The following is a 57,263-nucleotide window of genomic DNA, read 5'->3' as shown; positions in this document are numbered from 1 at the left end:
GCGGGTCACCGGGATCGGCATGTACACGATCACGGCGGAGTTCGACCGCGCCGGAGGGCTCTATGTGAACTCCCTGGTGACGTATCGCGGCGTCGACGTCGGCGTCGTGAAGTCGATCGACCTGGGCCCCGATCGGGCGTCGGCAGAATTGCAGCTGGATTCCGACTTCGCGATTCCCCGGAACAGCCAGGCATTCGTCCGCAGCGTCTCGGCCATCGGCGAGCAGTATCTGGACGTGGTTCCGGCATCCTCCGAAGGCCCCTTCTTCGCGGATGGTGACGTGATCACGAGGGAGAACACCGAGATCCCGGTGCCTGCCTCCGAGGTCGTCGACAAGGTGAACGTGCTCCTGTCGGAGCTGCCCAAGGACGACCTCCGCATCACTGTCGACGAGGCCTACACCGCCTTCGACGGGGCCGGACCGGCCTTGTCGCGACTCATCGACTCCTCGCGTCCTTTGATCGAACTCGCGCAGGCGAAGATCGGTAGCACGAGGACACTCCTCGACGACGCCGAACCCGTCCTCGAGGCCGGAATCGACTCCCGTGCCGACATCGCGAGCTTCGCCCACGATCTCTCCTCGTTCTCCGAGCAGTTGGTGATGAGCGACGCGCAGGTCCGCGGTGTGCTCGACAACGGATCACAGTTCTTCGACACGGTCAGCGGCACACTCGACGACGTCCGCCCCACCGTTCCGCTGCTGCTGGCAAACCTCCAAACGGTCGGCGAGGTCGCGCGAGTGAACATCCCGGGTATCGAGCAGATCCTGGTGATCTATCCGGCCGTGTCGGCATCGATCAACTACATGCACCGGGGAGTCCAGGGCGACGACCGGGTGTACGGTCAGGGCGCCCTCGACGTCAAGCTCGGCAACTCCGCGAACCCGCTCCCCTGCACCGAGGGTTACCAGGAAACCCAGCGTCGCGACCCCAGCGATCTCAGCGCGATCCCCGCACCGGAGAATTCCTACTGCAAGCTGCCGCAGGCAGATCCGCGGGTCGCACGAGGGGCACGGAACATCCCCTGCGCGACGAACCCCGCGGTACGCACCGCCGAGATCGCGAACTGCCCGGGCGGTCTGCCGTCCACGTGGCCGGACATGCTTGCCCGGCCGGGACAACCGTATTCGCCGCCGCCGGTGGATACCGGCGCTCCGAGCACGGGACCGATCTCGACCCCGCCGAGCCCGGACGCCAACGGACCCGGAACCGTCACACCGGCCTCGTGGTCGAACCGACAAGAATTCGGGAGCGGCGCCGGCACCCTCAGCGTTCCCTATGACCCGGTTACCGGAAACTTCCGGGCACCGAACGGCGACCTCTACTCGATCGCCGGCGTTTCCGCACCACACCCGAAGGAGGAATCGACATGGCAGGCACTTCTGCTCCGGTAGAGGTCGAACCCCACCTCGACCAGCCCAGCCCCGACCGACCCGGGGACGACGCCCCGGCGACACCCGACTCCGAGGAGCGGGCACCGACGCGCGGATTCCTCATCGGCCTGGCCACGACCGCGGTGATCGCGATCGCCGCCCTCGTCGTCGGCGGCCTGTCGTGGACCAACCTACGCGCCGAACAGACCGCACAGTCCCGAAACGAGCAGGTCCTCGAGACGGCACGGCAGGTGGTGGTCAACCTCGTGACACTGCGGCACCAGAGCGTCGACGAAGATATCCAACGCGTCGCGGACGGCACCACAGGACCGTTCCGCGACCAATTCACCAGCGCGTCGGGCAGTTTCGGCGACGTGCTGAACCAGGGCCAGGTCGAGTCGACCGGTGAAGTGAAGGAAGCCGGTCTCGTCGAGGCCGACGACGACCACGCTGTGGTCCTCGCCGCCGTGACGTCCACGGTCAAGAACACCGAGGCGCCCGACGGCGAGATCCGCGTCTACCGCATGAAGGTCTCCCTCGATTCGGCGGACGGCAACTGGCTCGTCTCGGATGTGGAGTTCGTAGCATGAGAAACACACTCACCCGGATACCCGAGGCCATCGCCACCTGGTCCTACGCGCGGCGGCGGGCCACCCGCTACCTCGCCGTGCTTCTCGCCGGCGGACTCGTCGCGGTCGCAGCGGCCGTCACCCTCCAGGTCCACGATCATCGCAAGGTCGACAGTGCGGAGGCACAGGCGCGTGAACGCGCCACTCAACTGGTCGCCGACGTGTTGTCGTACGACTTCAACACCATCGAGACGCATTTCACCGACGTACTTCCCAGTCTGGGTGGCGATCTGCGCGGCCAGTTCGACACTGTAGGCAAAGAGGTCATCATTCCGTCGGCGAAACAGCGCCAGGTCGTCACCTCGGCGACCGTCGTCGAATCCTCCGTCGTGTCCGCATCGGAAGACGCGGTGACGCTGCTGTTCTTCGTCAACCAGTCGACCACCAGCACCGACGGCGCCGCACCGAAGTTGGACGGAAGTCGCGTGCGGGTCGGCATGACCGAGCAGGAGGGTACGTGGGTCATGACGGAAATGACCCCGGTCTGACGGCTTCCCGAAACACGGGGATCAGTCGATGTTTTCGCAAACCTAGGAGGTAGTCGTGGGTGTCGAGGTATCCGTCGAGGGACTGACCAAGTCGTTCGGCTCGCAGAGGATCTGGCAGGACGTCACGTTGACCCTGCCCACCGGCGAGGTCAGCGCATTGCTCGGCCCGTCCGGAACGGGTAAATCGGTGTTCCTGAAATCGCTGATCGGTCTGCTCCGCCCCGAGCAGGGCTCGATCGTGATCGACGGCACCAACATTCTCGAATGCTCGTCCAAGGAACTCTACGAGATCCGCAAGCTGTTCGGGGTGCTGTTCCAGGACGGTGCGTTGTTCGGATCGATGAACCTGTACGACAACGTGGCCTTCCCACTGCGCGAGCACACCAAGAAGTCCGAGTCGGACGTCCGCAAGATCGTGATGGAGAAGATGGAACTCGTCGGCCTGCTCGGGGCCGAAGAGAAACTGCCCGGGGAGATCTCCGGTGGCATGCGCAAGCGGGCCGGGCTGGCCCGGGCGCTGGTACTGGATCCGCAGATCATCCTCGTCGACGAACCCGACTCCGGCCTGGACCCGGTCCGCACCACCTACATCAGCCAGACGCTGATCGACATCAACGCCGAGATCGACGCGACGATCCTGATCGTCTCGCACAACATCAACCTCGCGCGGACGGTCCCGGACAACATCGGCATGCTGTTCCGCCGGCATCTGGTGATGTTCGGTCCGCGGGAGGTGCTACTCACCAGCGACCAGCCGGTGGTCAAACAGTTCCTCAACGGAACCATGATCGGCCCGATCGGGATGTCCGAGGAGAAGGACGAGGCCACCATGGCCGCCGAGCAGGCCATGGTCGACGCCGGACACCACGCCGGTGGTGTCGACGACGTGGAGGGCATCGTCCCGCAGATGAAGGCCACCCCGGGGATGCCGTTCCGGCAGGCCGTCGCCCGTCGGCAGGAACGCGTCCGCGACATCATGCACACCCTGCCGGAGAACGCGCAGATCGCCATCCAGGACAGCTTCGGGGAGAGCTTCGGCCCCTACGACGACACCGAGGATTTCTCGATCTACGAGGAGCCCCTCGAATCCGTGTGATCCATCTTCCCAGTTCACGACTCGGCAACAAGAACAGCCAGATCAACGAGAGGAACCCGTCATGACGACGAACAACAACGCCTTCTTCATCGGAGGCGAATGGCATGCGCCCGCCTCGAGTGGCGTGATCACGGTGGTATCGCCCAACGACGAACAAGTAGTGGGCCACACCCCCGATGGCGCCGAACCCGACATGGACGCCGCCGTCGACGCGGCGCGCCGGGCATTCGACGATCCGACCGGTTGGTCGCAGTGGGAACCGGCTCGGCGAGCGCAGGCACTGGGACGACTGGCAGATGCGCTCGACAAACGCGCACCGGAGATGGTTCAGGCGGTGAGCTCACAGAACGGCATGCCCGTCGCGGTCGCAGAGAAGCTGGAAGCCGTTTTCCCGCAGGTTCTGCTCCGCTACTACGCCGGATTGGTCGAGAACGACTCCTTCGAGGAGACACGGCGGGGTCTGCTCGGCGGATCGACTCTCGTGACCAAGACCCCGATCGGGGTCGTCGGCGCGATCGTCCCGTGGAACTTCCCGCAGGCGCTCGCCGCGTTCAAGTACGCTCCCGCGCTCGCTGCCGGGTGCACGATCGTCATCAAGCCTTCCCCCGAGACGGTCCTCGACAGCTACGTTCTCGCGGAAGCGGTCGAAGAGGCAGCACTGCCGGCGGGCGTGATCAACATCGTGCCCGGTGGTCGCGAACTGGGCGCGTACCTGGTCTCGCATCCCGGCATCGACAAGGTGGCGTTCACCGGGTCGTCGACTGCCGGCCGCAACATCGCCGAGGCCTGCGGCCGACTGCTGCGACCGGTCACGTTGGAACTCGGTGGAAAGTCGGCGGCGATCATCCTCGACGACGCGAATCTGGATCTCGCCACCGTCGGCGAGCAGCTGTTCGGGGCGACCATGCTGAACAACGGCCAGGTCTGCTACCTCGGCACCCGCATCCTGGCACCACAGTCGCGCTACCAGGAAGTGGTCGACACGTTCAGCGCTCTGGCCGGGTCACTGACCGTAGGAAGTTCCCTCGACCCCACCACGATGATCGGACCGATGGCCAGCGCCCGCCAGCGCGACCGGGTCGAGTCCTACATCGCGAAGGGCAGAGGCGAAGGTGCCCGGATCACGGTCGGCGGTGGACGCCCCGCAGACCTCGCGAAGGGATGGTTCGTGGAACCGACCATCTTCGCGGACGTCGACAACAACTACACGATCGCCCAGGAGGAAATCTTCGGCCCCGTGCTGTCGATCATTTCTTATGGGGACGACGAGGACGCTGTCCGCATCGCCAACGACAGCGACTTCGGTCTCGGCGGCACCGTCTTCACCGCCGATCACGACCACGGAGTCGCCGTCGCCCGGCGCATCCAGACGGGAACCGTCGGCATCAACGGCTACCTTCCCGATCCGACGGCGCCGTTCGGTGGCGTCAAGGCCAGTGGTCTCGGACGCGAATTGGGTCCGGAGGCCCTGTCCGCCTATCTCGTGCCGAAGTCGATCTACCTGTAAGGGCGAGTGCGGGTGCGGCACTCGGGGCGCACCCGCTCTGCTCCGCGGACCACTCATCCCCATGGGGCATTTCCCTCCCCCCGAAGGATGAGAACGCGTCCGATTCGCACCTTTCATCCCCCCTCGGTCGGCATTATGGTTTGACCAAACACTGTGGCCTGTCCCCTGTCGGGAGAGGCACCCGAAAGCAAGGATCCGCACATGGATGTCATGGAACACGCGGGAGCGATTCTCCCCGAGGACCGCTACAGTGCGAGCACCCTCGAGGCGTTCCGATCGAACGGGTACTGGCGCGACGAGAGCCTGACCCAATACGTGGACCGGTGGGCGGAGACCGATCCGGACTTCGTCGCCGTCACCGACGGCTACGGAACTCTCACGCGCGGTGAACTTCGAGCGCAGGCGTACCGTCTCGCGGCCTCCCTGCAGACGCTCGGCGTCGAACGGGGTGACCGCGTTCAGGTCCAGTTGCCGAACTGGAACGAGTTCGTCGTCATCTACGTGGCGCTCGCCCGGATCGGCGCCGTCCTCGTGCCTACCATGCCGGTGTACCGGCACGACGAGGTGCGCTACGTACTGGAGCACTCCGGAGCCAAGATCTCCTTCGTCACCGAGGAATTCCGCAAGTTCCGGTACACGGACATGCTCGCCGAGGTGCGTAGGGACGTACCCGGACTCGAACAGGTCGTCGTCGTGCGTGGGACGGCGGGCGCCGGCACGATCGCCTTCGATGACCTGATTGCCGGCGACCGTGTACCCGGTGACGACGAACTCGGACCACCACCGTCCGCGGATGCCGCCCACGCCATCATCTACACCTCGGGAACCGAGTCGCGGCCGAAAGGCTGTCAACATACCTTCAACACACTGTCTTTCACCGCCCACGGACTCGGCGGGCAGGTGATGGGACTGAACCCCGACGACGTGATGTTCATGCCCTCTCCCGTCACCCACGCGACAGGACTGGCCGTGGGAGTGGCGACTCCGTTGATCCTCGGAAGCGGGATCCACCTTCTCGACGTGTGGGAGCCCAACGAGGGACTCCGGCGTATCGCGGAATTCAAGACGACAGTGAGCATGGCCGCGACACCATTCCTCCAGATGTCACTCGGGGCAATCGAACCCGGTGCCGACCACGACGTCAGCGCGATGCGACTCTGGGTCAGCGCCGGCGCACCGATACCCGAAACCCTTCTTCGGAAATGGAAGACGGCACTACCTGACTGCACACTCTTGCCGGTATACGGCAGTAGCGAAGGACTACTGGTGACGGCAGTGCGTGTCGACGACCCCCTCGAGAAGGTGCTCTCCTCAGACGGACGTGCTTTCGATGGTGTCGGTCTCGAGATCCGCGACGAGGAAGGCACCACCGTACCGGCCGGCGAGGAAGGCCAGATCTTCTACGGAGGACCGGGCATCTTCCTCGGGTACTGGCGCGACCCCGAACGCACGACCGCATCGGTCGACGCACGTGGGTTCCTCTCCTCGGGTGATCTCGGCCGCGTCGACGAAGACGGCTATCTGCGGGTCACCGGACGAATCAAGGACCTCATCATCCGCGGCGGCATGAACATCTCGGCGCGGGAAGTGGAGGAGCACCTCCTGGCGCACCCGCGCATCACCGCGGCTGCAGCGGTGTCGATGCCCGACGCGCGTCTCGGCGAGAAAGTATGCGCCTTCGTCGTTGCCAACGGCCCCGCACCAACTCTGGACGACATCGCCGACTTCCTGCGAATCGAGCGCAAGGCCATGGTGCAGAAGATTCCCGAGAAGCTGGTAGTCGTCGATCAACTCCCCACCACCGCGACCGGCAAGATCCAGAAGTTCCTTCTCCGCAAGCAAGCGGCCGAAGCGGTTGCCGGCGACTAGATCCCGACCAGGACACAGGACCGACCCCCTTCGCCGCGGCAAAGGGGGGCGGTATTCGTGTATGTGGTGAGTCCGTCACCCACTGAGATGGTCTGAGTGCGCGCGTGAGACTTTCGTGGCCCCTGTTCACCGTTGGCCGGTCATCGCCAGATAGCGGTAGATCGCCTCGGACCGGTTCATGGCGCCCAGCTTGCGCAGTATCTTCTTGACGTGCGTCTTCACCGTGAAGATGCTGATGACGAGCTCGTTCGCGATCTCGGCGTTCGATGCGCCCCTGACCAGCAACGTGAACACCTCGCGCTCACGCGTCGTCAGCGATTCCAGCGCGGCGGGATTCAGATCGTCGTGGGGCGTACCGGGCAACGCCGAAACCTGCTCGGCTGAGGTCTCGTCGAGGAAACTGACGTCCGCGTGTTCGAGAAGCTCGGCTTCGCGGGCTTCCTGTTGCAGGCACTGGACGATCACATTCTTCTGTTCACTGAGACGGTCGGCCAGCATCGCTCGTTCGAACAACGTCCCGAAACCGCAGGCATATGCCCCGAGCATGTCCCGGACCACAACGTTCACCGGGTCCCCGGAAGGTCGACTGCCGTGCACGAGACCGATGACACCGGTCGACACGGTAATCGGGGCAACCACATAGGAGTCGGCGGCGAGCATCTGCGCGACCTCGGCACTCGGCCGAACGTCGGCGTTCGGCCCGGCGAATACCGCGGATCTGGTCTTACACGCCCGGCTCTCGGCGGATTCGAAACCAAGGGGTAACGCCTGCAGGGAACTCAGAACCTCGTCCGACCTCGTCGAGCTGTAGAGCTCGAGCGCCGTCCACGAGCCGTTGTGCACCTCGGACAGGAGTATTCGGTCGAGTCGCGCTGCGTTCGCAGCCTCGAAGCAGATTCTTTTGCGAAGACCGGCAACGGATTCCGAACCCCGTAGACGCCGGATCGCGCTGGCGAACTCGGCGGGTTGCACGACGTGACCGGGACCTTCGTGCACCGTGCGAATCCGCGTGCGCGTGTTCTGAAGGTCGACGATGAGGCGACCGAGCGCTCGTTGCTGCTCGGGGCCGAGCTCCGGGAATGTCGCAAGTGCCGATTCGGTGGCCTCGTCGAGGAGCGCCATCTGAGTACCGAGCGAGACAACACGGATCTCGCGGGAGCGGGGGCCGACGCCGTACTCGTCGCGCAACCGATCGAGGAGAACGACGACCGCGTGTGACAACTCGCGGTCGGTCGTCGACCTGACGGACGCTCGCCCCTCCGTCTTCCCTGTCATCGCGGTCTTCGGGCCTGACTCGAGTAGAGTGCCGTCGCCGCGGCACGAGTCGGTGCGTGCAGTTTCTTGAGCACGGCCTTCACATGCGACTTCACGGTGCCCTCGGAGATGACCAGTGCCTGTGCAATCTGATTGTTGGTGGCCCCGGTTGCCAGGTGGGACAGGATCTCGCGCTCCCGGACGGTCAGCACGCTGTTGATCTCGAGCACCCGGCTCTCCCCGGGATCATCGGTGGAACTCTCGACCGGCGCGGCGGCCTGATACGAGAGAATCGCATCCGCCTTCGAGATCCGGTCCAGCATCGTCTGGGTTGCGTCGAACGACTCCTCCACCCGGACACGCTGCAGTTGAATTCGGTGCTTCAGCACCGCTTGCTCGTACACGATGGCCAGAATGGTTGCGAAGGTGTCCAGCCGATCCCGGTCGTCGGGATCGAGAACATGCTCCGACCCTGGCCGGTCGGCGTGGAGCAGTCCGATGACCTTGCCTGCGGACATGACCGGCGCCGCGACGTATGCCGACGACCGGGATCGGCTGACGATCTCCTTGTGTGTGCGGTCGTCGTCGGCCGGGGCGGCGACCAGCGCGGGAACCCGGCGTCGGACCAGCTCGGTTTCCAAGGGCGCTTCGGCCAGGGACAACACCGCGGAGTCGACGTAGTCGGAGAAGTCGAGAGGCGAGCCGTCGAGCTCGGGCCGCAGATAGAGGCGGCGGGGCTGCCACACAGAGCCGGACACAGCGGAGACCATCGAGCGCGCGAAGGGCAATTGTGTACACACCACCTCCGGTGCCGCCTCGATGATCTGTCGTGGGGAGAGTCCCCGAAGCGTCACTGCGGCGTCGTGCACCTCGCCCAGCTCCGCGATCCGGCGAATCGCCTCGGTTCTCGCGAGCTGCTCCTGAACACGTTCGATATCGACGAGAGCCCGGCAAGCGTCTCCGATATCGGTCTCGGCGAGCTGCCCATCGGTCAGCGCTTCGACGAGGCGAGCCCTTGCCGCTGCAAGAGACACCGACGACGTGGGAGAGCCGACGTCGGGGTTGTGCTGGTGGTCGACCAGCAGCTTCCTTACCCTGCCGATACAGTCGGCTGCTTGGTGCTCGAGATCCGCTTGATCAGGATCCATTGACGTCTTCGTCCGGCTCACCTTCTCGTCACACCTCCGGCCGCATCGGCGCACCACTCGACATGATTGTTGTGACTGGCATCACTCTGCAGTGTAGCCCGATCACCCAGCTATAGTCCAATGGTATGACCGATCAGCTGATCGCGGGTACGCTGATCTACCCCGAGTACACGGCAAATGCCTTGTTGGAGTTGAAGACGTCGGTCACCACGAGGTCCGACCAGTCTCGGCGCAGGCCGAGCTCCTCGACCGCACCGAGCATGCAGAACCAGTTGAGAATTTCGTGCTGGCCGGCGTCGACGACTTCTGCGCTGGTGTAGTTTCGCATCAGCGCGAAATCGTCCTCGAGCAGCGCCTTGTATATACGCAGGTCGGCTTCGGTATCGGGACGCATGTGCCACAGCTTGTCGGCGAGGAAGGCGTGCGACCAACTCGAGGAGGCGACGAACGCCACCCTGAGATCGCGGTCGCGGAAATGTTGCGCGACCGCCCGGCCGACTTGGAAACACCGTGCCGGCGTCGGACCCGAAGGGTCGAGAACCTCCGATTCGATATCGGCGAATCGCGCCAGTCCACCTTTGCGCGCGATGGCATGCTGCCCATAGCAATTGACCGTCATCGGGATGAAGGGATAAGACATTTCGACGCCGGCGTTGGCGTAGTCGAGGAACAATTGCGTGTTCAGGATCGCGTGCGGAAAATGTGCGGCGGTGCGCTTCTTGTACGAGTAGGCCATGTCGAATCCGCGCTCGATCAGGCCGTCGGCGAGTTTCCTGGCCCCCGACGCGTCACCATGCATCACGATCTCGAAATCGTCCGGCTTCCCCCAGAAGTTCGGACTACCTCGCTCGTTCATCACCTCGAAGGCGGGTACCTCGAGGTCTCCGTAGGCGAGCACGCAGAACGGTGGTACCACCTCCTCGCGAAAATTCTCGTACTGGTCGTCGCCCCACACCACGAGGATGTCGGGCGCGAACTCGTCGACCGCGTCACGCACCCGAGCCAGATTCGCCACCAACTCCGCACGATGCGCCGCTGCGGCGGCGGTTCCACCGTCGTCGGACCACTCGCGACGCATACGGTCCGGCCAGTGGGCCGGGTCCTTCTCCTCGACGGGGATGTCCGGGTCGGTAAGAGTCCATCGCAGCAGACCTGCCATGTGCTCGTCGGTTCCCGCCAACAGCGGGTAGTGGGTCATGCCGAGAGCGAGGAAGTCTCCCATTGGCCGTCCTTTCTGAGGTGGCGCCTCGGCGCCATCACACGCGCCGGGGGTATCGCTCCCCATCGTGTGACGTGCGCGCGCCACACGCACAGCAAGTTCCAGTGCCCGGAACGCGGCGTCAGTCGTCGAACGGAAACAGATCGGCCCTACCCTGGGCGAGCATCTGGGTGGTGTCACGGCAGATGCGGTGAGCAGTCAGCTTGACGGCGTTGATCACCGACTCCGAGACCTCCTTCGCCGAGTCGAACTGAACGGCGACAGCACCCATCGGCCGGCCCTTGATCAGCACGGGCGCGGCGATGTTACCCAGGCCCAGAACCACCCCGTCCTTCTGCACGGCAACTCCCGACACCCGAACGTGCTTCAACTCGTGGCGAATTCGGACCGGGTCCGTGATCGACTTCGGGGTCAGTCCGACCAGAGGTCCGGCCAGCAGTTCGGTGAGCTCCTCTTCACGCAGATGCGCCATCATCGCCCGGCCCATCGCGGACAGGTGCGCGGGGATCCGGGTACCTACTTCCCCTATGGGTCGCGCGTGGTTCACCGCGAACAGCGCCTGCAGCACGACGACTTCGTTGCCCCTGAGGACGCCGAAGTGGACGGATTCCTTCGACCAGGCCTGCAACTGCGCCAAGTGCGGCAGCGCAACCTCGCGCATTCCGTCCACCGGCATGGAAGAAACCAGCCGCAACAGCCGGATACCGAGCCGGTACCCGGCACCGTGTTCCTCGATCACCGCCAGCTCACCCAATCGCTGCAGCAATCTGTGCACCGTCGACTTGGGCAGGCCTGTCTTCCTGCTGATCTGTGTCAGGGTCAGAACCCGATCGCGCTCGTTGAACGCATCGATGATCGAGAACGCCTTGGCCAGGATCGAAGGCGGGGAGCTCCCCGCACCGCCGGTGTCGTGCTTGTCTTCTTCCATGTGCATCATCCGGGCCTCCGCAATCTTCGCTCCGCCGACCCCGCGGAAAACTACTGTAACGGCGGTCACAGCGCGCTGACATTCAGGGTACGTGGCCGCCGACCGGTTCCAGCCCCCGGAACAACAGCGGCCGCAGCCGCACCGAGCCCCTAACGTTCCCTCCGTCCGGCTGACCCGACGACGCGGGCAGGCCGGACGGAACAAGCCATGGATGCGCGCGAAAGGAGACCCTCGTGGTTCCACCCGGCACCATCGATGTGCATGCGCACTACTTCCCCCGGGACGCACCCCCTGCCGACGTCATCGCAGGTTTTCCGCGAGCACCCCGATTGGTGCTCGATTCTCCCTCGGAGGGACGGCTCGTCCGCGGATCCGAAGACTTCCGCGCCGTCCGGCGCGCTCTCTGGGATGTGCCGGCGCGCTTGGCGGACATGGATCGCGCGGGCGTCGGGGTTCAGGCGATTTCTCCTGTTCCGGTCACCCTGGAGTACGGCGCCGCGCCGGCACCCTTCGCCGCGTACTGCCGATGGATCAACGAGTCCATCGCCCGCGCAGTGGAAGACGGCGATGGCAGGCTCATCGGAATCGGAACAGTTCCCCTCTTGTCTCCTCGGGACTGCCTATCCGAACTTCACTACCTGTCCACAGCTCTGGGACTGCGGGCGATCGAGATCGGCACCCGGATCAACGGGATGGAATTGGACGACCCGGCACTCGAGTACTTCTTCGACGCGGTCGACGGTCTCGGACTCGCGGTAATGGTCCATCCCGTCGACGGCGGCGGTGGCGCGGTGCGCCGTTCGGGGTTCACTTACGACTTCGGACTGGGGATGCCCTCGGATACCGCATTGGCGGCTACCGCGCTTGTCTTCGGCGGGGTACTGGACCGCCATCGACGACTACGCATCGCCATGGTCCACGGGTGCGGCACCTTCCCCTGGGCATACCCGAGACTTCGCCTCGGCGCCCACTTGGCCGCCACACACGTCCCAGACGATCTGGATCGCCTCGTATCACGCCTCTACGCAGACACATTGGTCTTCGACCCGGGGCTCCTGCCTGCGTTGGTACACCGCTTCGGCCCGAACCAGATCCTGCTCGGCAGTGACCACCCCTTCATTCCGGGACAACCTGGAGATGGACTGGCGGACTTGAACTCTGTGGCACAGCATTTGCCGCCCGGCACCGTGCCGAGAATCCTCCGCGAGAATGCACTCGAATTTCTCGGGCTGCCATCCGGCGCACTCGTCACCGACCACTTCACACCGATAAAGGAAGATCACCATGGCACTCACTGCTGAAAATCTCGTCGACGTTCCCGGCTTGGCCAGCCGTTGGGTCCGACTGGCCAACGGCGCCCGCGCCCACTACATGACCGCCGGCACGTCGGGCCCCGCCGTCATCCTGCTCCACGGCGGATTGCCCGGCTCTTCAGGCCTTGCGGGATGGCGCTTCATGGCCCCGTACCTCGGCGAGAACGGTTTCCGCGTCTATTGCCCCGACATGCCCGGATTCGGCCTGTCGGACACCCGTGAGGAGTATTGGCCGGACGGCATGGAGTCCTTCGTCGACTTCATCGACCAGTTCGCCACCGCACTGTGCCTCGACGAGTTCCACCTCGCAGGCAACTCCATGGGCTGCATGAACACGGTCAATTACACGGTTGCACACCCGGACAAGGTCAAGAGCTTCATTCTGATCGCGGGAGATGTCGGCGATGTCGTTCCGGCGCACTTGACCCCGCCGGCGGGCGAGTTCCGTCTCACCGCCTACGACGGCACACGCGAGGGAATGCGCACAATGATGGAGGCGATCATCCATCGCGGTGAGGCCATCAGTGAAGATCTGATCGACATGCGCTACCTCTCCGCGAGAGACCGGATGGACGCGCACGCGAAGTTCTGGCCCACTCTTCTGCAGTACCGGCGGATCACGGACTGGACGGACGAGAATCGCGCCGCTCGTCTGGTCACCAAGGGGCGCCTCGACCGGTTGAGCACTCCGGGGCTCTACCTCTACGGACGCCAGGACATCCTGACGCCGGTCGAGTGGGGGTACGTCCAGGAAGACCACCTGCCCAACGTTCAGTTCTTCTATCCCGACGAGTGTGGTCACCAGGGCCAGACCGACCGACCGGACCTGTTCAACCCGGTCTTCCTCGAATTCTTCCGCGACGGGAGGGTTTCCGGAGATCTCGCCGACGCCGCCGGCGTCTCCGATCGCCGCCCCGAACTGCCACTGATCGATCGCTCCCTGGTCTCTGCTTGATTCTCCGATGACAACCGATGGCCGACGCCGGAATCCACGATCCGGCGTCGGCCATCGGTTGTTTCCGCCTCCGCCAATCCAGGAAGTGTCCGATGCCCCGACCGCAGTCCGTGCCGGCCGAAATCTCACCATCTGCTCCGGCAAGATCGCTGCGAGCCGGGCATCGCGACCGGAACTGGTTTTCACTCTGTGCGGCAATGTTCGTGGTCGCGTGGGGCGGCAATCAGTTCACTCCGCTACTGACCATGTACCGGGCGGAACGCGGGTTCAGCGAACTCGCCGTGAACACACTGCTGTTCGCGTATGTCATCGGCCTGATCCCCTCGCTCCTCCTCGCGCATCGGCTGGCGGCCCGCTGGGGCACCCGGACTCCCCTCGTTCTCGCCGTACCCGTCAGTGCGCTGGGTTCGATCCTGGTCGCGGCCGGGTCACACTACCCCGCAGTGATGTTCGCCGGGCGAATGTCGACCGGCATGGCTCTGGGGATCGGAATGGTGGTCGGCGGGCTGGCGCTCGACTCGCTGACCACGACGCCCGGCAGTGCTCCACGAGCCTCGGCGATGAGCCTGACGAGCGGCTTCGCGATGGGTGCAGGTGCCGCGGGCGCCCTCGCTCAGTGGGCTCCCGCACCTACCGCCGCGCCTTTTCTGCTGCACGGGATGCTCTGCGCAGCAGTAGCCGTGCTGATCGCGCGATCGCCGACGAACAGCACGGTGCGGGCTCGGCCAGAACCGTTGGAGAGGAATCGAATACCACTCCCCCGCGCATTCCACCTCCTGGTGATACCCGCGGCACCGTGGATCTTCGGCGCCCTCGGCATCGCCTACGCGGTGCTCCCGCCCATCGTGGCGCCTCAGCTGGAAGGCTTCGACACGGCGTTCTCCGGACTGCTGTGTCTACTGAGTTTGGGACTGGGCTTCGTCGCGCAGCGACTCGTCGGGCGCACGGCGGGACGATCGGGCCCGGCCCGCAGGATCGGACTGACACTCTTCGTGACCGGCACGCTCGCCGCCGCCGTTGCCGCCGCAACCGCGTCGATCTGGCTGGTCGTGGTCGCGGCATCCGTGCTGGGCATCGGATACGGGTTGACGTTGGTCGGGTGCTTGCGTGACTGCGAGCAATTGGCCCCGCCCGGCCGGCTGGGGACGATGACCGGCCGGGTCTACTGCCTGGGTTACCTGGGGTTCGGACTGCCGACGGCGATCGCCTGGCTGCACAGTTCCTATGCGATCGGCACGCCTGCAACATTGCTGGGCGTGGCGTCGGCAGCCGTCGCCGCCAACGTCGCAGGTGCCGTCATTCTGCGGATCCTGTCGCGGACGCGCGTCAGTCGACGCTAGCCGGGCACCATGCTCGCCGACTCGTCACCAAGTCGCGGTTCCAGCGGCCGGAACTGCACACCACCCGGGCGTGATACGTGGCTACGTTTCGACTATGTCCTTCCTGATCGTCGGCGCCTCGGTTGCAGGCACCAGAACAGCAATCGCATTGCGGCAGCGCGGTTTCGCCGGGCACATCGTGCTCCTGGAGAGCGAGGAGCACTGGCCGTACGACAAACCCCCTCTGTCCAAGGACCTCCTGGCCGAGGAGCACGTCCCGGATGTTCCGCGGCTCCTCACACCGGAGCTCGCAACGGAGTTCGCCCTCGACGTCCGGCTGGGCGTGCGAGCCACCGCTCTGGACCCGGTACGGCGGGTGGTGGTCACCCACACCGGTGAGCAGTTCTCGTACGAGCAGTTGGTGATCGCTACCGGCGCTCACGCACGCACTCTCCCCATTCGTGCGGTGCCGGCGGGGGTTCACACGCTGCGAACGCTCGACGACGCTACGGCTCTGCGAGAAGCTCTCACCGGCAGACCTCGGGTGGCTGTGGTTGGCGCAGGCTTCATCGGCGCCGAATTTGCGTCCGCGGCGCGGGGGCGCGGCCTCGACGTCACCCTGATCGAGGCACTCGAGATCCCGATGAGTCAGGTTCTCGGCGACGAGGTCGGACGCGAGATCGCGTCGATCCACGCACTCGGCGGTGCCCAGCTCATCACCGGAGCGCGGGTGGAGTGTTTCCGGGGCAGTGAGCACGTCGAGGGCGTCGTCCTTGCCGACGGAAGCGAGGTACCGGCGGATCTCGTCGTCGTCGGCGTCGGCGCAGTACCCAACACTCAGTGGCTCGAGGACAGTGGGCTTCCCATCGACGGCGGGGTGCACTGCAGCGACGCCTTCGAGGTGGAGGGATTCCCGTCGATCTTTGCCATCGGCGACCTCGCCCTGCGTCGACATCCGCTGCTGGGAGTCCGGGCGCGCATCGAGCACTGGACCAACGCCGGCGAACAGGCCGATGCGGTCGCCGCGATCGTGACCGGTGCCGAACCCCCTGCACCGCAGCTTCCGTACGTGTGGTCGGACCAGTACGGCTCCCGGATCCAGATAGTCGGGAGGCCCTCGCTCGGTGAACTCGCCCATCGCGAGGGGGCGATCGCGGAGGGCCGCTTCCGTGCGGTCTACACCGACACCGACCACCACCCGATCGCCCAGGTCAGCGTCAACGACCCCAGAGCAGTCGCTGCGTTCCGCAAGAACCACCGTCGCGGCGGGAGTCTCGCGGGCCTCGTCGGCGAACCGACACCGGCCCGATAAGGAAGGCACCCATGCGTCAGATCCAGCATTTCAAGGGGGGTCCGGACAAGATCCTCCACATCGAAACCGAGGGCTGCAAGGTCAACGTGATCATCGGGACGCACGACCTCAGCAACGAAGTCTTCACCACAGTAGAGATCCTGCCCGCCGAGCCGGACGATGACGGACGGAACTGGATGGCAATCGGCCCCACGGCCGTGCTGGTCGTCCCGGCCACCGGCTCCGATCCCGACAGTTGGCTCTTCCGGGACCTCACCACGACCGATCCCAGCGTCGCCGACCACCACTAACACATGCCGCCGGCGCGGCCCGCACTCACCAGAACGGATCAGCCCCATGACCGCAGAGCAATTCATCATCGACGACCGCGAGAACAACCTTTTCCGGGTCAACCGTGAAGCCTTCACTTCCGAGGACGTGTTGCAGCGCGAGCGCAAAGAGATCTTCGACAAGACGTGGCTGTACGTAGGACACGAGTCCGAGATTCCCGGCAAGAACGACTTCCAGACCCGGGACGTCGGCGGCCGACCGGTGATCTTCAACCGCGACCGCCACGGTGACGTCCGAGTGCTGCTCAACACCTGTCTGCACCGCGGGTCCTCCGTCTGCCGGCACAGCTCCGGCAGTGCGAAGATCTTCACCTGCTTCTACCACGGCTGGGCGTACCGGAACTCGGGCGAGTTGGTCAATGTGCCCGGCAACGAGGACTACAAGAGCGAGCCGGCGGCCGTGTACAAAGGTTTGCAGTCTCCGGCGCAGGTGGACTCCTACCGGGGGCTCTACTTCGTGAACTTCGATCCCGACGCGCCTGATCTGCTGACGTACCTCGGCGACGCCCGCTATTTCATCGATCTGGCAGCCGATCAGTCCCCCGAAGGCGTCGCGATCCTGGAGGGAACCCACAAGTACTCGCTCAAAGCCAACTGGAAGCTCCTCGTCGAGAACAGTATCGACGGGTATCACGCCAAGTCCGTTCACCACACCTACTTCGAAATGATGATGGAACTCGGTGCCACACCACCGATGCTGGGCAAGGAGACCGTCAACGGTGTGGCGCCGGCCGGTATGGGTACCGAATTCCCCAACGGGCACGCAACATTGATGTATCCGGCCAACGGACTACCCCTGGCCACCGACAGCGTCAAGCGGACCCTCGCCGACCTGCGGTCGCAGGCTGAACAGTCCTTCGGTGAGAACTATGCCAACGCGATGTTCGGCTTGGCGCGAAATTCGGTGTTCTTCCCCAGCCTCATCCTGATCGATCTCAGCTTCGGTTTGACGCTGCGCACGTTCTACCCGGTGAGTTCATCGGAGACACTCGTCACCGGCTGGCAGATCATCCCCAAGGGTGTCGACGAGGAGTTCGTCAGATACCGCATCAACAATGCACTCACCTTCTGGGGACCGGCGGGTCTCGCGACCCCCGACGACGTCGAGGCCCTCGAACAGGCGCAGAAGGGGTTCGGCGCACGCGGCGAGGTCGGCTGGTCCGACGTGTCGAAGGGAATGGGCAAGCCCGTGCCGGCGGCCAACGACGAACTGCAGATGCGGTCCTGGTGGCGGGAATGGAACCGGCGCATCACCGGACAGCAACTCCCCACCGAAGGCACGTCCTTCGTTCCCTTCGACAAGCAGGCTGCCGATGCCTGACCTCGTTCGATAAGCCTCCCATCCGCCAGTCACCTCAGAAGGACACCCCCATGACTTCCGTGTCAGAGACACCCACCATCACGACGCGTAACGCCGTCGAGGAATTCCTGTTCCACGAAGCCGGATTGATCGATGAATGGCGACTCGAGGAGTGGCTCGACCTGTTCACACTCGATTGCACGTACGAAGTGCCCGCCACGGACCGGCCGGACGCGGACCCCGGACTCACGTGGTCACTCATCCACGACGGCCGCACCATGCTCGAGCAGAGGGTGATTCGCCTCAAGAAGCCGGAGGCGCATGCCGAGTTTCCCCATTCACAGACCAGCCGGATCGTCGGCAACGTGCGAATCCTGGACCAAACCGGCGAGTCGATCTTCGTCACAGCCAATTTCATCATCAACCGAGCGAAAGCCGGCAAGTTCGACACATACGTCGGCCGCTACGACTACGACCTGGCACCTCGAGGTTCCTCCTTCCTGATCCGCCGGAAGCGGGCCGTTCTCGCTCACGACATGCTCGATCCCCAGGGCAAGATCAGTTTCATCATCTGAACTGTCACCGCGCACCGTATCCGCGCATCACGAGAGGGCCGATCATGGCACCGGAAATATCAACCGCAGCACTGACCTTCGCGTGCAACGAGGAAGATCTGGCCGACGGTGAAACCCTACGCTTGGAGGCCGAAGGCGGGATCGCCGTCTATCGCGTCGACGGCGAGTTCTACGCCACCTCCGACTCCTGCAGTCACGAGAAATGGTCGCTCGGCGAGGAGGGCGAACTCGAGGGACACGAGGTGCTCTGCACGCTTCACATGGCCCGCTTCGACGTCCGCACCGGAGCACCGTTGTGCTTTCCCGCGGTGCTGGCGTTGAAGAAGTACCGCACGGTGGTGACCGGCGGCCGGGTGTACATCGCACCGAACGAAGACTGAACACTCTCGCGTCCAACATATTCCAGCGGAAGGTAGTAGCACCACATGAACAGATTCAAAGGCCGGACCGCGGTTGTCACCGGGGCCGGCAGCGGCATCGGCCGCGCCATCGCCGTGCGACTCGCCGACGAGGGGGCGGACCTCGTCCTCGGAGACATCAGTGCCGATGCGGTGGAGGCGGTGGCCGAGCACCTTCGCCCCGGCAACGCGGCGTCGGTGACTACCATCGTCGGAGACCTCTCACAACGTGAGGACGCCGCCGACCTCATCCGACGAACCGTCGCGGAGCGCGGCGCGGTAGACGTGCTGGTGAACTGCGCGGGCGGTGGCGTCATCCTTCCCACGTTCGACCACACCGAGGAAACACTGCGGGCCACCGTCGACCGCAACCTGTGGACGACCCTGTACACCACACTCGAGGCGCTGCCCCACATGGTGGACGCCGGTTACGGACGGATCGTGCACATAGGAGCGGAATCTGTGCGCAACGGTCTGTACCGGCACGCGATCTACAACGCCGCCAAAGGTGGGGTCCATGCGTTCGGGACCGGACTCGCGCGAGAGTTCGCGCATTCCGGCATCACCGTGAACACGGTCGCCCCCGCGTGGATCGAGACACCGGAGGCGGTCGCGAAGTTGGCGTCCGCAACCCCCGAGGCGAAGGAGGACATGGCGGTCTTCGGCGCCCAGATGCGCAACCTCATACCGATGAACCGCCCCGGGACCGTCGAGGAAGTCGCGGCCGCCGTTGCCTTCGTCGCCTCGGAGGAGGCGTCCTACGTCACCGGTCAGGTGATCAGCGTGAACGGTGGCAGTTCGATGCTCTGACCAACCAGTTGACCCAACCCGCCCTTGCCATCGGGCCGCCGATAAGTTTATGGTCAGTCCATTCGCATGAAAGGAGATCAGCGTGTCGATCAGAGTGGGATTGTCGGTCACCGATGCACTCCTCGTCCCGAAACCCGCCGATCGGCGACTGCTCCTCGATTCCGCGGCGGAGGCGGGTCTCGACCACATCACCGTCGGCGACCACATCAGCTTCCACGGCGGAACCGGGTTCGACGGCATGGTCTCGGCCACGTCCGTCCTGTCCAGCCACGACACGTTGTCGGTGATCATCGGCGTCTATCTGCTCGGACTGCGGCACCCGATGCTCGCCGCCCGCCAGATCGCGACGCTGTCGCAGATCGCACCCGGCCGGCTGGTCCTCGGCGCCGGCGTCGGCGGTGAGGACCGCTCCGAGATCTCGAACAGCGGGGTCGACCCCAGCACCCGCGGCCGTCGCCTCGACGAGACCCTCGAGGTGCTGCGCGCCGTCCTCACCGGCGAGGAAGTGACGCATCACGGTGAGTTCTTCACCCTCGACCGGGCACGCATCCTGCCTGCGCCGCAGCCGGCGGTGCCGATTCTGATCGGTGGCCGCGGCGAATCCGCCATCCGCCGCACCGCCCGCTACGGCGACGGCTGGCTCGGCATCTTCTGCACTCCACGACGGTTCGCCGAGACCCGTGCCGCCATTCTCGATGCGGCAGCGAAGGAAGACCGGGCACCCGACTCGTTCGGCGTCAACGTCTGGTGCGGGCTCGACAAGGATGCCGCCGTCGCGGACCGGCTCGTCGGCGAGAAGATGCAGGCGTTGTATCAGTTGCCGCGCGACAAGTTCCGCCATCTGGCGCCGGCCGGAACACCCGAGCAGGTGGCCGAGTGGCTGAACTCGTTCGTCGAGGCAGGTGCGGACAACATCACTCTGGTGCCGGCGACGACGTCGATGGAGGCGGCCATCGAGCACGCGGCGTCAGTCCGCACACTTCTGCTCACCCATCACCGCTGACCGTGTGATGTCCACCTCCGACGAGCGCACCGACCGTAGGCAGCTTCCGCTCGGCGCGTTGGACGAGCTTCTCGACGACGCCGCGGTGGCCGTCGACTGCCTGTCCGCGATCGTCCGGGTCTGTTCGGAGGCCACCGGCAAAGCCGTCACCCTCTTCGACCGCCAGGGACACGTCGTCGCGTCCTCCCGGCCCGATGCCGGCAGGCAGACGACGTTCCCACCACTGCGCGAGATTGTGCGCGAGCACGCGATCACCCCGACCAGCGCGGAACCCGTGCTGTTGCCCGCCGAACTCGGCACCGGGTTGTCGCGGCGCAAGATCCTCAGCGCGATCGTCGAACGCGGCGAACACCTCGGATGGCTCGTCGTCGACGAACAGCCGACGCCGTTCCATCCCACGGACGAGTACGTGACCCTCCGCTGTGCCCGCCGCATCGGCGCGCAGTTCCTCACTCAGCGTCGCATCACCCGGGTGGCCTGGAATGCGCGGTCCGCACTCGCCCGCCAACTCGTTCGCGGCTCCGGCGCCTGGGCCGATCTCGCGGCCGGTGCCGAATACCTCGGCGTGAACGTCCACGCCCACCGCGCCCTGGTGTACGTCCGCGAATCCGACGGCGCGCCCGAGGATCTCGACCGCTCCCTCGCCGAGCACACCGAGCGTGCTCTCGGCATGGAGGTGTTGTCGACTCGCGGCTCGGAGGGAATCCTCCTGCTCATCGAGGCACCGGAGCACGTCGCGTCCCCGACCGTCGTCCGGCGCATCACCGCGACCCTCGAGGCGGCGGCCGCCGAACTGAGCCCGACGGTAGGTCTGATCGCCGGGGTGTCGTCCGTGTACGAACCCGATTCGTTCACCCGCGCCTACCGCGAGGCACGGGAGGTGGTGCGCTGCATCGACCGTTTCACCCACGGAACGGGACATCGTGTTCTCGCCGTCGACGATCTGGGACCGGCCCGACTCTTCCTCGCGAACGGCGAGATCTCCGCCATCCGGCACTACATCGACGACATGCTCGGCCCCCTCCTCGATGACGACGCGACGTCGACCGAACTGATTCGCACCCTGGCAGTCTGGTTCGAGCAGAATCGCGGCATGCGCCGCACCGCCACGCGTCTGGGTGTCCACGAGAACACGGTGCGCCTCCGGTTGTCGCGAGTGCAGGCCCTCACCGGCCTCGACGTCACCGGTGACGCGTCTCATCAATTGAGCATCCATACTGCGCTTCTCGTCCTCCGACTTCGCGATCATCCGGCCTTTCACATCGAAAACCGCTGCGCCGAAGCGGAATGCGATGACACCGGACGCATCGATGCACTGCCCGACGAACGGAGATCCGCATGACCGACCCGCACCGCCGCAAGGCACTGGTAACCGGTGCCGCACGCGAGGGCGGTATCGGTAAGGCCATCGTCGCCCGGCTGGAAGCCGACGGGATGGAAGTGGTCACGCTCGACCGTGCACCCGGGTGCACGTACCAGGCCGACATGTCCGCCGACGAACTGCCACCCCTCGACGACATCGACGTCTACGTGGCCAATGCGGGTCTGACGACGATGTTCGGCGCCGCACACAGTCTGTCGATCGACAAGTGGCGAAAGGACCTCGAGGTCAACCTCACCGGGACCTTCCGAGTGCTGCAGCAGTGCCTGCCGGGGATGCGCGAACGGGAATACGGCCGCGTGGTCGTCATCTCCAGTACCGCAGGCACGCAGGGCATGCCGGCCCAGGTGTCGTACAGCACCACGAAGGCCGGCCTGCTCGGTCTGGTGAAGACCGTTGCTGCCGAGAACGTCGCCCTCGGCATCACCGCCAACGCCGTCCTGCCCGGGATGACCGCGAGTTCCGGCATTCTGTCGATGCCCCAGGACATCCAGGACGCGTGGCTGGCGTCGATGCCCAACGGATTCGTCGACCCGGCCGACATCGCGGATGCCGTCGCGTTCTTCGCCTCCCCCACCGCCCGCAGTGTCACCGGCCAGTTCCTCACCGTCGACGCCGGCGACGGCCTCAACACCCGCACGGTGACCTCCTCGGTGGCGCAGCACCGATAGCGTTCGCGCGTGCTCAGTTCACCAGCACGCCGCCGTCGACGGGCAGACTCACCCCGGTCAGATACGCGGACGCGTCGCTCGCCAGGAACACCACCACCGCGGCGATGTCCTCGGGATCACCGATGCGTCCGAGTGGTATCCGCGCGTCGATGATCTTGCGCTTGTAGTTCTCGCTGTAGTGCGCCGTCGCCTCGGACGGAAACACTCCCGGCAGAATGGCATTGACCCGAATCCCGCTCGGACCGACTTGCGCGGCGAGGTCGCGGGTCAATCCGAGAACGGCCGCCTTGCTGGCGCTGTACGCGGCGGCGGGCATCTTCGCCGTCGTGAGCGCCATGACGCTGGAGACGTTCACGATCGAACTGCCGCGGCCCATCACCCGCGCGCATGCCTGGATCATCCAGTAGGAGCCGTGCAGGTTGACGTCGACGACGGACCGGAAGTGGTCGGGCGGGTCCTGCGTCACGGGGTGGTATTCACCGCCGGTGCCCGCGTTGTTGACGAGGACGTCCACCCGCCCGAATGCCTCGACGGCGGCTTCGACGAGGCGGTCGCACTGGTCCACCTGCGTCACGTCGGTCTCCACCGCCACCACGCGGGGGTTGTACTTCCGCACCTGCTCCGCGGTGTCGGCCAGTTTGTCGCCACGCCGCGCCCCGAGGACGACGTCGGCACCCGCGCGAGCCAGGGCGAGCGCGTAGGCCACGCCGAGACCGGACGACGCCCCGGTCACCACCACGACCTTGCCGTGCAACGAGAACCGCTCCAGCCCAGCATCGTTCCGGGACGGATATCCGCTGATCGATGTCATAGGCAAGCTCTACCACGCACCGGAGATCATCCGAAGCAACCACCGAGGGACCACTGTGGATTTCTTCAGTGACCGCGACGCGCGTGTTTGCGGTGCCGGCCGACCGGACCGATCGTGGATTCGTGACGGAATTCGACGTGAACACGCTGACCACACGGGCGACGGCGGCCGCGGATCGCCGATGGACGGGAGCCGCGATATCGGCGCCCTCGGCACTGCCGGGTGGGGTGTCGAGCCTGACCTACCGGGCCGTGCTCAGCCGCCCCGGCCTGCCCGACGCGGGCATCGTCCTCAAGATGGCACCCCCCGGACTGGAACCGGTCCGCAACCGCGACGTCCTCCGGCAGGCGCGGATCATCCGTCTCCTCGGCGCGGCGCCCGGCGTCCGGGTGCCATCGATCCTTCTCGAGGAGAACGGAACACCCGAACGGCCACCGTTCTTCGGCATGACCCTCGTCGCCGGGCAGTCCTACGAACCGCTCCTCGACGAAGCCGGCTCCCCGCCGTCCGCCGACACGGTTGCCGTCCGCGCTCTCCGAGCCGCCGGGATGCTCGCGCGGATGCAGAACCTCGATCCCGTCGCGCTGGGAGTCGGGGGCGAACCGGTCGTCACCGTCGCGGAGGAAGTTGCGCGCTGGCAGCGCCTGCTCGACACCGTCGACGACGACATCGCACCTCGTCACGCCGAACTGCACGCCGCGCTGGCGGACCGCATCCCCGCACCGGTCGCTCCCACCCTGCTGCACGGCGACTACCGACTCGCGAACATGCTGTTCGCGGGCGACGACCTCGCCGCGATCATCGACTGGGAGATCTGGTCGGTCGGCGATCCCCGCACCGATCTGGCGTGGTTGCTGATGCACACCGACCCGGCACATCGGTTCCGGCGCTCGCGGTCGGCGGCCGACGTCGCGGCGGGAACCGGGATGCCGTCGCGCGGCGAACTCCTCGCGGCCTATCGCGCCGAGCGTGACGGTCCGGTTCCCGACCTGGACTGGTTCCTGGCCTACTGCTACTACAAGACGGCGTCGACGATGTCGGTCTTCGTCAAACGCAACCGGAGGCGCCCCGACCCGGACCCCGCCCTGGTCGTCGCCGCGGAGAGCTTCGCCGAGGTGGTCGAGCGCGGCCTCACCGTCCTCGGCGCACGGGTGGCACCTCAGGCGTAACACCGCCGGGTACCACCTCGACCACGACCTTGCCGAGCGCGGCCCGGTCATCGAGCGCACGCAGTGCGGCCGCCGTCTGTTCGAACGGGAACGTGGCCCCGACATACGGGCGTATCCGTCCCTCGGCGGCCAGTGACTCGACGGCGTCCCGGACCATCCGCAAAGTCCCGGGATACTCGGTTTCCATGTTGTCCATGGTGATTCCCGTGACGGTGAGATTGCGGTGGAGCAAGCGGTTGACCTTGACGGTGGGAATCGAGCCGCCGGTGAATCCGACGACGACGAGTCGCCCGCCCTGGCGCAGTGCGCGGAGCGAGTCGGTGAACCGGTCGCCGCCCACCGGGTCGATCACAACGTGCACGCCGCGCCCGTCGGTGAGATCGCGCACCTCGTCGAGCCACGGCCCGTCCGACCGCACCACCGCGTGCGCGCCGTGGTGGCGCGCGACCTCCTCCTTCCGGTCGCTGGACACGACGGCGATCGCCTTCACCCCGAACGTGTCCGCGAGGTCGAGCGCCGCGGTGCCCACCCCACCCGCCGCGCCGTGGACGAGCACGTACTCGCCCGGCCGAGCCTGGGCCCGGTGCAGCGCGTACCAGGACGTCGAGTAGTTCATGTAGAGCGCCGCGCCTTCGACGAACGACATCGACGGCGGGATCTTCACCGTGTACTCGGGCAGTGCCAGGGCCCGCTCGGCGAGCGCGCCGTGCCACACGATTCCGCCGACCCGGTCGCCCGGCCGGAGGTCGGTGCCGCCCGGTGCCTCGACCACGACACCCGCGAACTCGCTGCCACACACGTACGGTGTGGGCACGCCGTTCTGGTACTTTCCCCAGGTCTGCAGGGGGTCGATGAACGACAGGCCGGCGGCGTGCACGTCGACGAGCAGTCGCTGCCCGTCCGCCCGGGGGTGGGCGCCGTGCGGTTCGGGTACCTCTGCCAACGTCGCGGCCTCCGGGCCGGTCAGTTCCTCGACGACGACTGCGCGCATGGACGTCACTCTCCTTTGTTCTAGTGGAAGTAGGCCACGACCGCGTCCGCGACGCAGGCGGGTTTGTCGTGACCCTCGATCTGGAAGGTCTGCCGGATCGTGAACCGATATCCGCCGTCGATCGGTCGCGCATCCTGCAGTCGCGCCATCAGGCGGATCCGCGAACCGACCGGGACGGGGTTCAGGAACCGCACCGTGTCGAACCCGTAGTTGAGTCCCAGCGAGTGTCCGTTCATCTCGAAGACCTCGTAGAGAAACTTCGGCCCGAGCGAGAGTGTGTACATTCCGTGGGCGATCGTGCCGCCGAATCCGGCCTCCCGGCCCCGCTCGGGGTCGAGGTGGATCCGCTCGAAGTCCTCGGTGTCGTGCGCGAACGCCGTGATGCGGTCCTGGGTCACGTCGTACCAGTCCGTCGTGCCGAGGTCGGTGCCGACCCGCGCGACCAACTCGTCGATCCCGTTCAGCTTCAGCATGGCCGCATGCAACCACGGCGACCGCGCGCACCACAGGAACCGTCGATCCGGCACTGGAGAAATCAACAGTGCGGCGCGGCGGCCTCGTGGCCGTGGGTGCCGCCGCTCCCTACCGTCCGATGCATCAGGAAACCGAAGCGGAGGACGCCCCATGGACTGGACCATTCCCGACGATGTGCAGCAGTTCGTCACCGACCTCGACGCGTTCATCGATCGCGAGATCACCCCGCTCGAGGCCAAGCACCCGCAGTTCTTCGACCACCGCCGCGAGTACGCCCGCACCGACTGGGAACGGGACGGATTCCCCAAGCAGGAGTGGCGCGAGTTGCTGCTCGAGGCGCGGCGCCGATCCGACGCCGCCGGGTTCTTCCGGTTCCCGTTGCCCCGGGCGCTCGGCGGCAACGACGGGAGCAACCTCGCGATGGCCGTCGTGCGCGAGCACCTCCTCACCCGGGGCTCGGGTCTGCACTTCCCGCACGCCGACGAGGCGTCGGTGGTCGCGAACCTCCCCCTTGCGCTCGTGCTGCACGAATACGGCACCGACGAACAGCGGGAGCAGTACCTCGAACCACTGATCCGCGGCGACATCGAGATCGCGTTCGGTCTCACCGAGCCCGGGCACGGCAGCGACGCGACGTACCTGGAGACGGCGGCCCGCCGTGACGGCGACGACTGGATCATCAACGGGGCGAAGCGCTTCAACAGCCTCGTCGACTGCTCCGAGGTCGACCTCGTGTTCGCCCGCACGTCCGGGCAGGCAGGCAAGGCCGACGGGATCACCGCATTCCTGGTACCGACGGACGCGCCGGGCTTCTCCGTGCCGTTCAACCACTGGACGTTCAACATGCCCAGCGATCACTCCGAGGTCCATCTCGACGACGTGTGGGTCCCGGCGAGCGCTGTGGTCGGGGAGGTCGGCCGCGGCCTCGACTGCGCGCAGCTGTTCGTCCACGAGAACCGGATCCGGCAGGCGGCGTCGTCGCTCGGTGCGGCGCAGTACTGCATCGACGAGAGCGTGAAGTACGCGCAGGAGCGGGTCGTCTTCGGGAAGCCGCTGCACGAGCACCAGGGCATCCAGTGGCAACTGGTGGAACTGCAGACCGATGCGGAACTGATCCGCAACACGATCTACAAGACCGCGGCAATGATGGACGAGCTCGGGAAGACGGCCGTCACCGACAAGGTGGCGATGGTGAACCTGCGCAGCAACCAGCTCGCCTGCCGGGCGGCCGACCGCGCGATCCAGATCCACGGCGGCGTCGGGTACTCCCGCCACAAGCAGTTCGAGCACATCTACCGCCACCACCGCCGCTACCGCATCACCGAGGGCACGGACGAGCTGCAGCTGCGCCGCATCGCGAGCAGGATCTTCGACTTCTCGTCCCATCGCTAGTCACCCTTTTGGACTGTCCTTTACTTTGGCCTGTCCATATGGTGTTATCTGTGACGGAGGCCACTCACCGTGGATCCCCTGCGCGGCATCGCCGCCCCCGACTACCGATATCAATCGACAGGAGCTTCCATGAGCGCAGTCGGCACGACTGGGTTGCAGGCGTCCACGCGGCATCTGAACCGCTGGTGGTATGTCGTTACCGGTTTCATGACACTGCTGTTCGGCACGACAGCGGTCAACGTTCTGTTCAACATCCTGGGCAAGCCCATGACCCAGGAGTTCGGCTGGGAACGCAGCGTCATCAGCAACGGCCTGTCCATCGAAACGGTGCTGGTGGGCATCAGCATCGTCATCCTGGGCTTCCTCATCGACCGGTACGGACCCAAGATCCCCTCGGTCCCGATGTCGCTGGCGTTCGGAATCGGCCTGATGCTGATGTCCGCACTGCCGAACAATCAACTCGTCTTCTACCTGCTCTGTGTGGTGATCGGCGCCGGAGCGGGCGCCGTGAACCCGGTCGCGCACTCGACCGTGGTGAGTGCGTGGTTCCAGGACCGGCGCGGCATGGCGCTCGGCATTCTCATGGCCGGCCTCGGCTCCTGCGGTGTACTGATGCCGTATCTGGCCAACTGGATGCTCGGCATCGGCGGATGGCGCTTGGCCTTCCTGGTCATCGGCGCCCTGTGCACGGTCATCCCGGCCGCCGTCTACGCCTTCGTCACCCGCATGCCCGCCGAACACGAGGCCGAGCGCAAGGCCGCGCGCCTACAAGGCCGGATGGCCGGGGAATCGCTTCTCACCGTGGCCCGGAAGTACCGGCAGTTCTGGCTGCTCTCCATCGCCATCTTCCTGGTGTCGTCGGCAACCTTCGGGCTGATGTCGCAGATCGTGCCCATGACCACCGACAAGGGCATCAGCCAGGGCACCGCCGTCTCGATCCTGTCCGTCCTCAGCCTGGCGTCGGTTGCCGCCCGCCTGCTGGTCGGCTACCTGTTGGACCGGTTCTACGCCCCCGCCATCGGCTCGATCATCTTCGCGTTGTGCGCGGTCGGCGTCTTCCTGATGATCACGTCGTCGCAGACCGGCCTGCTGTTCGTCGGCGCCGTCCTGATCGGTCTCGGTCTGGGATCCGAGGGTGATCTCGCCGCCTACATGGTGAGCCGATACTTCCCCAAGCACTCCTACGGCCGGGTGCTGGGATTCATCTACTTCCTCTACGCGCAGGGGTCGGCGTTCGGCATCTTCCTGCTCGGACAGGTCTACAGCGCCACCGGTTCCTACCGCGCCGGAGCGCTGCCGATCATCGTGCTGGTCGGCGTCGGGATCGTCTGCCTGCTGCTGATGGGGTCCTACCGCTTTACCCTCGATCACAAGGAGGTCGACGCTGTCGACGAGACATCGGCGCCGAAGTCGCCGGTCTCCAGTTGATACCCACCGTCGACCAGAAGGAGTACGCATGACCGACGGATTCCACGACGCCCTGGTAACCCGGGCCACTGCTGACATGCCGGAGAGGTTCTTCGACCGGTTCATGTTCAACCTTCATCCGGACGGCGCCGCCGCGCCGTCGGTGATCCTCGGCGCCGGGGTCTATCCACCGCGGAACGTCGTGGACGGTTTCGTCGTCCTCACCACGGAGACCGAGCAGCGCAACCTGCGCTTCTCCACCGAGCACGACGCGACCGACGCCGCCTCCGTCGGGCCGCTGAAGTGGGAGACGCTCGAGGACAACACGACCTGGCGAATCCAGCTGGGTGAGAACAAAACCGGACTCGAACTGGACCTGGTCTGGCGCGCCCGGGCACCGTATTGGCTCGGATCGGTGGATGTGGAGAACACCGACGGAAACGTCACGTCGTTCGACCATCTCTTCCAGCCCGGCCGCTACGAAGGCACTCTCACCCTCGACGGATCCACCACCGACGTCGGCGGGTGGTACGGCCTGCGGGACCGCTCCCGCGGGGTACGCACCATGTCCGGCGGACAGGGCCTGCACATCTGGTACCAGGCACAGTTCCCGGACCGCACGTTCGGATTCCTGCTCGTCGAGGACCGTCGAGGTGGCCGAATTCTGTTGGAAGGCGCCGTCATGCACGACGACGGCCGACTCGACGACATCACCGGCGTCCGGCACGACCTGGTGTTCACCGCGGGCAACGACCTCACCGGGGGGACGATCGAGGTCGTGACGGCCGGCGGCGCGACCTACCGCATCAGTGCGGACGCCTCCGCAAGCGGTGGCTACATGGCGGGCGGTGGCTACGGCGGACACCACGGCAAGGTCCGCGGCCGCGACTTCCAGGAGTTCGACGTCTATCCGCTCGACGGATCAGTAGGTCCGACGACCCTCGACTCGGCCCTGACCGACCGGTGCTGCACGTTCGAGTGGAACGGGCAGACCGGCTACGGAATCTTCGAGTTCGCCCTGTCGCGGTCGTCGTCCTACACGTACCGCTCCAGCATCGCGACCTAGCCCGAAGCTGACTCTGCCCCTGCATCTACCGACAGGTGCAGGGGCAGAGTGCTGTTACAAGGCGCTATTGACGGAAAGCGTCCAGGCCCTCGCTCGCCATCCGCACCATGTGATCGGCCAGCCCGGCGGTGCGAGTCACCTTGGCGGGCCAGTACGCGATCGAGAAGATCATGCCCAGGCAGGATTGGGTGGCCACGGAAACCTCCGCCGGTGACGCGGCGGGGATCGACCGCGCCACCGCGGCTTCCCACCCCTGGACGTACTGCTTGCGCCGGCGGTTGATCGCCTTCCGCCACGGATCGACCAGCGACCGGTCTTCACGCTGGCTGACGTTCACGAGATGGCGGTGCCGGGCAGCATAGAGAGCGTGGTGGCGGATCATCCGCTGGAGATCGAGATCCGCGTCCTCGTGCACCGGTTCGGTGGCGCCGATCAGCTCGTCCATCGCCTCGTCGAACAGGGTGGCCAGAATCTCGTCCTTGCCCGAGAAATGACGATAGATGGCAGGACCGCTCAGCCCGGCACGGGAGCCCAGTTCATCGACACTCGTTCCGTGAAAGCCTTTTTCGTAGAACAGCTCTGCGGCGGTGTCGAGGATCTTCCTGTTCCGGTCCACAGCTGCATTCTAGCACTCGTTGTTAACGATCGTTATTATGGACCGATGACGTCACCAGCCGGAATCCCCTCATACCTCCAGGTGGTTGCACTGCCCCGCGAGTGCGGGCCCGTGCTCGTTCCGTCCGCCTACGAGGACGAGAACGGCCACATGAACATCCGCCACTACTTCGACCTCGAGGCGCAGGCGATCGCGGAAGTGTTCGATCGGATGGGCATTACCGACGACTACCGCACCACCCGTGGCCAGGGGTTCTTCACCGCAGAGCATCACATCCGCTACTACGCGGAGGTCCACGTCGGCGACCGCGTGTCGGTGCACGCGCGGATCGTCGAACGCTCGGCCAAGGTCGTCCACGCGATGGCGTTTCTCGTCGACGACACCACCGAACGCCTCGCGAGCACCCTCGAGGTTATCGCGACCCACGTCGACCTCACCAGCCGCCGAGTGGTCCCGTTCGCGGCCGACGTCGCGGACGCCGTCGACCGGGAACGGGCCGGCACCGACGTCGACTGGCCCGCCCCCGTGTGCGGCGCGATGGGCGTCCGCGCCCGGGCCGCGCGGTGACGGCGTCGGACCGACGACTCCCACCAGCCATTGACGCTCATCTTCTCGGTTCCCGCACTCGCTACGGAGGCCGAGAAGGTGCGCGTGTGCAGAGAAGTAGTGCAGGATGCCGTCACCGCGGCCCGACTCACGTGGCGTCGGACGACCTCAGGTCACGAATGCGGGACTCGATTCCCGCTGCTGTTCTGCGCATCTGGCCAACCAGACCCGACTCCAGGCTGGCATGAAACCTGATTGTCGGCATCGCCACGACCAGGGCGCCCAGAGCGACACCGTCGCCGTTACGTAGACAGACCGCCACGGAGGACAAGCCGACCTCGACCGCATCCACCGCTGTTGCGTACCCTTTCTCGGACACAGCCCGCAATTCCCTCTGCAACAAGGCGAATTCCGCAGGCGACAGCCGGTCGGCCGAGAGCGCATACTCCGACCGATACAGATCCGCGAGCGCACTGTCGTCGAGTTGCGCGAGCAGCACCCGGCCGCCGGCCGACGTTCGTGCGGGCGGAACATGACCCTGCCGATTACCGACCCTGAGCAGTTTCTCCGACTCGACGGCTCCGATCACCCGGGACTCGACGCCGGTCCGAACGACGAGATTCACCGTCTCCCCCGTCAGCGAAGCCAATTCGTGCATCGAGTCGAGGCACGCATCGCGGAACACCCGGGTCCAGGACGACCCGGTGGGTCCGACCCCGATCGACGGCCCCGGAAGGTACCTCCGCGACTCGTCCTGCACGACGAAGCCGTGGTAGATCAGCATGGCCAGCAACCGGTGGGCGGTCGACTCCGCCACGCCGATCTCCTCGGCGGCGTCCTTCAATCGGAGGCTGCCGTGGTCGCGGACTGCGTTCAGCAGCAGAAGCGCGTTGTGCACGGACTCGATCATGTAAGTCGGCTTACTGATCGGCCTCGTCTTCATACCGGGATGATAGTCCGACTTCGCAGCATCCGAACAGGATCGCACCCGGGGTTGCAGCATGTCGCTCAGACGGAGACAAGTCCGCGAGTGTCGGCCTGGAACCGACCGAAGTTCCGGTTCAACTCGGACAGGTGCCGAGTACTCATGACGACCCCGTACCCGTCCCGGCCCTCGCACGTCCACCGCATCAGGGCGTTGTGCACCATAGCGGTCGGCGCCGCGATCCAGGGAGCCCCGACGTTGGGCGTGGCCTGGAGCCGGAACTTCTTCCCGCGCACATCGGTGACCGTCATGTCGATGCCGGTACACACCATTCCCAGATGAGTGCTGGTCATCTCCAATTCGTCGGTGAGCCCGTAGACTTCACCGTCGTCCATCACGTACCCGTGCGAGAGTTGGAATGCGTCCGGGTTTGCCGCCTCCGGATTCCAGGGACAGATCATGTGGAAGGCGAGGTCCTCGCCGAAGGTCGCCGAAACGATGTGATTCGGCTTCCCTGCCTTCATCGGGTCACGCGGCCCCCAACTCCGATCCATCCGCTCGATGGAGTCCACGGCGTACTCGCGGCCGCGAACGATCATCGTCCCGGTCGCACGCCCGGTGGCGTCCCCGTGCCCGACGGACTTGCGCTCTCCCGACTCGAGGTCGGCATGGATATCGGGAGCCGCGCCGGCCTGCGGGCTGTGCTGCGGATCGTGAATGTCGAACGGGTCCATGAGATTCACCCATTCGACGTGGATCTCGGTACCGTCGTCGGCGACGTAGTCGATGCGGAACTTGCGCGGTGCGTCCACGGCCTCGATCGACAGCCCGATCGGCGATTCGATCCGCGTGAAGGATGCCGGCGCGGGGAGATGCGGATTCTCGTTGTAGTGCAACAGTTCCGCGCGCGTGTCGGTGAGCGAACCGCAGACCATGACCTGGTTCCACATCACCCCGAGACTGGGGCGCACATTCGTGTAGATCAGGGCGTAGAGATTCGCCTCCGGTATGACGATCGGAAACAGGATCGTCTCGACCCACAAATGATCTGCCTCAGGGGGATTCTGGTACTCGAAATGCTCGGCGTCGAATGCCATTGTTCTCATTCCTCAGTTCTGAGTGGTCGGTCTAGTGAGCTCGGGATCGTGCAACCGTGCGCGCCGCGAAAATTCCGGCGATCACGGTAAGTGCCACGACGGCCATCGCATAGAAGGCCGGGACGGTCGAGCCGCCGAATCCGGCGAGTGCCGCTAGGATGATGGGGGTGGGGCCGGCGAAGAGGGTTGTCGACATCTGCCACCCGAGAGACAAACCCGTGTAACGGGTGTCGGTCCCGAACATCTCGGACAGCAAAGGTGTCACCGCCGCGATGTTCGCCGCGACGACGGGCGTGACGACCACCATCGCGGCAACCGCCAGCGGCAGCACCCCGCTCGACAGCATCACGAGGGACGGATAGATCAGCACGATCAACGTGGCCGACGAGACGAGCAGCTGCGGGATCCGCCCCACCCGGTCGGACAGCCGGGCAAAGGGCAGCACCGCAGCGCAATACGACACCAGACCGACAAACGTGATCAACTGTGCATCGGCGGCGGAGAAGTCCGTGAACTGCTTCAGCGCGGACGGCATGTAGATGAAGTACAACGCCATCATGCACGAGTTGGTCGCCGCGATGCCGATACCGATGAGAACCGAACGGTAGTCCCGTCGCAGCGTCGTGAGCAGCGGTGACTTCTGCACCCGCCCCTCCCGGGAGAGGGCGGTGAACGCCGGGGTCTCCTCGAGCCTGTAACGGATGTACAGGCCGATCAGCCCCAGTGGCAGCGACAGCAGCAGCGGCAACCGCCAACCCCACGACGACATCGACTCGGGCGACAGGGTGCGGGTCAGCAACATCGCCGTTCCCGATCCGAACAGCATCGCCCCGCCGACGGTCAGCGAGATGAATCCGACGAAGAAGCCCCGCCGGGCCGGTGGCGCGAACTCCGCGATGAGCGACGTCGCCCCGCCGTACTCGCCTCCCGCGGAGACTCCCTGCACGAGGCGCAGCACCGTCAGGAGAACCGGTGCGGCAAGACCGATCTGGTAGTACGTGGGCAGCACTCCGATGCCCGCCGTGGCGAGCGTCATCAGGGTGATGACGACGGAGAGGACCGTTCGCCTGCCGTATCGGTCACCCAACGGCGCGAAGATCACCGCACCGAGGGGGCGTGCCATGAAGCTGGCGGCAAAGGCACCGAAGGTCAGCAACAGGCTGACGAAAGAGTTTCCGGTGGGAAAGAAGGCTTGCGCGATGTACGTCGCCACGTAGCCGTAGATGACGAAATCGTAGTACTCGACAAAGGTTCCGAAACTGGCGGCGGAGATCGCGCGCCGACGCACGGCTGTCGAGACCGTACCGTCGGGGGCGGTGGTGATCACCTCGGATGACATGTTTTCTCCTGATCCATGAGGCAGACGGTGCGTTGGCTAGTGCGCGCGGGTGGCGGTCTGGGCTTCGAGCAGAGAGCGGAGCGGCGGGACCGTATGCGGGTCCGGATCGACACCCTGAGGGAGGAACCACGACCGCTGCAACTCGACGAGTGGTCGTGAGTGTTCGAGCACGATGCGGCTGACCTCGGCGCCCGTGGCCGGGTCGGTGGTTCGCGCCGATCGGACGATCCCGGCAATCGCACGCGTCAACTCGTCCGTGGCCCGGTCGAGTTGTCCGTACTCCGGAACGGCGAGCCGATCGGTGCGGCGCGCATTCTCGAGTGCGTCCGCCAGCAGTGACCGGGCAGCGTGATCAACCTTCTCGTGGCCGCTGAGCCGTTCTGCGAGAGCGAGATATGTTCGGAACTCGTACTGCTTCCGCGGATACTCGTGGTGTGCTCGGTCGCGGTAGAAGTCGAGGACGCCGGCGATGACCCTCACCTGCTCTGCGGCCAGCGAATTCGATTCACCCAGCGCCGGTGTCACCGTCATGCGGAGGGAGCGGGCAGCAGCGTCGAACGTGTTCGCGGATTTGTTCACCATTACAGAACCTCCTCGAGATCCTGGCCGAGTTGATGGGCCATCAGATATCCGGTCGCCTCGAGTCCCGTCAGCAGAACGTCCTGGTGGGTCTTCCCCAGCTTCGAGACGCGGTAGGCCGAGCCCAGCGCGGTGACGACCGACTGGTATTCGTTCAGAATCCGGTAGAACGTGAGTTTCTCCGGATCGACGGTCAGGCCGGACGCCTGCTCGTACATCTCGAAGAAAACGGCGGTCGGCAGCAGTCCGGTCGCGAGGAATTCGGAACCGTCCTCGGACGGATGACCGAACGGGTACAGCGTCGCCCATGCCAGGTCGCGGTGGCGGTCGCCGAGGAAGCTGCGCTCCCAGTCGAGAATGGCCGTGACGGATCCGGTGTCCTCGTCGAACAGGAAATTTCCGCCCCGGTAGTCGCCGTGGACGAGACTGACACGGTCGAGAACAGGCAGGTTGTCCTCCAGCCAACCCGCCGCCACATCGAGCAGCGGAAAGTCTTCGCCACGGTCCTCCTCCCACACCCGCCTCGCCCGATTCAACTGCCACAGTGCACTCTCGGTCCCGGCAGCGGAGGGCTTCTCGTAGTGATCCAGCTTTGCCGCCGTCACGTCGAACGTGTGAATGCGTGCCAGGAGATCGACGAACTGCGGCGCCAGGACTTCTCGGAGTTCGGGACCGAAGTTGATCCCGATGCCGGCGATCCGGCTCTGGGCGCGGCTGGGCTTCGCGGATCCGTGCACCCACGTATAGACGAGCGCCGGCTCCGGGAACCACCTGCCGTCCTCGTCGACCCACCGGACCGTCGGCACAGGCACCGTTCCGGCGAGAGCGTTGATCACCTCGAATTCCCGCATCCGGCTGGTGGCGTTCAGGGACTCGGGCGGCTCCATGCGCAGGACCAGATCCTCGGTCACCTCACCGGCTGCGGAGTCGTCGTAGCGGAGTGTGAAACCCATCTGAATCTTCGACGCCCCGCCGGTCAGCCACCGCGCGTTCCGGACCTCGAACCGCGAAGACGGCAGTACGTCCCTCAGCATGTTCTCGAGCGCCGCGGTGAGAAGGCCCAGATCGAAGCTGCGATAACCCTGCCCCGCACGCCGCTCCATCTTGCGGGTCAGCATCCGGTCGTATTCGGTTTCGGTGGGGAACCGCGCGCGAATCCCCTCGATGACCTCCGGCGTGGGCTCGTCTCGATCGGAGTCCGCGATCAGTCCGGGTATCTGCCGATCCCGTTGGATGGTTGCACTCATGATTTCCTCATCACGCTCATGGCGGGACACGCCGTGACCGGAGCGCTACAGCACGGCTCTCCGGGAGATTGGGGCTTGCGAGTCGGGTGGTCGTCACCTCGACGACCCGAACACTAATGTGACCGGGCGCACACGTACAGAAGGTTCTGCTGTGCAGAGGATGGGAACGCAGCGACCAGGCCTCGGACGAATATTGCAGACCATCGCTCCGGCATCACTGCAGCTCACTGCGTTATTCACCGCCGCTCTTGAAAACGCTCGTTATCAGCGCTACCTTCGTCATAAGGTAAGACCAAAAGAACTTCGCGGGGCTCACGCTCCGCGGGCAACACGAAAGGACCAACAGGTCGATGAGTGACTTCACGAGTGACTTCACGGATGTGACGTATGAGGTCGAGGACGGACTCGCCTGGATCACGATCAACCGGCCCGAGCGGTACAACGCGTTCCGTGCGCGGACGGTCGACGAGTTGGTGAAGTCGTTCAAGAAGGCATGGGGAAGCGCCGAGGTCGGGGCGATCGCGCTCACCGGCGCCGGGGAGAAGGCGTTCTGCTCGGGTGGCGACCAGAAGCAGCGGATGGAGACCGGCGACTACGGCCCGTCCGACAGCGGTCTGTTCGAGGTCGAGGCGCTGCACCGCGTGCTCCGGGACGTGCCCAAGCCCGTGATCGCCGCGGTCAACGGAGTCGCGGTCGGTGGCGGCCACGTGCTGCACCTGCTGTGCGATCTGTCCATCGCCGCCGACCACGCGATCTTCGGGCAGAACGGTCCGCGCGTGGGATCGTTCGACGCCGGCCTCGGCACCGGCTACCTGGCGCGGGCCATCGGCGAGAAGCGGGCGCGTGAGATCTGGTTCCTGTGCCGCCGCTACAGCGCCGAGCAGGCCCTCGACTGGGGGTTGGTCAACAAGGTGGTGCCCGGTGACCAGTTGCGGGCGGAGGTCCGGGCGTGGGCGGACGAGATCCTGCAGCTGTCGCCGACGTCGCTGAAGGTGCTCAAGCAGTCCCTGAACGCCGACACCGAGCACTTCATCGCACAGGGCAACATGGCCTACTCCACGCTCAAGCTGTTCGGTGAGTCCGCCGAGGCCATCGAGGGAATCAGCGCGTTCAACGAGAAGCGCAAGCCCGACTTCTCCAAGTTCCGCGGAGCCTGACGGATCGAGGAGGCGGGGCGTACGCGCCTCGCCTCCCGCCCGCCGCGCCGATCGAACCCCTCCCCCTCACGCGAGAGAGCATCCGCCGCTATGCGTTTCACTACAGAGCAACGAGAGTTCGCGGTCGCCGTCCGCGAGTTCTGCGCCGCCGAATGCAAAACCCTCCAGCAACGCGACCTGCTGACCGAGGGCGGCACACTGGCGAACAGCCCCCTCATCCTCGACAAGTTCGCCGGCCTCGGCTGGCTCGCCGTCTCGCTGCCGGAGGAGTACGGCGGGGGCGGCGCCGGAATGGTCGAGGAATGCATCTTCCTCGAGGAATCCGCCCGCGGCCTCGCACCTATCATCGCCTACTCCACCGGTCTCACTGCCGCGCAGACCTATCTTCGCTACGGCACCGAGGAGCAGAAACGCACCATCGTCGGCAACATGGCGGCCGGCAAGCTCGAGGCGATCGCCCTCAGCGAGCCCGGCGCCGGCTCCGATCTCGGGGGCGTCCGGATCAAGGCGGAACTGGTCGACGACCACTACGTCATCAACGGGCAGAAGACTTGGATCTCCGCGGCACACATCGCCGAGAACATCCTCCTCCTGGCCCGGACCGACACGACCGGCAACAAACACCAGGGCCTGACCCTGTTCATGGTGCCGGCCGATGCGCCGGGGCTCGAGATTCACGAGATCAAGACCATGGAGGCCCGGACCTGCAACGACCTGTACTTCACCGACGTCGCGGTCCCGGCGAGCGCGGTCGTCGGCACACCGAACCAGGCGTGGCGCCACCTCATGCGCGGACTGAGCGTCGAACGCCTCATCATCGCGACGATGGCACTGGGTGGTGCCCAACGTTCTCTCGACGACCTGATCGCGTTTGTCACCGAGCGTGAACAGTTCGGCCAGAAGATCAGCAGCTTCCAGGCCATCCGGCACCGGATCGCGGATCTCGCCACGGAGATCGCCTTCGCGAAGTCGTTCGTGTACGAGGTCGCGGAGCGAATCGATGCCGGCGAGGAAGACAACCTCAACCGCGAGGGGTCGATGGCCAAGCTGAAATGTACCGAGATCGCGAAGAAGACCGCACTCGAGGCGATGCAGATGATGGGCGGCTACGGCTACACCCGCGAGTACGGCATGGAGGAGCAGGTTCGCCGGTCCCTGGCACCACCGATCTACGGCGGTACCAACGAGATTCAGCGCGAGATCATCAGCAAGAGCCTGGGCCTGTAGCCCTCGTTCCCGACCATAGGACCATCGCATGACCACTTCTCCCTTCGCGTCCGACGCCCTCGCGGGCAAGCGCGTCCTCATCACCGGCGGCGGCACCGGCCTCGGCCGCGGCGTCGCCCGGCATCTCGTCGACCACGGCGCCGAAGTCCACCTGTGGGGCCGCCGTCCCGCCGTCCTCGAGGAAGCCGCGGCGGAGGCGTCCGTGTCCCGGCCGGGTTCGGTCCACTGGCAGACCGTCGACGTGCGCAAAGCAGATCTCGTGTCGGCTGCAATGGACGAGATCTGGACGCTCCACGGTCCGCTCACCGGCGTGATCAACAACGCCGCCGCGAACTTCATCGCCCCCACCGAATCACTCAGCCCGCGTGCCTTCGAAGCCGTCACCTCCACGGTGATGAACGGGTCGTTCAACACCACCCACGCCGCGGGCCGCCGCTGGATCGAAGGCGGGACCAAGGGCGTCGTCCTGTCCACCCTCACCACCTGGGTCTGGAGCGGCTCCGCGTTCGTCGTCCCGTCCGCGATGGCGAAGGCCGCCGTGCACTCGATGACGATGTCGCTCGCCGTCGAATGGGCGCGGTACGGCATCCGCCTCAACGCGCTGGCCCCGGGCCCGATCCCGACCGACTACGCGTGGGAGATGCTGAACCCGACCGAAAAGAGTGCCGTCGGCGCGACCCAGGCCGACCAGGTGCCGATGGGCCGGATGGGCACGATGGAGGAACTCGCCAACCTCACCATCTTCCTGCTGTCGGACGCCTGCGATTACCTCACCGGCCAGACCATCGCCATGGACGGCGGTCAGATGCTCGCCGGCCCCGGCACTTTCGCCGGCCTGACATCGATGAGCAACGAGGACTGGGCCACCGCCCGGGAAAAGAGCAAGGCCGCCAGCGAAGCCGCCAAGTCGCAGCGCGGAGTCTGATCCCTCACAGACCGGGCCTGCCAGTCGGTGACGACAAGTCCCGGCCGGCAGGCCTTTCTCATGAGCGCCCGCAGTCACGCCGCATCCGCCGAAAGAGACATGACAACCGACAATCTCCAGGCCCTTCCGTTCATCTCGGCGGGTGCCGAAGCACTGTTCCGTGTGGCACCCGTGATCGGCGACGCCACTCACGGCACGTCTCAGATGCAGACCGGACCATGGATGTCCGACGAACGCGGCCTTCCGTGCCGCGGCGCTCTCGGTGTCCTGATGGACGACGTCACGGGATACCCGATCGCCGCCCGCATCCCGGCCGGACATTGGGCCGTCACGACGGAACTTCACCTCGACTTCTCACGAAACCCGGCGGTCGACGGTTCGATCCTCCATGCGGAGAGCAGCGTCGTCGCGTCCGACCCGGATGGCGGCCTGGCAACCGGCCGGGTCGTCGACGAGTCCGGGCGGGTCGTGGCCATCGCCAGCGCTCGCCTCCGGTTCGTCTCCGCGGAGATACCGACCGGAACCGCTCCCGACGACGTGCCACCCATCGAACCGAGCGCGTCCTCGATCATCGAACTGCTCGGCGCCCACCACCGTCGGGACAATGCCGCCGCAGGGCTGGAACTGGAGGCCGCGGAATCGCACTGCAATCCGCTCGGCAACGTCCACGGCGGCATCCTCCTGTGCGCGTCCGAGATCGCGGGCCTCTCCGCGGTGACACCGGAGGCGGAGTTCCAGACGACCTCGATCGCCATGGCGTTCGTGCGCCCCTGCCCCGGGACCGAGCCGCTCACCTTCGCTCCCCGGGTCCTCTACCGTGGCCGCAGCTTCGCCGTCGTCCAGGTCGCCGCGCGCAATCAAGCCGGAAAGACGTGCACCACAGCGACGGTCACGTGCCATCGCGTGTGAGACGAGATTGCCGCGTCAGCCGCCGACACGGACGTCCGAGTCGAACTCGTAGTGCGCCAACCGCTCCCGAAGCACCCGAGCACCTTCCAGCGCTTCACCGTCCTCGTCGGAGAGATCGACGACGACGAGCGGGCGCAGGCCGGTGTTGTCGACCCGGACCTCGTAGGCAACGCTGTCCGGGAGGACAGCCCTGACTTGGGCGTGTACTTCGCGTTCGGTGGCGAGCATCCGAAGTACTGGTTTGGCGAGCTTCCCGACCGGTGTCAGTGGAAGTTGATCGAGCACGATCACCTCGACCGGCGTCGCTGCTCGTTCCTGGACGTGTTCTCGGCAGAAGGCCAGCAATTCACCCGGCTCTACTGTGGCGCCCTCTTCGAGTTGGACGAACGCCACCGGAAGCTCCCCTTTGGCGGCATCCGGCCGGCCGACCGCGGCGACGAGGTGGACCGCGGGATGGCGGTCGAGTGCGTACTCGATTTCGCTGGGGTCGATGTTGTGGCCGCCACGGATGATGAGGTCCTTCGCACGCCCGGACACCCAGACATAACCGTCTTCGTCGACGGTGCCGAGATCACCCGTGTTCGCCCATGCCTTCCCGTCCGGCATTCCCACCACGAAGAAGTCCTTGTTCAGTTCTTCGTTGAGATACCCCTGGCTGACGATCGGGCCGCCGATCACGAGCGTCCCGCGTTCGCCGGGCGGGCACTGACGAACGAACCGCCCCTCGTCGTCGAGTTCGATCGCACGGACCTGGCAGAACGGAAGCGGTGTGCCTGCCGAGCCGATCCGTGGCGCCGATCCGTCGTTCAGGTGCCCGGTCACCGTTCCGTGCACCTCGGTCATGCCCCAGTTCTCGCGCAGCCAGATGCCGAACCGCTCGTGGAAGGCGCGGACGAGTTCGGTCGGCACGGCGCTGCCGCCGACGTGGAAGTCCTCGATGCAATGATCCTTCCGTGAACCGCCGGGCAGGCTGAGCAACGCCTGGGCGGTCGTCGGCGTGGCGAGTAGGGAGGTCACCCGGTAGTGGCGAGCGATGTCCCAGAACTTCTCGACCACCGCGCGGTTCCGGTATCCCTCGGACGTCATTGTCAGCAGGGTCTGCCCGTACAGCAGCGCCCGCAAGCCGAGCGAGACGCTGCCCCCGCAGTGGAAGTTCGGCATGCCGTGAGCCACCACGCCGTCCGGTCGCGGTCCCATGAGAGCACCGACGTTCCAGGTAACGGTCAATTGACCGAATTGGGACATGCGAACCAGCTTCGGCGTTCCGGTGGTTCCACCGGTCGGCATCAGGACAGCGTCCCGATGCGGATCGAGGTCGCGGTCGAAGGTCAGTCCGGAACCTGCGTAGCTGTCCATGGCGGTGAGGAGATCGTGCGGGCCGTCCGGGCCGTCGACGAAGAAGACCGATTGCAGGGTGGGCACGGCCTCGAGGATCGCTTCGACGTCCCCACCGCATTTCTCGTCGACTGTCCCGCGCACGGTGACCAGCGTCGTACAGCGGGCGTCGTTCATAATGCGCACGAGAGAAGAGAGCTCGAGGAAGGGGTTGAGTGGAACCGCGATCCCGGAGGTCGCCGCTCCCCAGATCGCGACTAGGCCCTCCGGCAGCATCGGCAGCATCACCGCGACCACGCTGGGCGAGTCGCCGGCGCGGTCGTGGAAGAGGCTGGCCGCACGTTCGATCGATCCGATCAGTTCGCGATAGGTGACGACACGCGCCGGGACGAGAAAGTCGGGCGGTTCGATCGTCACGATCGCGTTCTTGTCCGGATGCTCGGCAGCGGCCGCGGCGAGAGCGTCGTAGAACGTCGCGCCGGTACGTAAATCATCGGGCGAGAACGTCGTCTCGATGGAAGTGATGTCGTCTCGGTTTGCGATTCTTCGCCGCAGTATTCGTGGCGGCGTGGGGTCGACGCGAGAATGCGGATGCGCTGGGGCGGGCGAGTGCACCATCCGTGCGGGCCTTTCTAGAGGGTTCTGACAGGGGGTTCGATGTGCCGACACCGTCATGCCACCGAGATGCCGCCGTTCACGCTGACCACCTGTCCGGTGATGTTGGCGGCGAGGGGTGAGGCGAGGAAGAGGATCGTGTTCGCAAGATCCTCGGGTTCGGTGAGCCCGAGATGTGCCTGATTCTTGATCTTCTCGAAGATTTTCTGACTGAACTCGATGTTCATCGCCCTGTCGTACGATCCCGTGTTCGCGATGAGGGACGGGGTGATCGTGTTCACCCGGACGCCATAGCGCTTGGCCTCGACCGCCAGGGTGCGGGAGAAGGTCACGATTGCGGCCATGGCGGCTCCGATGACACATTCACCGGGCGTCGGGACCTTCGCGGCGTCGGATGCGATGTTGATGATCACCCCGTGCCCGCTCTCCCGCATGAGTGTGACGGCAGCGCGGCTGGTGAGGATGGGTCCGAGTGCCTGCTGCACCAGCATCGTCGGGATCTCTGCGATGTCCGTGTCGTGAAACAGTGTCGGCTGGTACACAGCGACCGTCGAGTTCACGAGAACGTCCAGTCCGCCCATGGTCCGCGCAGCTTCGCGGACAACCTCGTCGGCGGCTCCGGGGTCGTTGGCATCTGCCGGCAGGAAGTGAACTTCGGACTCCGGGCAGAGCGCGCGGACTCGGTCAATCGCCTCTTTCCCTCTCGTCTCGTTGCGACCGACGAGGGTGATGTGCCGGGCGCCGCATTGCGCGAAGGAGATCGCAGTGGTGAGGCCGACACCCGAGGTGCCGCCAATCACCAGGATCTTAGATTTGCTGAAGTCGAATCCGTCGGCCGGATTCGCCCGGTCGGCTGCGGCGGTGTTGGTAATGCTCATGTGGTGCTCCGTTTCTCGTACGGAACGAAGTCGGTTCCGTACTTTTCTCGCATGATGATGATCTTCTGGATTTGGGCTGTGCCGTCGGCGATCTCGACAGACATGACGTCTCGGAGGCGTTGCTCGAAGGGCAGTTCCTGTGAGTAGCCGTAATTGCCGTGGAGGAGCAGGCATTCCTTGACCGCTGCACTTGCGACCAGGGGTCCGTACCACTTGGCCATCGCGGCCTCCGCGGTGTGCGGCAGGTTCAAGGTTCGCTTCTCCAGGGCCGAATAGCAGATCAGCCGGGCTGCCTCGAGCTTCGTGAGATGTTCGGCCATCGGAAAGGACACGCCTTCGAACTTGGCCAGCTTTGCACCGAATGCTGTGCGCTGTCGGACGTACTCGGCCGTCTCGTCCAGCGACACCTGCGCTGCACCGATCCCCGTGAGGGCGAGGAGTGGCCGCGTGAAGTCGAATCCGTTGAGGACGCGGGAGAATGCACGACCCTCGACCCCGATCAGATTGTCGGCCGGAATCTCCACCGCGTCCAGATGCAGGACTCCACGCCCGAGAATGCCCCAGCCGGTGTCTGGAACAACCGATTTGGCGATGCCGGCACTGTCGAGCGGAACCAGGAAGGCCGATACACCGACATCGCCACCGTCGCGGATGGTGCGTGCGGCGACGATAATCGCCTCGGCGTTGCTCAGCATGGTGACCGACGTCTTCTCTCCGGAGATGACATACCCGTCGTCGGTCGCACGCGCGGTCGTCGTGATGTTCGCCGCGTCGGACCCCGTTTCGGGCTCGGTCAGCCCGAAAGCCACGAACGTCTCGCCGGCGACCAGGCGCGGGAGCCATTCCTTCACCAGCGTCTCGGACCCGTGATGGCGGATCAGTGTGCCCATCAGCATCACCGGGATCGCGATGTTGGCGATATTGAAGTCCGCGTAGGCGAGTTCCTCCACCGCGAGACCGGCGGCGACGAAATCCTCCCGGTCGAGCGGGTTGTACTCGTCGCCCGCGAGCAGACCGTAGATTCCGAGGTCTGCGATCTCGCGATGCAGGTCCCAGGGAAATGTCGAGGACTTGGCACGGGCAAGGTACCCGGGTGCGACTCGCTTGGCCGCGAAGGCGTTCACCGCGTCGCGGATCCTCGAGCGGTCGGGATCGACGACTGAGGTCATGAGATGGCCTTGTCGTCCGAGTCGACGAGATGAGATGCGGGTGCAGGTTCGGCGTGCGGCGGTGCGGTTGCCGACCGGGCCCCGCGGACCAGCGTGTACGCGCTGAGCGCACCGACCAAACAGATCACCATGCAGATGCCGGGGATGGACCACACGCCCCAACTCGACCCCTGGAGTGCGACCGCGACCAGGGGTGCGAATCCGCCGAGCACGCCGGCGAGCTGGATCCCGAAGGATCCTGCGGTGTAACGGACTTCCGCCGGAAGGCTTTCGGCGACAAATGCCGGGAAGACACCGTTGATCATGGCGTGGCCGCAGCCCGTCGTGGCGATCATGGTGACGAATATGAGCGCGAGGTTACCCGTCGTCAATGCTCCGAAATAGACGATCAGCATCACTCCCTCGATCACCAACCCTCCGGCGACGAGCTTGGCGCGCCCGATGCGGTCGGACAGTGCACCCCACACGGGGTTCATGACGACGACCAGGAGTGTGGCGGCAGTGATGAGCCACAGCATCGTCGTACGGTCGATACCGACAGTCTTGACCGCGTAGCTCAGGCTGTAGACGGTCAGGATGTACCAGCAGGCGAACACTCCACCCATGACGAGGGTGATTCCGAGAATTGTCTTGGGGTACCGGACCAGAGCCTGCCGCACAGGGTTACGAGTCTTCGCACTGTCCGCGACGTGCTTGAAGTCGGGGGTTTCCTCGATTCCGTTCCGAATGATCAGCCCGACGACGACGATGGCCGCACTGAGCAGGAACGGCACTCGCCAGCCCCAGGTCATGAGCGCGTCTTCAGGCATCAGGGTCACCAGCGCGAATACGGCGGTGGCGAGGACGGTTCCGCCTTGGGCGCCCGCCGTCGAAAAGCTTCCGTAGAACCCCCGCTTGTTCGGCGGGGCGTGCTCGACGGCGATCAGCACGGCGCCTCCCTGCTCGCCCCCGATGGCAATGCCCTGGACCAGCCTCAGGACGAGAAGCATGATCGGCGCCAGCGCACCGACGGTTGCGTACGTCGGCAACACGCCGATCAGCACTGTCGCGCCACCCATCATGGCGATGGTGATCATGAGTGCCGATCGGCGACCGAAGCTGTCGCCGATGTAGCCGAAGATCAAACCGCCGATCGGTCGCACCAGATAGCCGGTGGCGAACGTCGCGAACGACATAATCAACGCGACTTGGGGGCTGACGTCGCGGAAGAAGACGTCACCGAAGACCAGTGCCGCCGCCGTCCCGTAGATCACCAGGTCGTAGAACTCGATGACGGTGCCGAGAAATGCGGCCAGTGCGGCACGCCGAGACGTTCTTCGCGACGACGCCGATTCGACGCGGGGAGGGTCGGCGATGGGTGATTCCATGTCTGCTCCTGATTGAGAGGATCGGATGGTCGCCGACGCGAAAGCCGCAGGAAGAGGGACACCCAACCGCTTTCGGTCTAATGGAATGACCATAAATTGGGAGACAAGTTGCCCGGGCGTGTCTTTCGACTCTCGTCTCACGAAGGACGTGCTGTGACCCGTCCCACAAGGGCATCATGCCGACAATTTATACAAAAATCAACACCCTGATGCAGATTCTGTACAAACCCACTTCGTCCCGAATTCCGGCCCGGGGACCAAGGCGCGGCCACAGGTCAATCCGGCGCGCACTCCTGCACGATCTTCGCCCACCGTGCATGGGCGATCGGCGCCCACTGCTCACGACGCCGGCGGATCGTTTCCGCGCCTTCGCGACCGATCCACTCCGGTAACAACAGCTCGGGAAGAAACGGATCCCGCCGCATCAAGCGCTGCTGAACATTGAGCAGCCGGAGGTACGTCAGCAAGACGTCAGCCTCATCCGACGGCTCCGCCAGGTCCTCGAGCTGGGCAAGCAGCAACTCGTACGATTCGGCGATACCGGTGAGGTCCCAGGCGTCCCGGACGATCTCTCGGTCGGTCATGCCCGTGGCCTGCACCGGACCGATCACGGCGAGCGACGACGCTTCGAGCCCCAGCGACTTCACCAGCTCGCTCAGGTCATCCTTCCGGTCCGCATGGGGCGTCGCCCACACACTCGACAGCGGATTGCCCATTCCCAGCCAGGACAGGCCACCGTAAAGCCGCTTTCGCGTCGTGCGGAGCTGGTTGGGCACCGTGACGAACAGCAGCAACCACCGGCCGTCCCACGACGGCGGACCCGCGAGATAGGCGTTCGATCGCCGGATACCGTTGGACACGAGACCCCGCCCCCTGCCCGCGAGGCGCCAGTGCACCGCCCGCCCGCGCCGTTCGCGCTCGAGCCACTCGGCCGCAGCGGCACGCGCCAGCAATTGACGACCGGCGTGCTCCTCGATCCCGAGGCCGCCGAGCACTCGGAGCAACGCCGTCGTCCAGGCCTCCTCCGTCGACGAATGCATGAGCTCACCGACGACCGTGAGGAGGAGGGATCGAGCACTCGGCGGAGGAAGGTTGACGTCGAACACACCACGAATTGTCGCAGGCTCGGCAGGCGGCGCGCCGCGGCACTCGCCGCCAGTCCCAAAGTTATACATTTCTGACCACATAGAGTTGATTATTGTCTAATTTGGGTCTACAAAGAAGGGACCGGTCCGCCACGTGGCCGATTCACATCCCCCATCACCCCGGGTTGGCCCGGCCATCCCTGGGTTGGGCGCGAAGGAGGCAGGTGCCGTGCCGGAGACATTGACGACCGCACTGACCAGACTCGGCGACATTGCTGCCGACCCGGAGACATACGTCGTTCAGTGGAAAGAGCGGACCGGCGGAAAAGTCGTCGGGGCGTTCCCCATGAACTTTCCGGCCGAGATCGCCCACGCCGCCGGCGCGTTGCCGGTGATCATCCAGGAGAACCGTGAACCCGACAGCATGGGGCGAAACCTGTTGGCCGAGTTCTATTGCGGTTACACCAGGAACATCGCGGACCAGGCCGCCAAGGGCAGGCTGGACATCTACGACAGCTTCTTCCTGTCCGACCACTGCATTCAGCTCCTGGGAGCGGTGGATGTAGTGCGCGACGAATACGCCGACACACCGCTGCACTTCGAACAATTCGCCAGCTCGCTCGGTGACGCCTGGGCCCCGGACGTCGTCGACGCGAAGATACGCGCCTTCATCGACGAAATGGCGACCTTCACCGGCGAACCCTTTTCCGCACAGTCACTCTCGCGCAGCATCACGCTGTTCAACGACAACCGCCGGCTTCTCCGTCACATCTTTGCAGCACGCAGATCCGGCAGCGCGCAGTTCACCTCGACCGAGATGCAGTCACTGGTGAAGTCGAGCATGGTGATGGACAAGGCCGAGCACACCGCGCTGCTTCGGCAGATCGTCGAAGGACTCGAGACGGTCCCCCGCGACGATCGCATTCGTCTGCACCTGTCGGGTCATTTCTGCCACGCCCCGAATCCCCAACTGCTGAGCGCCGTCGAGGAATGCGGGGCGGTCGTGGTCGACGATGATCTCTACCACGGCGCCCGTTACATCTCGACCTACGTCGATGAAGACATCGACCCGGTCGCCGCACTCGGCCGCTGGTACCTGCAGCGCGACGTCAACCTCCCCTGCCCCACCCGTGTCAAACACGACACCGACTGGGAGGACACGCTGATCCGCTCCGTCGAGACGAGTGGCGCTCACGGGGTCATCGTGCTGATGGCCAAGTTCTGCGAGCCGCACATGCTCTACTACCCGCAACTCCGCAAACGGCTCACGGAGCAGAGCATCCCTCACCTACTCCTCGAAACCGAACACGACGGGGTTCCGGTGGAATCGGTCCGTACCCGTGTCGAGGCTCTGCTCGAGCGCATCCGGCGCACCCAGCTCGTCACGTCGTGAAATCCGAACCCTCGACCCACCAGGAAGTGATCACATGAGCACTACCGTCACCGACAACACCAACCGATTGAGCATCACCAAGACCGGCGGCAAGATGGTCGCCAACTACTGGGACAACATCTTCACCGCCCGCGAACGTGGCCAGAAAGTCGTCTGGTACAACGGTTCTGCCGTCAACCCTTTCTTCCAGGCTGCGGGTCTCGCCTGGTGCCACGGTGAGGCCTTCTCCGCCCGGCTCGCCGCCCAGCACCTCGAGCGCCCCGCCCAGCTGGCCGCCGAAGAGGCGGGCTACATCGGAGAACTCTGCTCGTATTCGCGCACCCATCTCGGATGCGCCGTTCTCACCAGAGAAAGCGGCCACGCCAGCGGCACCGGTGTCGTCGGCCTGCCGGCACAGCAGGAGTTGGCCAGCCGATTGCCGGCGCCCGATTTCTTCGTCAACGCCTATGCCGGCTGCAGTACCGGACAGCAGTGGGACGACATCTCCTTTCGGGTGTTCGGCAAGGAGGTGCCGATTTTCAACGTATCACTGCCCTATCTCGCGGCCGGCAAGCCCGGCGCAGGTTACTTGGTGGGCGAGGAATGGGAGCAGGCATCGCGCTATGTGGCCGACCAACTGCTCGAACTCGTGTCATTCATCGAGTCCATGACCGGACAACCGTTCGACTGGGACGCCCTCCGGCAGAACATGGCGTACATCAAGCGCGCATCCGAACTCCGCCGCGAAGCCATGGCACTGTGCGCACAAGCGCCCACCCCGGCGACGTTCTTCGACTGGATCGCGAGCATCGCACACATCAACTTCCTTCCGGCCAGCCAGGAATTGGTGGACTACTTCGCGGCGGTGAAGGCCGAGATCGAACTACGAATCGCCGAAGGCGTTCCCGCAGTGCGCAATGAACGCTACCGCGTCTACTTCGACGGATTCATGAACTGGAACAAGCTGGGCTTCCTTGCCCGCAAGTTCGCCGATCACGACGTGGCGGTCATTGCCGGCCGGTACACCCATCAGGCGTTCTGGCAGGAACCCCATCTGATCGACCCCGAGAATCCGCTACTCGGCATGGCGCAGCACTACCTGCTGTGCCCGACCAACCACGGAACGAAGACCATCAAACAACTGGTATTACGGGACTGCGAACAGTACAGAGTGGACGGCATCGTGTTCCACTCCACCCGCACCTGCCGGGCGTTCACCAATCCTCAACAGTTGGTCGCCAAGGCGGCGCAGCATGAACTCGGCATCCCCTCGATCTTTTTCGAAGGCGATGTCGCCGACGCTTCCTTCTACAAGGACGAAATCCTCGAAAGTCGACTGGTTGCAATGCTCGAGGGAATCGATGTCCGCCGCAGCCGTTCCGGCAACACGTCAATCTGACACGGACACAACCAGAACGGAGTCACGCAGGTGACCGCTTTCTACATGGGTGTCGATCTCGGGTCGACCACGGCCAAGTCGGTGATCGTCGACCGGCACGGATCGATCCTTGCGTCGGATGTGGTCCAAATGGGCGCGGTCAGCCGCGCCGGGCTGTCCCGATCGATGGCCGGTGCCTTGACGGCAGCCGACCTGGACGAATCCGCCATCACCGCGACCATCGCCACCGGATACGGTCGACGCATGGTTCCCGGGGTCGGACGGACCTTCACCGAAATCACTTGTCACGCCCGCGGTGTCGCCGCACTGTGCCCCGGTACCCGCCTGGTCGTCGACATCGGCGGTCAGGACAGCAAGGCGATCGTCATCGACGACGAGGGTCTCGTAGAGAACTTCTCGATGAACGATCGCTGCGCCAGCGGCACCGGGCGCTTCTTCGAGGTGCTCGCCAGGGCGATCGAGTGCGAGATCGCCGAGCTGGCCGATCTCGCACTCGCCGGCGACAAGGACCTCGAGGTCAGCAGCATGTGCGCCACCTTCGCCGAAACCGAGATCATCTCCCTCCTTGCCCGTGGCGAGCGGCGCGAGGACATCGCCGCCTCCGTACACCGCGCGGTGTCGGCCCGAACACTGGGGCTGGTCTCCCACGTCGGCAAGCACACCCCGGTGGTAATGACCGGCGGTGTCGCGCGGAACGCCGCGGTCGTGCACTTCCTCGAGGACTCACTTGGTACTCCCGTCACGGTCCCCGATACGCCGCAGATCTCCGGTGCGTACGGTGCCGCCCTGCTCGCGCGTGACAGTGTCGAGAGCAGTCCGCAACTGCAGAACTGCACTGACGAGAACCTTCCGGCGTCCACACGACCCGGACCAACTCCGGACTGCACGACCTGCGGGTCAACGCAGGATGCCGTCGCCGGCGCACCGCACGGTCGCACGCCGATCCCGCTCCATCCGCGCTGATCTTCGTCGGATCGGTGGCGAAGCAACCATTCTGTCGAGGTATGCCGCTACCGACATGGCGCTCCGCCTCCGCGATCAACTCGCGTGCGGCACCTGCGCCATAGCCTGTCGGCGGTCAGGCTCCGGTGCCGCTCATCGCACGCAACTCGTGCTTGAGCACCTTTCCGGTCGTGTTCCGCGGGAGAACATCGATGATGCGCAATTCGAGAGGAAGCTTGTACCGGGCCAGTTCGGCGCCGGCAAAGTCCCGGAGTTCCTCCAGGTCGAGATGCGCTCCCTGTACGAGCACCGCCACCGCCACCACACGTTCTCCCCAGCGATCGTCGCGGGCACCAACCACCGCAACCTCGGCGATGGCGGGGTGGCCGTACAGCACGCTCTCGACTTCTGCGGGGTACACGTTCTCGCCACCGCTGATGATCATGTCCTTGAGTCGGTCCGCGATGTAGTAGTAGCCGTCCTCATCCTGATAGGCCACGTCACCGGTACGGAACCAACCATCTGTACCCAGCGCCGCGGCCGTCGCCTCGGGCAGGTTCCAGTAGCCCGGGGACACTGTGTCGCCGCGCACGCACAGTTCGCCGTGAACACCAGGCGTGGTGAGAACATTTCCCTCGAAGTCGATCAACCGCACCTCGTTGAGCATGCCGGCGGTGCCACATGAGCCGAGTTTCTCCAAGGCGCGGTCCGTCCCCAGGAAGGTCGCCCCTGTGGCGGCCTCGGTCAGACCCCAACATTGACTCACGGGAATCCCGCGTGCCCCATACAACCGCAGCATCGGTTCCGGGACGGGCGCCGCGCCCGCGACGATGATTCGGACGCTGGACAAGTCCGCCGTGTCGAAGCGCTCGTGCTTGCTCGCGAACAGCATCATGGCTGGGACCATGAACAGCGATGTCACCCGATAACGCTCTATGTCGTCGAGTAGCGACCCGGCGTCGAAATGTTCGTGGACGACGACGTGGCCCCCTGCCATGAGTGTCGGAAGAGTCATGACACACATTCCGCCGGAATGGAAGAGCGGCGCCGATGTGAGTGCGACGTGGTCGGCGTTGTAGTTCACCGCCAGCATCCAGTTGACGTTGCTGGTCCAGACATTTCGGTGGGTGAGTACGGCACCCTTGGGTCGCCCCGTCGTTCCCGAGGTGTACAGAATCAGGGCCGCCGAATCCGCATCGACGGCGGCCTCCTCGACGTGGATGTGACGAAGGGCCAGGAGGTCGTCGACGCCATCCCAACCGTCAGTACTTTCGCCGGTTCGTAGATATCGCCGCACGCCGAGATCGGTGCGCACCTCGTCGATGGGGCCGGTGTGCGCGTCGTCAGCGATGAGCAGGCGAGCGTCACTGTCCTGAATATTCTGTGCAAGTTCACTTCCTGTGAACCGAAAGTTGAGGCACGAAGATCGCGCCCAGTCGCGCCGTCGCGAAGAGCGCCACGAGGAAACGGCTGTGGTTGAAGCCCACGTAGGCGACACGGTCACCGGAGCGGATCTCACACCCGTACAACACATCCGCGAAGGATTCGATCTCTCGCTGTAGTGTCGCGAACGACAGGGTCTCACCGGCGAACGTCAGCGCCGACCGATCTCCGTCGCGCTCGGCGCGCCGACGCAGCCACGTGGCCAATCCAATCGGGTTCATCATTACTCCGTTCGACGTCGAAGGCCGGGGGCGATTCCCGTCGGCTGGTGTCCGCGGTTGCCCGTGACTCAGGCGGAGACGGTCTTCAATCCCGCCGCGCGGTGTGCGGCGTCGAGGAAGGAGCGCACCAGTGCCTCGTCGCGGTAGTACTGGTCGCCGACGCCGGCGACGGCGCGGCGCCGCCCGTATTCGTACAGGACCGCCAGTTTCCACAGGGCCAGTGCCGTGTACCAGTTCAGGTTCGACAGGTCGGCGCCGGTGGCGGCCGCGTACCGCTGAGCCAGTTCGTCCCGGGTCGGGTATCCGTCCTCGAGGACGGCAGTACCGAGGTCCTCGGTCGGTGTGCGTTCCTCCCCCTCGACGGGATACGACGCGAGGAAGTAGCCGAGATCGAACAGCGGGTCGCCGATCGTCGCGAGCTCCCAGTCCAGCACTGCGGCAATACGTCCCGGTGAGTCGGGAGCGAGGATGACGTTGCCGATGCGGTAGTCGTTGTGGATGATCGCCGCACCCGATTCGGCGGGCACGTTGGCGCCGAGCCATGCGTCGATGTCCGCGAACTCCGGCGGCGGTGTCCCGTCCTCGGCCGCGACCAGCCTGCCCATGCGGCGCAGGTGGCGTTCGTTGAATCCTTCCGGGCGGCCCAGGTCGCCCAGGCCGGCGGCCTGCCAGTCCACCGCGTGCAGTGCGGCGAGCGTGTCGATCAACGCTTCCCCGATCCGGCGGCGGTCTGCCGGCGCGCTCAGCGCGGACGGGGTCTCGGTGGTGACCACCGGTCCGGCGACGTAGTCCATCACGTAGAACGGGACGTCGAGCACCTCACCGGTCTGGCCGACGGCGAGGACGTCCGCCACCGGCACGCCGCTGCCGGCGAGGCCGCCGACGAGACGGGCCTCCCGCAGCATGTCGTGGGCGCCCGGTGGAATCGGCGGAGGCGGCGGGCGGCGGACGATCACCTGACGGACCCCGTCGGACACGAGGAACGTCAGGTTGGAATGTCCGTCGCCGATCCCCGCGGTCGTGAGCGGGCCCTCGGTGATCCCGCGCTCGCGCAGGAACGCCTCCAGCGCACCGAGCGTGTCGGGAGTCCATTCCCAGGTCATGCGCTCGCCTCCATCCGTGTCGTCATTCGTTGATTCCTACTGCCCTGTGAAGCGCGGCGCCCGCTTCTCCTTGAACGCCGCGAGCGCCTCCGGCATGTCGGCGCCCCGGGTGAGCAGCGCCTGTCCCCGGTTCTCCAACTCGAGTGCCGCCGCGTACGACGTCACTTCCTGGTTCCGCTGCAGTGCCCGCTTCGACATCCGGACGCCGCCCGGCGAATTCGATGCGATCGCCTCGGCCACCGCCACTGCCTCGCCGAACAGGTCCTCGCTCGGCACCACCCGGTTCGCCAGCCCGATTCGGGCGGCTTCCTCCGCACCGACGAAACGCGCCGTGTAGGCGATCTCCGCCGCCCGGCCGGGCCCGACGAGCCGGGTGAGCTGCCACGACGTGCCGAGTTCTCCGACGGACAGTCCGACCTTGACGAACGCCGCATTGAATTTCGCGGTGGGCGCCACGAGCCGGATGTCGCAGGCAAGCGCGAGCGACAGACCGCCCCCGGACGCCGCACCGTGAATCGCGGCGATCACCGGGAACGGCAGGTGGTGCAGCGCCGCCAGGCCACCGGTCGCGGTCTCCTGGAACCTGAGGAACTCACGCACACCCATTTCCGTGATCACGCTGATCTCGTCCAGATCGAAGCCCGCGCAGAACACGCGATCGCCCGCACCGCGGATGATCAGCGCCCGCGCGTCCGTGTCGCGCAGGGCGTATGCGACGGTGTTGAACTCCTCGAACATCTTCACGACCATCGAGTTCATCCGCTCGGGCCGATTGATCGTGAGGACGACGATCTTGCCGTCGAGCACGTCGAGGGTGAGGGTCTCCAGCTGGGGCGGCTCGTAGTTGCTCAGCACCGCCGTATTCTCCCGCACTTCGGTCTGCGTCATCTGGCTCACCTTCCCGTGAACTTCGGGCTGCGCTTCTCTTTGAACGCGGCCAGCGCCTCGGGCATGTCGTCGCCACGAGTGAGCAGCGCCTGACCGCGGTTCTCGAGTTCGAGCGCCGCCGCATACGAGGAGACTTCCATGTTCGCGTGGAGTGCACGCTTGGACAGCTGCACTCCGGCAGGGGAATTCGCGCTGATCAGGCGGGCCATCGCGAGTGCCTCGTCGAGCAGCGACTCGGCCGGAACGACGGCGTTCAGCAGTCCGAGGGCTTCGGCCTCCACGGCCTCGATGAAGCGACCGGTGTACGCGAATTCGGCTGCGCGTGCCGGCCCGATGAGGCGGGGCAGGTGCCACGACGCACCCAGATCGCCTGCGGACAGACCGATCCGCACGAACGCCGCGTTGAACCGTGCCGCGGGCGAACCGATCCGGATGTCGGCGGCGAGGGACAGGGACAGCCCTCCACCGGCGGCCGCACCGTTGACTGCGGCGATCACCGGGACCCGGATGCTGCGGATCGCCGAGAGAGCCCGCGCGGCCAGTTCCTGCTGGTCCAGCATGCCCATCGGCGTCATCGACGACAAACCTTCGGCGTCGTCGAGGTCGAATCCGCCGCAGAACGCCTTGCCTGCGCCGGTGAGGATCACGACGCGGAGGTCGTGTTCGTGATCCAGTTGCAGCGCAACCTTCTCCAGTTCGACGAACATGGTGTTCGTCATCGAGTTCATTCGTTCGGGGCGGTTCAACGTCACGACGGCGATACCGGGTTCCGGCCGGTCGAGCGTGAACGTTTCCCATGTCGTGGGCTCGGTCACGAGGTCACTCCTTCTCAGTTCGGCGATCCCAGGTGGTCGCCGCAAGTTTTTTCGTGGTGGTCCGGACGCCGACGGTCCGGCAGGTCAGGTCTCCGCGGCGGCCTCGCGCACAGCACCCGAGCGCAGCCAGTCGGCGGCACGCCCGGGGTCGATCCCCCAGTCGGTCAGGATCTCGGTGGTGTGTTCGCCCGGCATCGGCGGACGGCGATCTACTGCGGCCGCGGTGCGGCTGAAGCGCGGCGCCGGCGCCGGTTGGACGAGACCGTCGACGTCGACGAATGCCTTTCGGGCGACGTGGTGGGGATGCGACGGCGCCTCGTCGACGTCGAGGACGGGCGCGATGCACGGCGTCAGCCCCTCGGCGGCGTCAAGCCATTCCGTGAGTGTTCGGCCGCGCACGGCGTCGGCGAAGATCTTCTTCATCTGCGGCCACTGCGAGCGGTCATTCTGGTCCGGAAGATCGCCAGGCAACTCCAGCAGCGCAACGAGGTCGGCGTAGAAATGCGGTTCCATCGCCCCGACGGCCAGCCACTTACCGTCCGCGGTCTCGTAGGCGTCGTAGTAGGGCGCACCGCTGTCGACGATGTTGGTGCCGCGTTCAGGGTTCCACGTTCCCGTCTGCGCGAACCCGAAGAAGGGTGTCGCGAGGAGTGCGGACCCCTCGACCATCGAGGCGTCGACCACCTGCCCGAGTCCCGACCGCTGCCTCTCGAACAGCGCCGACAGGACGCCCATCGCGAGAAGCATTCCCCCGCCGCCGAAGTCGCCGATCAGACTGAGCGGCGGGGTGGGCGGTTGGCCGTGGCGTCCGATCAACGACAGGGCACCACTGAGCGCGACGTAATTGATGTCGTGGCCGACGTGCTGAGCGAGCGGTCCGTCCTGACCGAAACCGGTCATGCGGCCGTAGATCAGCCCGGGATTACGTGCGGCGCAGTCGTCCGGTCCGATGCCGAGTCGCTCGGCGACCCCGGGTCGGAAGCCCTCGATCAAGATGTCTGCGTCCGCTACGAGAGAGAGCACGACCGCGGCGCCGTCCGGATGCTTGAGGTCGACGGCGAGCGAGCGACGACCGCGGTGCAGCAATTCCGTGCGGAAGTCGGCATTCGGCCCCACCAGTCCCGAACCCGTGGCGCGATCCACGCGAATCACGTCGGCGCCCAGATCGGCAAGGAGCATGGCGCAGAACGGACCCGGACCGATCGAACCGATTTCGATCACCTTCAAGCCCGACAGCGGCCCGGTGAACGAGCGTTTCGAGTCGTCCCGCACCATCTACCCATCTCCTGTCGATCTTTGGTCTGATAATAATACCTTGGAATCGTTCACGGTGGAATCCCCCCGCATTCGCGGCCCGGCGTGTGCACTGACGACCAGTACGACCGAGAGCAGTACGACCGCTCCCCCGATGACGAGGACGGGCGTGACGGGCTCGGACAGGACCACCGACCCGAGTGCCACCGCCACCACCGGATTCACATACGTATGGGTGGCGACCAGCGGCAACGGTGCGTGGTGCAGCAGCCACGCGTACGCGGTGAAGCCGACGATCGAGCCGAAGACCACGAGGTAGCCGAATGCGCCCCACGCGCGGAGTCCGATGTCACCGTGCAGCCGTTCCCCTGCCGCTACCGACGCGAGCGTCATGGCGGCACCGGCCGCCAGAAGCTGGTACGTCGCACTGACATACACGTCACGAGGCAGCCAGATTCGGGGCTTGATCCACGACCCGAACGACCAGGACACACTGGACAACACGATGACCGCCACGCCGACGAGCGGGAGTCCCGAGTGCTCACCACCGTGCGGCAGCACCAGCACTGCGAGACCGATCAGCCCCACACCGACGCCGGCCAATTCGAGAACCCGTGGACGGTC

At 65.5% G+C, this 57,263-nt stretch carries 54 protein-coding genes and 1 pseudogene (2 of these 55 running past the window's edge); 30 read left to right on the top strand and 25 right to left on the bottom strand.

Annotation, left to right across the window (positions count from 1 at the left end):
* The 6 genes from P3H15_RS13285 to P3H15_RS13260 form a co-directional block, all read left to right on the top strand.
* Positions 1-1,393 carry the 3' portion of an MCE family protein gene (locus P3H15_RS13285; RefSeq protein ID WP_276137662.1) on the top strand. 95 nt of this gene lie to the left of the window's left edge, so only the last 1,393 of its 1,488 coding nucleotides appear in the window; the start codon falls outside the window, past its left edge; the stop codon is at positions 1,391-1,393.
* On the top strand, positions 1,369-1,962 hold the full coding sequence (locus tag P3H15_RS13280) for a hypothetical protein (protein ID WP_276137661.1): 594 nt from the start codon (positions 1,369-1,371) through the stop codon (positions 1,960-1,962). The genes P3H15_RS13285 and P3H15_RS13280 overlap by 25 nt, the downstream gene beginning before the upstream one ends.
* On the top strand, positions 1,959-2,489 hold the full coding sequence (locus P3H15_RS13275; RefSeq protein ID WP_276137660.1) for a hypothetical protein: 531 nt from the start codon (positions 1,959-1,961) through the stop codon (positions 2,487-2,489). The genes P3H15_RS13280 and P3H15_RS13275 overlap by 4 nt, the downstream gene beginning before the upstream one ends.
* A 55-nt stretch (positions 2,490-2,544) precedes the next feature.
* A complete protein-coding gene (locus P3H15_RS13270; protein ID WP_276137659.1) occupies positions 2,545-3,585 on the top strand; it encodes an ABC transporter ATP-binding protein in 1,041 nt (346 codons plus the stop codon).
* Between the two features lie 61 nt (positions 3,586-3,646).
* The gene (locus P3H15_RS13265) at positions 3,647-5,092 is read left to right on the top strand and encodes an aldehyde dehydrogenase (RefSeq protein ID WP_276137658.1); all 1,446 of its coding nucleotides are present in this window, start codon (positions 3,647-3,649) and stop codon (positions 5,090-5,092) included.
* A gap of 201 nt (positions 5,093-5,293) precedes the next feature.
* Positions 5,294-6,961 (top strand): AMP-binding protein, encoded by a 1,668-nt coding sequence (locus tag P3H15_RS13260; protein WP_276137657.1) that lies wholly within the window; start codon positions 5,294-5,296, stop codon positions 6,959-6,961.
* 126 nt (positions 6,962-7,087) lie between these two features.
* On the opposite strand, the gene P3H15_RS13255 is transcribed toward P3H15_RS13260, so the two are convergent.
* The 4 genes from P3H15_RS13255 to P3H15_RS13240 form a co-directional block, all read right to left on the bottom strand.
* Positions 7,088-8,236, bottom strand: a complete 1,149-nt coding sequence (locus P3H15_RS13255) for a LuxR C-terminal-related transcriptional regulator (RefSeq protein WP_276137656.1) — start codon at positions 8,234-8,236, stop codon at positions 7,088-7,090.
* Positions 8,233-9,363 (bottom strand): response regulator transcription factor, encoded by a 1,131-nt coding sequence (locus P3H15_RS13250; protein ID WP_276137655.1) that lies wholly within the window; start codon positions 9,361-9,363, stop codon positions 8,233-8,235. Before P3H15_RS13250 ends, P3H15_RS13255 begins: the two co-directional genes overlap by 4 nt.
* A 157-nt stretch (positions 9,364-9,520) precedes the next feature.
* Positions 9,521-10,585 (bottom strand): extradiol ring-cleavage dioxygenase, encoded by a 1,065-nt coding sequence (locus P3H15_RS13245; RefSeq protein ID WP_276137654.1) that lies wholly within the window; start codon positions 10,583-10,585, stop codon positions 9,521-9,523.
* Between the two features lie 118 nt (positions 10,586-10,703).
* A complete protein-coding gene (locus P3H15_RS13240; protein ID WP_276137653.1) occupies positions 10,704-11,519 on the bottom strand; it encodes an IclR family transcriptional regulator in 816 nt (271 codons plus the stop codon).
* A gap of 224 nt (positions 11,520-11,743) precedes the next feature.
* Here P3H15_RS13240 and P3H15_RS13235 point away from each other — a divergent pair, with 224 nt between their 5' ends.
* From P3H15_RS13235 to P3H15_RS13180, 12 genes are all read left to right on the top strand, one after another.
* Positions 11,744-12,811 (top strand): amidohydrolase family protein, encoded by a 1,068-nt coding sequence (locus P3H15_RS13235; protein ID WP_276137652.1) that lies wholly within the window; start codon positions 11,744-11,746, stop codon positions 12,809-12,811.
* Positions 12,795-13,778 carry an alpha/beta fold hydrolase gene (locus tag P3H15_RS13230; RefSeq protein WP_276137651.1) on the top strand — a complete coding sequence of 328 codons (984 nt, stop codon included), beginning with the start codon at positions 12,795-12,797 and terminating at the stop codon, positions 13,776-13,778. Before P3H15_RS13235 ends, P3H15_RS13230 begins: the two co-directional genes overlap by 17 nt.
* 17 nt (positions 13,779-13,795) lie before the next feature.
* A complete protein-coding gene (locus tag P3H15_RS13225; RefSeq protein ID WP_346348773.1) occupies positions 13,796-15,118 on the top strand; it encodes an MFS transporter in 1,323 nt (440 codons plus the stop codon).
* A gap of 94 nt (positions 15,119-15,212) precedes the next feature.
* On the top strand, positions 15,213-16,409 hold the full coding sequence (locus P3H15_RS13220; protein WP_276137649.1) for an NAD(P)/FAD-dependent oxidoreductase: 1,197 nt from the start codon (positions 15,213-15,215) through the stop codon (positions 16,407-16,409).
* Positions 16,410-16,420: 11 nt separating this feature from the next.
* The gene (locus P3H15_RS13215) at positions 16,421-16,699 is read left to right on the top strand and encodes a hypothetical protein (RefSeq protein ID WP_124393317.1); all 279 of its coding nucleotides are present in this window, start codon (positions 16,421-16,423) and stop codon (positions 16,697-16,699) included.
* 46 nt (positions 16,700-16,745) lie between these two features.
* A complete protein-coding gene (locus P3H15_RS13210) occupies positions 16,746-18,059 on the top strand; it encodes an aromatic ring-hydroxylating dioxygenase subunit alpha (protein ID WP_276137648.1) in 1,314 nt (437 codons plus the stop codon).
* Positions 18,060-18,109: 50 nt separating this feature from the next.
* Positions 18,110-18,613, top strand: a complete 504-nt coding sequence (locus P3H15_RS13205; RefSeq protein ID WP_276137647.1) for an aromatic-ring-hydroxylating dioxygenase subunit beta — start codon at positions 18,110-18,112, stop codon at positions 18,611-18,613.
* Between the two features lie 44 nt (positions 18,614-18,657).
* Positions 18,658-18,993 (top strand): non-heme iron oxygenase ferredoxin subunit, encoded by a 336-nt coding sequence (locus P3H15_RS13200; RefSeq protein ID WP_276137646.1) that lies wholly within the window; start codon positions 18,658-18,660, stop codon positions 18,991-18,993.
* A gap of 45 nt (positions 18,994-19,038) precedes the next feature.
* Positions 19,039-19,821, top strand: a complete 783-nt coding sequence (locus tag P3H15_RS13195) for an SDR family NAD(P)-dependent oxidoreductase (RefSeq protein WP_276137645.1) — start codon at positions 19,039-19,041, stop codon at positions 19,819-19,821.
* An 82-nt stretch (positions 19,822-19,903) separates the two neighbouring features.
* Positions 19,904-20,824, top strand: a complete 921-nt coding sequence (locus tag P3H15_RS13190; protein WP_276137644.1) for an LLM class flavin-dependent oxidoreductase — start codon at positions 19,904-19,906, stop codon at positions 20,822-20,824.
* A 7-nt stretch (positions 20,825-20,831) separates the two neighbouring features.
* A complete protein-coding gene (locus P3H15_RS13185) occupies positions 20,832-22,166 on the top strand; it encodes a CdaR family transcriptional regulator (RefSeq protein WP_276137643.1) in 1,335 nt (444 codons plus the stop codon).
* Positions 22,163-22,876: an SDR family NAD(P)-dependent oxidoreductase gene (locus P3H15_RS13180; RefSeq protein ID WP_072937124.1), complete on the top strand. Its 714-nt coding sequence runs from the start codon at positions 22,163-22,165 to the stop codon at positions 22,874-22,876. Before P3H15_RS13185 ends, P3H15_RS13180 begins: the two co-directional genes overlap by 4 nt.
* A 13-nt stretch (positions 22,877-22,889) precedes the next feature.
* Here P3H15_RS13180 and P3H15_RS13175 read toward each other — a convergent pair whose 3' ends face one another.
* Positions 22,890-23,687 carry an SDR family NAD(P)-dependent oxidoreductase gene (locus tag P3H15_RS13175; protein ID WP_276137642.1) on the bottom strand — a complete coding sequence of 266 codons (798 nt, stop codon included), beginning with the start codon at positions 23,685-23,687 and terminating at the stop codon, positions 22,890-22,892.
* A gap of 122 nt (positions 23,688-23,809) precedes the next feature.
* On the opposite strand from P3H15_RS13175, the gene P3H15_RS13170 reads away from it, so the two are divergent.
* Complete coding sequence (locus P3H15_RS13170) at positions 23,810-24,856, top strand: phosphotransferase family protein (protein ID WP_276137641.1); 1,047 nt, start codon at positions 23,810-23,812, stop codon at positions 24,854-24,856.
* Here P3H15_RS13170 and P3H15_RS13165 read toward each other — a convergent pair.
* Both P3H15_RS13165 and P3H15_RS13160 read right to left on the bottom strand, forming a co-directional pair.
* Positions 24,819-25,847, bottom strand: coding sequence for an NADPH:quinone oxidoreductase family protein (locus P3H15_RS13165; RefSeq protein ID WP_276137640.1), 1,029 nt, complete (start codon positions 25,845-25,847; stop codon positions 24,819-24,821). The two genes, P3H15_RS13170 and P3H15_RS13165, sit on opposite strands and share 38 nt — an antisense overlap.
* 20 nt (positions 25,848-25,867) lie before the next feature.
* The gene (locus P3H15_RS13160) at positions 25,868-26,320 is read right to left on the bottom strand and encodes a MaoC family dehydratase (protein WP_276137639.1); all 453 of its coding nucleotides are present in this window, start codon (positions 26,318-26,320) and stop codon (positions 25,868-25,870) included.
* A gap of 151 nt (positions 26,321-26,471) precedes the next feature.
* On the opposite strand from P3H15_RS13160, the gene P3H15_RS13155 reads away from it, so the two are divergent.
* The 3 genes from P3H15_RS13155 (at position 26,472) to P3H15_RS13145 (ending at position 30,186) form a co-directional block, all read left to right on the top strand.
* Positions 26,472-27,713: an acyl-CoA dehydrogenase family protein gene (locus tag P3H15_RS13155; protein WP_276137638.1), complete on the top strand. Its 1,242-nt coding sequence runs from the start codon at positions 26,472-26,474 to the stop codon at positions 27,711-27,713.
* A gap of 129 nt (positions 27,714-27,842) precedes the next feature.
* Positions 27,843-29,141, top strand: a complete 1,299-nt coding sequence (locus P3H15_RS13150) for an MFS transporter (protein WP_276137637.1) — start codon at positions 27,843-27,845, stop codon at positions 29,139-29,141.
* Positions 29,142-29,169: 28 nt separating this feature from the next.
* Positions 29,170-30,186 carry a hypothetical protein gene (locus tag P3H15_RS13145; RefSeq protein ID WP_276137636.1) on the top strand — a complete coding sequence of 339 codons (1,017 nt, stop codon included), beginning with the start codon at positions 29,170-29,172 and terminating at the stop codon, positions 30,184-30,186.
* Between the two features lie 64 nt (positions 30,187-30,250).
* On the opposite strand, the gene P3H15_RS13140 is transcribed toward P3H15_RS13145, so the two are convergent.
* Positions 30,251-30,802 (bottom strand): TetR/AcrR family transcriptional regulator, encoded by a 552-nt coding sequence (locus tag P3H15_RS13140; protein WP_206009138.1) that lies wholly within the window; start codon positions 30,800-30,802, stop codon positions 30,251-30,253.
* Positions 30,803-30,847: 45 nt separating this feature from the next.
* Between P3H15_RS13140 and P3H15_RS13135 the strand changes: the two genes are divergently transcribed.
* Complete coding sequence (locus P3H15_RS13135) at positions 30,848-31,369, top strand: thioesterase family protein (RefSeq protein WP_276137635.1); 522 nt, start codon at positions 30,848-30,850, stop codon at positions 31,367-31,369.
* Positions 31,370-31,496: 127 nt separating this feature from the next.
* Here the strand turns inward: P3H15_RS13135 and P3H15_RS13130 are convergent, their stop codons facing one another.
* The 5 genes from P3H15_RS13130 to P3H15_RS13110 form a co-directional block, all read right to left on the bottom strand.
* A complete protein-coding gene (locus tag P3H15_RS13130; RefSeq protein ID WP_276137634.1) occupies positions 31,497-32,291 on the bottom strand; it encodes an IclR family transcriptional regulator in 795 nt (264 codons plus the stop codon).
* A gap of 65 nt (positions 32,292-32,356) precedes the next feature.
* Complete coding sequence (locus P3H15_RS13125) at positions 32,357-33,370, bottom strand: hypothetical protein (RefSeq protein WP_276137633.1); 1,014 nt, start codon at positions 33,368-33,370, stop codon at positions 32,357-32,359.
* 31 nt (positions 33,371-33,401) lie between these two features.
* A complete protein-coding gene (locus P3H15_RS13120) occupies positions 33,402-34,709 on the bottom strand; it encodes an MFS transporter (protein ID WP_276137632.1) in 1,308 nt (435 codons plus the stop codon).
* 36 nt (positions 34,710-34,745) lie between these two features.
* The gene (locus tag P3H15_RS13115; RefSeq protein WP_276137631.1) at positions 34,746-35,291 is read right to left on the bottom strand and encodes a hypothetical protein; all 546 of its coding nucleotides are present in this window, start codon (positions 35,289-35,291) and stop codon (positions 34,746-34,748) included.
* Positions 35,291-36,535 carry a phosphotransferase family protein gene (locus P3H15_RS13110; RefSeq protein ID WP_276137630.1) on the bottom strand — a complete coding sequence of 415 codons (1,245 nt, stop codon included), beginning with the start codon at positions 36,533-36,535 and terminating at the stop codon, positions 35,291-35,293. The genes P3H15_RS13115 and P3H15_RS13110 overlap by 1 nt, the downstream gene beginning before the upstream one ends.
* Positions 36,536-36,885: 350 nt before the next feature.
* On the opposite strand from P3H15_RS13110, the gene P3H15_RS13105 reads away from it, so the two are divergent.
* From P3H15_RS13105 to P3H15_RS13090, 4 genes are all read left to right on the top strand, one after another.
* Entirely contained in the window at positions 36,886-37,692 is an 807-nt protein-coding gene (locus P3H15_RS13105) for an enoyl-CoA hydratase-related protein (RefSeq protein WP_276137629.1), read from the top strand.
* Between the two features lie 90 nt (positions 37,693-37,782).
* On the top strand, positions 37,783-38,919 hold the full coding sequence (locus P3H15_RS13100) for an acyl-CoA dehydrogenase family protein (protein WP_276137628.1): 1,137 nt from the start codon (positions 37,783-37,785) through the stop codon (positions 38,917-38,919).
* A 28-nt stretch (positions 38,920-38,947) separates the two neighbouring features.
* A complete protein-coding gene (locus P3H15_RS13095; protein ID WP_124393342.1) occupies positions 38,948-39,844 on the top strand; it encodes an SDR family oxidoreductase in 897 nt (298 codons plus the stop codon).
* Between the two features lie 99 nt (positions 39,845-39,943).
* Complete coding sequence (locus P3H15_RS13090) at positions 39,944-40,753, top strand: PaaI family thioesterase (RefSeq protein WP_276137627.1); 810 nt, start codon at positions 39,944-39,946, stop codon at positions 40,751-40,753.
* Positions 40,754-40,768: 15 nt separating this feature from the next.
* On the opposite strand, the gene P3H15_RS13085 is transcribed toward P3H15_RS13090, so the two are convergent.
* The 5 genes from P3H15_RS13085 to P3H15_RS13065 form a co-directional block, all read right to left on the bottom strand.
* Positions 40,769-42,706: an AMP-binding protein gene (locus P3H15_RS13085; RefSeq protein ID WP_276137626.1), complete on the bottom strand. Its 1,938-nt coding sequence runs from the start codon at positions 42,704-42,706 to the stop codon at positions 40,769-40,771.
* 53 nt (positions 42,707-42,759) lie between these two features.
* Positions 42,760-43,581 (bottom strand): SDR family NAD(P)-dependent oxidoreductase, encoded by an 822-nt coding sequence (locus P3H15_RS13080; RefSeq protein WP_276137625.1) that lies wholly within the window; start codon positions 43,579-43,581, stop codon positions 42,760-42,762.
* Complete coding sequence (locus tag P3H15_RS13075) at positions 43,578-44,750, bottom strand: acyl-CoA dehydrogenase family protein (protein WP_276137624.1); 1,173 nt, start codon at positions 44,748-44,750, stop codon at positions 43,578-43,580. Before P3H15_RS13075 ends, P3H15_RS13080 begins: the two co-directional genes overlap by 4 nt.
* Complete coding sequence (locus P3H15_RS13070; RefSeq protein WP_276137623.1) at positions 44,747-46,117, bottom strand: MFS transporter; 1,371 nt, start codon at positions 46,115-46,117, stop codon at positions 44,747-44,749. The genes P3H15_RS13075 and P3H15_RS13070 overlap by 4 nt, the downstream gene beginning before the upstream one ends.
* 275 nt (positions 46,118-46,392) lie before the next feature.
* Positions 46,393-47,223 (bottom strand): PaaX family transcriptional regulator C-terminal domain-containing protein, encoded by an 831-nt coding sequence (locus P3H15_RS13065; RefSeq protein WP_276137622.1) that lies wholly within the window; start codon positions 47,221-47,223, stop codon positions 46,393-46,395.
* Positions 47,224-47,431: 208 nt separating this feature from the next.
* Here P3H15_RS13065 and P3H15_RS13060 point away from each other — a divergent pair, with 208 nt between their 5' ends.
* Genes P3H15_RS13060 through P3H15_RS13050 form a run of 3 tightly spaced genes read left to right on the top strand, consistent with a single transcriptional unit; the run spans position 47,432 to position 50,936 of the window.
* Positions 47,432-48,595, top strand: coding sequence for a 2-hydroxyacyl-CoA dehydratase subunit D (locus tag P3H15_RS13060; RefSeq protein ID WP_276137621.1), 1,164 nt, complete (start codon positions 47,432-47,434; stop codon positions 48,593-48,595).
* A 34-nt stretch (positions 48,596-48,629) separates the two neighbouring features.
* Complete coding sequence (locus P3H15_RS13055) at positions 48,630-49,973, top strand: 2-hydroxyacyl-CoA dehydratase subunit D (RefSeq protein ID WP_276137620.1); 1,344 nt, start codon at positions 48,630-48,632, stop codon at positions 49,971-49,973.
* Positions 49,974-50,003: 30 nt separating this feature from the next.
* Positions 50,004-50,936, top strand: a complete 933-nt coding sequence (locus P3H15_RS13050; RefSeq protein WP_276137619.1) for an acyl-CoA dehydratase activase — start codon at positions 50,004-50,006, stop codon at positions 50,934-50,936.
* A gap of 115 nt (positions 50,937-51,051) precedes the next feature.
* Here the strand turns inward: P3H15_RS13050 and P3H15_RS55495 are convergent, their stop codons facing one another.
* The 7 genes and pseudogenes from P3H15_RS55495 to P3H15_RS13020 all read right to left on the bottom strand — a co-directional run.
* Complete coding sequence (locus tag P3H15_RS55495) at positions 51,052-51,360, bottom strand: fatty-acid--CoA ligase (protein WP_346348774.1); 309 nt, start codon at positions 51,358-51,360, stop codon at positions 51,052-51,054.
* 174 nt (positions 51,361-51,534) lie between these two features.
* A pseudogene (locus tag P3H15_RS13045) lies at positions 51,535-52,579 on the bottom strand (AMP-binding protein); the annotation flags it as partial.
* Between the two features lie 68 nt (positions 52,580-52,647).
* Positions 52,648-53,682 (bottom strand): phosphotransferase family protein, encoded by a 1,035-nt coding sequence (locus tag P3H15_RS13040; protein ID WP_276137618.1) that lies wholly within the window; start codon positions 53,680-53,682, stop codon positions 52,648-52,650.
* Positions 53,683-53,718: 36 nt separating this feature from the next.
* Entirely contained in the window at positions 53,719-54,570 is an 852-nt protein-coding gene (locus tag P3H15_RS13035) for an enoyl-CoA hydratase/isomerase family protein (RefSeq protein WP_276137617.1), read from the bottom strand.
* A 5-nt stretch (positions 54,571-54,575) separates the two neighbouring features.
* Positions 54,576-55,385, bottom strand: a complete 810-nt coding sequence (locus tag P3H15_RS13030; protein ID WP_276137616.1) for an enoyl-CoA hydratase/isomerase family protein — start codon at positions 55,383-55,385, stop codon at positions 54,576-54,578.
* Positions 55,386-55,469: 84 nt separating this feature from the next.
* Complete coding sequence (locus P3H15_RS13025; protein WP_276137615.1) at positions 55,470-56,660, bottom strand: CaiB/BaiF CoA-transferase family protein; 1,191 nt, start codon at positions 56,658-56,660, stop codon at positions 55,470-55,472.
* On the bottom strand, positions 56,661-57,263 hold the 3' portion of the coding sequence (locus P3H15_RS13020) for an EamA family transporter (protein ID WP_276137614.1). 369 nt of this gene lie beyond the right edge of the window; the window shows 603 of its 972 coding nt (coding positions 370-972); the start codon falls outside the window, past its right edge; it ends in the stop codon at positions 56,661-56,663.

It is taken from the genome of Rhodococcus sp. T2V (assembly GCF_029269925.1).
GTDB lineage: Bacteria > Actinomycetota > Actinomycetes > Mycobacteriales > Mycobacteriaceae > Rhodococcus_F > Rhodococcus_F koreensis.
This window is presented reverse-complemented; position numbering and strand designations above follow the sequence as displayed.

Bases quoted from the DNA above. Each gene is read 5' to 3' on its own strand.
- P3H15_RS13220 (WP_276137649.1), top strand. From the start codon at position 15,213: ATGTCCTTCCTGATCGTCGGCGCCTCGGTTGCAGGCACCAGAACAGCA.
- P3H15_RS13185 (WP_276137643.1), top strand. From the start codon at position 20,832: ATGTCCACCTCCGACGAGCGCACCGACCGTAGGCAGCTTCCGCTCGGC.
- P3H15_RS13240 (WP_276137653.1), bottom strand. From the start codon at position 11,519: ATGATGCACATGGAAGAAGACAAGCACGACACCGGCGGTGCGGGGAGC.
- P3H15_RS13035 (WP_276137617.1), bottom strand. From the start codon at position 54,570: ATGACGCAGACCGAAGTGCGGGAGAATACGGCGGTGCTGAGCAACTAC.
- P3H15_RS13115 (WP_276137631.1), bottom strand. From the start codon at position 35,291: ATGGTGAACAAATCCGCGAACACGTTCGACGCTGCTGCCCGCTCCCTC.
- P3H15_RS13215 (WP_124393317.1), top strand. From the start codon at position 16,421: ATGCGTCAGATCCAGCATTTCAAGGGGGGTCCGGACAAGATCCTCCAC.
- P3H15_RS13205 (WP_276137647.1), top strand. From the start codon at position 18,110: ATGACTTCCGTGTCAGAGACACCCACCATCACGACGCGTAACGCCGTC.
- P3H15_RS13125 (WP_276137633.1), bottom strand. From the start codon at position 33,370: ATGGCATTCGACGCCGAGCATTTCGAGTACCAGAATCCCCCTGAGGCA.
- P3H15_RS13090 (WP_276137627.1), top strand. From the start codon at position 39,944: ATGACAACCGACAATCTCCAGGCCCTTCCGTTCATCTCGGCGGGTGCC.
- P3H15_RS13080 (WP_276137625.1), bottom strand. From the start codon at position 43,581: ATGAGCATTACCAACACCGCCGCAGCCGACCGGGCGAATCCGGCCGAC.
- P3H15_RS13130 (WP_276137634.1), bottom strand. From the start codon at position 32,291: ATGAAGACGAGGCCGATCAGTAAGCCGACTTACATGATCGAGTCCGTG.
- P3H15_RS13175 (WP_276137642.1), bottom strand. From the start codon at position 23,687: ATGACATCGATCAGCGGATATCCGTCCCGGAACGATGCTGGGCTGGAG.
- P3H15_RS13245 (WP_276137654.1), bottom strand. From the start codon at position 10,585: ATGGGAGACTTCCTCGCTCTCGGCATGACCCACTACCCGCTGTTGGCG.
- P3H15_RS13160 (WP_276137639.1), bottom strand. From the start codon at position 26,320: ATGCTGAAGCTGAACGGGATCGACGAGTTGGTCGCGCGGGTCGGCACC.
- P3H15_RS13180 (WP_072937124.1), top strand. From the start codon at position 22,163: ATGACCGACCCGCACCGCCGCAAGGCACTGGTAACCGGTGCCGCACGC.
- P3H15_RS13135 (WP_276137635.1), top strand. From the start codon at position 30,848: ATGACGTCACCAGCCGGAATCCCCTCATACCTCCAGGTGGTTGCACTG.
- P3H15_RS13265 (WP_276137658.1), top strand. From the start codon at position 3,647: ATGACGACGAACAACAACGCCTTCTTCATCGGAGGCGAATGGCATGCG.
- P3H15_RS13255 (WP_276137656.1), bottom strand. From the start codon at position 8,236: ATGACAGGGAAGACGGAGGGGCGAGCGTCCGTCAGGTCGACGACCGAC.
- P3H15_RS13155 (WP_276137638.1), top strand. From the start codon at position 26,472: ATGGACTGGACCATTCCCGACGATGTGCAGCAGTTCGTCACCGACCTC.
- P3H15_RS55495 (WP_346348774.1), bottom strand. From the start codon at position 51,360: ATGATCATCAGCGGTGGCGAGAACGTGTACCCCGCAGAAGTCGAGAGC.
- P3H15_RS13210 (WP_276137648.1), top strand. From the start codon at position 16,746: ATGACCGCAGAGCAATTCATCATCGACGACCGCGAGAACAACCTTTTC.
- P3H15_RS13040 (WP_276137618.1), bottom strand. From the start codon at position 53,682: ATGACCTGGGAATGGACTCCCGACACGCTCGGTGCGCTGGAGGCGTTC.
- P3H15_RS13150 (WP_276137637.1), top strand. From the start codon at position 27,843: ATGAGCGCAGTCGGCACGACTGGGTTGCAGGCGTCCACGCGGCATCTG.
- P3H15_RS13260 (WP_276137657.1), top strand. From the start codon at position 5,294: ATGGATGTCATGGAACACGCGGGAGCGATTCTCCCCGAGGACCGCTAC.
- P3H15_RS13070 (WP_276137623.1), bottom strand. From the start codon at position 46,117: ATGGAATCACCCATCGCCGACCCTCCCCGCGTCGAATCGGCGTCGTCG.
- P3H15_RS13225 (WP_346348773.1), top strand. From the start codon at position 13,796: ATGGCCGACGCCGGAATCCACGATCCGGCGTCGGCCATCGGTTGTTTC.
- P3H15_RS13100 (WP_276137628.1), top strand. From the start codon at position 37,783: ATGCGTTTCACTACAGAGCAACGAGAGTTCGCGGTCGCCGTCCGCGAG.
- P3H15_RS13120 (WP_276137632.1), bottom strand. From the start codon at position 34,709: ATGTCATCCGAGGTGATCACCACCGCCCCCGACGGTACGGTCTCGACA.
- P3H15_RS13055 (WP_276137620.1), top strand. From the start codon at position 48,630: ATGAGCACTACCGTCACCGACAACACCAACCGATTGAGCATCACCAAG.
- P3H15_RS13075 (WP_276137624.1), bottom strand. From the start codon at position 44,750: ATGACCTCAGTCGTCGATCCCGACCGCTCGAGGATCCGCGACGCGGTG.
- P3H15_RS13025 (WP_276137615.1), bottom strand. From the start codon at position 56,660: ATGGTGCGGGACGACTCGAAACGCTCGTTCACCGGGCCGCTGTCGGGC.
- P3H15_RS13200 (WP_276137646.1), top strand. From the start codon at position 18,658: ATGGCACCGGAAATATCAACCGCAGCACTGACCTTCGCGTGCAACGAG.
- P3H15_RS13280 (WP_276137661.1), top strand. From the start codon at position 1,369: ATGGCAGGCACTTCTGCTCCGGTAGAGGTCGAACCCCACCTCGACCAG.
- P3H15_RS13110 (WP_276137630.1), bottom strand. From the start codon at position 36,535: ATGAGTGCAACCATCCAACGGGATCGGCAGATACCCGGACTGATCGCG.
- P3H15_RS13105 (WP_276137629.1), top strand. From the start codon at position 36,886: ATGAGTGACTTCACGAGTGACTTCACGGATGTGACGTATGAGGTCGAG.
- P3H15_RS13095 (WP_124393342.1), top strand. From the start codon at position 38,948: ATGACCACTTCTCCCTTCGCGTCCGACGCCCTCGCGGGCAAGCGCGTC.
- P3H15_RS13250 (WP_276137655.1), bottom strand. From the start codon at position 9,363: ATGGATCCTGATCAAGCGGATCTCGAGCACCAAGCAGCCGACTGTATC.
- P3H15_RS13275 (WP_276137660.1), top strand. From the start codon at position 1,959: ATGAGAAACACACTCACCCGGATACCCGAGGCCATCGCCACCTGGTCC.
- P3H15_RS13230 (WP_276137651.1), top strand. From the start codon at position 12,795: ATGGCACTCACTGCTGAAAATCTCGTCGACGTTCCCGGCTTGGCCAGC.
- P3H15_RS13085 (WP_276137626.1), bottom strand. From the start codon at position 42,706: ATGGTGCACTCGCCCGCCCCAGCGCATCCGCATTCTCGCGTCGACCCC.
- P3H15_RS13145 (WP_276137636.1), top strand. From the start codon at position 29,170: ATGACCGACGGATTCCACGACGCCCTGGTAACCCGGGCCACTGCTGAC.
- P3H15_RS13165 (WP_276137640.1), bottom strand. From the start codon at position 25,847: ATGCGCGCAGTCGTCGTCGAGGAACTGACCGGCCCGGAGGCCGCGACG.
- P3H15_RS13195 (WP_276137645.1), top strand. From the start codon at position 19,039: ATGAACAGATTCAAAGGCCGGACCGCGGTTGTCACCGGGGCCGGCAGC.